General features: G+C 72.8%; 48 protein-coding genes, 1 tRNA gene and 1 pseudogene (1 of these 50 running past the window's edge). 23 read left to right on the forward strand and 27 right to left on the reverse strand.

Translation table 11 applies throughout. The features are described from left to right. A protein-coding gene (locus tag K1J57_RS07665) for an SDR family NAD(P)-dependent oxidoreductase (protein WP_255646896.1) crosses the window boundary here: on the reverse strand, nt 1-666 show its 5' portion. The gene continues 120 nt to the left of window position 1, outside the view; the window shows 666 of its 786 coding nt (coding positions 1-666); its start codon is at nt 664-666; its stop codon lies off the left edge, out of view. Between the two features lie 91 nt (nt 667-757). Next, on the reverse strand, nt 758-2,902 hold the full coding sequence (locus K1J57_RS07670; protein ID WP_220563760.1) for a serine/threonine-protein kinase: 2,145 nt from the start codon (nt 2,900-2,902) through the stop codon (nt 758-760). A 410-nt stretch (nt 2,903-3,312) separates the two neighbouring features. Between K1J57_RS07670 and K1J57_RS07675 the strand changes: the two genes are divergently transcribed. Next, entirely contained in the window at nt 3,313-3,555 is a 243-nt protein-coding gene (locus K1J57_RS07675) for a hypothetical protein (protein ID WP_220563761.1), read from the forward strand. 39 nt (nt 3,556-3,594) lie between these two features. On the opposite strand, the gene K1J57_RS07680 is transcribed toward K1J57_RS07675, so the two are convergent. Further along, entirely contained in the window at nt 3,595-4,356 is a 762-nt protein-coding gene (locus tag K1J57_RS07680) for an SDR family NAD(P)-dependent oxidoreductase (RefSeq protein ID WP_220563762.1), read from the reverse strand. Between the two features lie 120 nt (nt 4,357-4,476). Here K1J57_RS07680 and K1J57_RS07685 point away from each other — a divergent pair, with 120 nt between their 5' ends. The 4 genes from K1J57_RS07685 (at nt 4,477) to K1J57_RS07700 (ending at nt 8,719) form a co-directional block, all read left to right on the forward strand. Continuing rightward, nucleotides 4,477-5,412: a helix-turn-helix domain-containing protein gene (locus K1J57_RS07685; RefSeq protein WP_220563763.1), complete on the forward strand. Its 936-nt coding sequence runs from the start codon at nt 4,477-4,479 to the stop codon at nt 5,410-5,412. 69 nt (nt 5,413-5,481) lie between these two features. Next, complete coding sequence (locus tag K1J57_RS07690; protein WP_220563764.1) at nt 5,482-6,594, forward strand: hypothetical protein; 1,113 nt, start codon at nt 5,482-5,484, stop codon at nt 6,592-6,594. A 523-nt stretch (nt 6,595-7,117) separates the two neighbouring features. After that, nucleotides 7,118-7,900 carry a hypothetical protein gene (locus K1J57_RS07695; RefSeq protein ID WP_220563765.1) on the forward strand — a complete coding sequence of 261 codons (783 nt, stop codon included), beginning with the start codon at nt 7,118-7,120 and terminating at the stop codon, nt 7,898-7,900. 171 nt (nt 7,901-8,071) lie between these two features. After that, entirely contained in the window at nt 8,072-8,719 is a 648-nt protein-coding gene (locus K1J57_RS07700) for a TetR/AcrR family transcriptional regulator (RefSeq protein ID WP_220563766.1), read from the forward strand. Nucleotides 8,720-8,873: 154 nt separating this feature from the next. On the opposite strand, the gene K1J57_RS07705 is transcribed toward K1J57_RS07700, so the two are convergent. After that, entirely contained in the window at nt 8,874-10,184 is a 1,311-nt protein-coding gene (locus tag K1J57_RS07705; RefSeq protein WP_220563767.1) for an Ig-like domain-containing protein, read from the reverse strand. Between the two features lie 267 nt (nt 10,185-10,451). Between K1J57_RS07705 and K1J57_RS07710 the strand changes: the two genes are divergently transcribed. Both K1J57_RS07710 and K1J57_RS07715 read left to right on the forward strand, forming a co-directional pair. Beyond that, entirely contained in the window at nt 10,452-10,775 is a 324-nt protein-coding gene (locus K1J57_RS07710; RefSeq protein ID WP_220563768.1) for a multidrug efflux SMR transporter, read from the forward strand. Then, nucleotides 10,772-11,359: a TetR/AcrR family transcriptional regulator gene (locus K1J57_RS07715; protein ID WP_255646897.1), complete on the forward strand. Its 588-nt coding sequence runs from the start codon at nt 10,772-10,774 to the stop codon at nt 11,357-11,359. The genes K1J57_RS07710 and K1J57_RS07715 overlap by 4 nt, the downstream gene beginning before the upstream one ends. Here K1J57_RS07715 and K1J57_RS07720 read toward each other — a convergent pair. Then, the gene (locus tag K1J57_RS07720; RefSeq protein WP_255646898.1) at nt 11,307-12,128 is read right to left on the reverse strand and encodes a helix-turn-helix transcriptional regulator; all 822 of its coding nucleotides are present in this window, start codon (nt 12,126-12,128) and stop codon (nt 11,307-11,309) included. The two genes, K1J57_RS07715 and K1J57_RS07720, sit on opposite strands and share 53 nt — an antisense overlap. 114 nt (nt 12,129-12,242) lie before the next feature. Here K1J57_RS07720 and K1J57_RS07725 point away from each other — a divergent pair, with 114 nt between their 5' ends. Further along, nucleotides 12,243-12,794, forward strand: a complete 552-nt coding sequence (locus K1J57_RS07725) for a TIGR03086 family metal-binding protein (protein ID WP_220563769.1) — start codon at nt 12,243-12,245, stop codon at nt 12,792-12,794. A 377-nt stretch (nt 12,795-13,171) separates the two neighbouring features. Here K1J57_RS07725 and K1J57_RS07730 read toward each other — a convergent pair whose 3' ends face one another. The 6 genes from K1J57_RS07730 to K1J57_RS07755 form a co-directional block, all read right to left on the reverse strand. Continuing rightward, nucleotides 13,172-15,172, reverse strand: coding sequence for an AarF/ABC1/UbiB kinase family protein (locus K1J57_RS07730; RefSeq protein ID WP_220565400.1), 2,001 nt, complete (start codon nt 15,170-15,172; stop codon nt 13,172-13,174). A gap of 217 nt (nt 15,173-15,389) precedes the next feature. Continuing rightward, nucleotides 15,390-16,985, reverse strand: a complete 1,596-nt coding sequence (dacB, locus tag K1J57_RS07735; protein WP_220563770.1) for a D-alanyl-D-alanine carboxypeptidase/D-alanyl-D-alanine-endopeptidase — start codon at nt 16,983-16,985, stop codon at nt 15,390-15,392. A gap of 276 nt (nt 16,986-17,261) precedes the next feature. Then, entirely contained in the window at nt 17,262-19,439 is a 2,178-nt protein-coding gene (locus K1J57_RS07740) for an ABC transporter ATP-binding protein (protein ID WP_220563771.1), read from the reverse strand. After that, nucleotides 19,436-20,344, reverse strand: a complete 909-nt coding sequence (locus K1J57_RS07745; RefSeq protein WP_220565401.1) for an ABC transporter permease — start codon at nt 20,342-20,344, stop codon at nt 19,436-19,438. The genes K1J57_RS07740 and K1J57_RS07745 overlap by 4 nt, the downstream gene beginning before the upstream one ends. A 19-nt stretch (nt 20,345-20,363) precedes the next feature. Next, nucleotides 20,364-21,374 carry an ABC transporter permease gene (locus tag K1J57_RS07750; protein WP_220563772.1) on the reverse strand — a complete coding sequence of 337 codons (1,011 nt, stop codon included), beginning with the start codon at nt 21,372-21,374 and terminating at the stop codon, nt 20,364-20,366. Nucleotides 21,375-21,550: 176 nt separating this feature from the next. Next, nucleotides 21,551-23,242, reverse strand: coding sequence for an ABC transporter family substrate-binding protein (locus tag K1J57_RS07755; protein ID WP_220563773.1), 1,692 nt, complete (start codon nt 23,240-23,242; stop codon nt 21,551-21,553). 704 nt (nt 23,243-23,946) lie between these two features. Between K1J57_RS07755 and K1J57_RS07760 the strand changes: the two genes are divergently transcribed. Then, nucleotides 23,947-24,423, forward strand: coding sequence for a hypothetical protein (locus K1J57_RS07760; protein WP_220563774.1), 477 nt, complete (start codon nt 23,947-23,949; stop codon nt 24,421-24,423). Between the two features lie 226 nt (nt 24,424-24,649). Further along, the gene (locus tag K1J57_RS07765) at nt 24,650-25,264 is read left to right on the forward strand and encodes a rhomboid family intramembrane serine protease (RefSeq protein ID WP_220563775.1); all 615 of its coding nucleotides are present in this window, start codon (nt 24,650-24,652) and stop codon (nt 25,262-25,264) included. A gap of 72 nt (nt 25,265-25,336) precedes the next feature. Here K1J57_RS07765 and K1J57_RS07770 read toward each other — a convergent pair whose 3' ends face one another. The 4 genes from K1J57_RS07770 to dcd form a co-directional block, all read right to left on the reverse strand. Then, nucleotides 25,337-26,275, reverse strand: coding sequence for a glycine betaine ABC transporter substrate-binding protein (locus K1J57_RS07770; RefSeq protein ID WP_220563776.1), 939 nt, complete (start codon nt 26,273-26,275; stop codon nt 25,337-25,339). 74 nt (nt 26,276-26,349) lie between these two features. After that, nucleotides 26,350-27,582: a proline/glycine betaine ABC transporter permease gene (locus K1J57_RS07775; protein ID WP_220563777.1), complete on the reverse strand. Its 1,233-nt coding sequence runs from the start codon at nt 27,580-27,582 to the stop codon at nt 26,350-26,352. Next, entirely contained in the window at nt 27,579-28,574 is a 996-nt protein-coding gene (locus K1J57_RS07780; protein ID WP_220565402.1) for a glycine betaine/L-proline ABC transporter ATP-binding protein, read from the reverse strand. Before K1J57_RS07780 ends, K1J57_RS07775 begins: the two co-directional genes overlap by 4 nt. Before the next feature lie 441 nt (nt 28,575-29,015). Then, a complete protein-coding gene (gene dcd / locus K1J57_RS07785; protein ID WP_220563778.1) occupies nt 29,016-29,597 on the reverse strand; it encodes a dCTP deaminase in 582 nt (193 codons plus the stop codon). Between the two features lie 150 nt (nt 29,598-29,747). Here dcd and K1J57_RS07790 point away from each other — a divergent pair. Further along, nucleotides 29,748-29,818 (forward strand) — tRNA-Gly (locus K1J57_RS07790). Nucleotides 29,819-30,581: 763 nt separating this feature from the next. Here the strand turns inward: K1J57_RS07790 and K1J57_RS07795 are convergent. From K1J57_RS07795 to K1J57_RS07815, 5 genes and pseudogenes are all read right to left on the reverse strand, one after another. Next, nucleotides 30,582-30,680, reverse strand: a pseudogene (locus K1J57_RS07795) (IS5/IS1182 family transposase); the annotation flags it as partial. 180 nt (nt 30,681-30,860) lie between these two features. After that, a complete protein-coding gene (locus tag K1J57_RS07800) occupies nt 30,861-33,263 on the reverse strand; it encodes a hypothetical protein (RefSeq protein WP_220563779.1) in 2,403 nt (800 codons plus the stop codon). Between the two features lie 59 nt (nt 33,264-33,322). Further along, a complete protein-coding gene (locus K1J57_RS07805) occupies nt 33,323-33,703 on the reverse strand; it encodes a DUF6507 family protein (protein ID WP_220563780.1) in 381 nt (126 codons plus the stop codon). A 797-nt stretch (nt 33,704-34,500) separates the two neighbouring features. Beyond that, nucleotides 34,501-36,228: a tetratricopeptide repeat protein gene (locus K1J57_RS07810; protein WP_220563781.1), complete on the reverse strand. Its 1,728-nt coding sequence runs from the start codon at nt 36,226-36,228 to the stop codon at nt 34,501-34,503. 173 nt (nt 36,229-36,401) lie between these two features. After that, on the reverse strand, nt 36,402-37,064 hold the full coding sequence (locus K1J57_RS07815; protein WP_220563782.1) for a hypothetical protein: 663 nt from the start codon (nt 37,062-37,064) through the stop codon (nt 36,402-36,404). 118 nt (nt 37,065-37,182) lie between these two features. Here K1J57_RS07815 and K1J57_RS07820 point away from each other — a divergent pair, with 118 nt between their 5' ends. The 8 genes from K1J57_RS07820 (at nt 37,183) to K1J57_RS07855 (ending at nt 44,627) form a co-directional block, all read left to right on the forward strand. Continuing rightward, on the forward strand, nt 37,183-37,923 hold the full coding sequence (locus K1J57_RS07820) for an SDR family oxidoreductase (RefSeq protein WP_220563783.1): 741 nt from the start codon (nt 37,183-37,185) through the stop codon (nt 37,921-37,923). 73 nt (nt 37,924-37,996) lie between these two features. Next, nucleotides 37,997-38,554, forward strand: a complete 558-nt coding sequence (locus K1J57_RS07825; RefSeq protein WP_220563784.1) for a hypothetical protein — start codon at nt 37,997-37,999, stop codon at nt 38,552-38,554. 98 nt (nt 38,555-38,652) lie between these two features. Continuing rightward, nucleotides 38,653-38,982 carry a hypothetical protein gene (locus K1J57_RS33380; RefSeq protein ID WP_255646902.1) on the forward strand — a complete coding sequence of 110 codons (330 nt, stop codon included), beginning with the start codon at nt 38,653-38,655 and terminating at the stop codon, nt 38,980-38,982. Between the two features lie 366 nt (nt 38,983-39,348). Then, nucleotides 39,349-39,951 carry a hypothetical protein gene (locus K1J57_RS07835; RefSeq protein WP_220563785.1) on the forward strand — a complete coding sequence of 201 codons (603 nt, stop codon included), beginning with the start codon at nt 39,349-39,351 and terminating at the stop codon, nt 39,949-39,951. Continuing rightward, the gene (locus K1J57_RS07840) at nt 39,948-40,391 is read left to right on the forward strand and encodes a hypothetical protein (RefSeq protein WP_220563786.1); all 444 of its coding nucleotides are present in this window, start codon (nt 39,948-39,950) and stop codon (nt 40,389-40,391) included. The genes K1J57_RS07835 and K1J57_RS07840 overlap by 4 nt, the downstream gene beginning before the upstream one ends. A gap of 165 nt (nt 40,392-40,556) precedes the next feature. After that, entirely contained in the window at nt 40,557-41,357 is an 801-nt protein-coding gene (locus K1J57_RS07845; RefSeq protein WP_220563787.1) for a hypothetical protein, read from the forward strand. A 102-nt stretch (nt 41,358-41,459) separates the two neighbouring features. Further along, on the forward strand, nt 41,460-41,939 hold the full coding sequence (locus tag K1J57_RS07850) for a hypothetical protein (RefSeq protein ID WP_220563788.1): 480 nt from the start codon (nt 41,460-41,462) through the stop codon (nt 41,937-41,939). Between the two features lie 102 nt (nt 41,940-42,041). After that, nucleotides 42,042-44,627 carry a glycoside hydrolase family 9 protein gene (locus tag K1J57_RS07855; protein ID WP_220563789.1) on the forward strand — a complete coding sequence of 862 codons (2,586 nt, stop codon included), beginning with the start codon at nt 42,042-42,044 and terminating at the stop codon, nt 44,625-44,627. Nucleotides 44,628-44,718: 91 nt separating this feature from the next. Here the strand turns inward: K1J57_RS07855 and K1J57_RS33945 are convergent, their stop codons facing one another. Together K1J57_RS33945 and K1J57_RS07865 are read right to left on the reverse strand one after the other, a co-directional pair. After that, nucleotides 44,719-47,238 (reverse strand): VWA domain-containing protein, encoded by a 2,520-nt coding sequence (locus tag K1J57_RS33945; protein WP_220563790.1) that lies wholly within the window; start codon nt 47,236-47,238, stop codon nt 44,719-44,721. A gap of 102 nt (nt 47,239-47,340) precedes the next feature. Continuing rightward, a complete protein-coding gene (locus K1J57_RS07865; protein WP_220563791.1) occupies nt 47,341-48,468 on the reverse strand; it encodes a sorbosone dehydrogenase family protein in 1,128 nt (375 codons plus the stop codon). Between the two features lie 174 nt (nt 48,469-48,642). Here K1J57_RS07865 and K1J57_RS07870 point away from each other — a divergent pair, with 174 nt between their 5' ends. Beyond that, on the forward strand, nt 48,643-49,083 hold the full coding sequence (locus K1J57_RS07870) for a hypothetical protein (RefSeq protein WP_220563792.1): 441 nt from the start codon (nt 48,643-48,645) through the stop codon (nt 49,081-49,083). A gap of 60 nt (nt 49,084-49,143) precedes the next feature. Here the strand turns inward: K1J57_RS07870 and K1J57_RS07875 are convergent, their stop codons facing one another. Next, the gene (locus K1J57_RS07875; RefSeq protein WP_220563793.1) at nt 49,144-49,680 is read right to left on the reverse strand and encodes a DUF1360 domain-containing protein; all 537 of its coding nucleotides are present in this window, start codon (nt 49,678-49,680) and stop codon (nt 49,144-49,146) included. Beyond that, entirely contained in the window at nt 49,670-51,550 is a 1,881-nt protein-coding gene (locus K1J57_RS07880; protein ID WP_220563794.1) for a glycoside hydrolase family 15 protein, read from the reverse strand. The genes K1J57_RS07875 and K1J57_RS07880 overlap by 11 nt, the downstream gene beginning before the upstream one ends. A 162-nt stretch (nt 51,551-51,712) precedes the next feature. Here K1J57_RS07880 and K1J57_RS07885 point away from each other — a divergent pair, with 162 nt between their 5' ends. Together K1J57_RS07885 and K1J57_RS07890 are read left to right on the forward strand one after the other, a co-directional pair. Next, on the forward strand, nt 51,713-52,750 hold the full coding sequence (locus K1J57_RS07885) for an SDR family oxidoreductase (RefSeq protein WP_255646904.1): 1,038 nt from the start codon (nt 51,713-51,715) through the stop codon (nt 52,748-52,750). Between the two features lie 46 nt (nt 52,751-52,796). Beyond that, nucleotides 52,797-53,165: a DUF3140 domain-containing protein gene (locus K1J57_RS07890; protein ID WP_220563795.1), complete on the forward strand. Its 369-nt coding sequence runs from the start codon at nt 52,797-52,799 to the stop codon at nt 53,163-53,165. Nucleotides 53,166-53,213: 48 nt separating this feature from the next. Here the strand turns inward: K1J57_RS07890 and K1J57_RS07895 are convergent, their stop codons facing one another. Together K1J57_RS07895 and K1J57_RS07900 are read right to left on the reverse strand one after the other, a co-directional pair. Further along, nucleotides 53,214-54,191 (reverse strand): hypothetical protein, encoded by a 978-nt coding sequence (locus tag K1J57_RS07895; protein ID WP_220563796.1) that lies wholly within the window; start codon nt 54,189-54,191, stop codon nt 53,214-53,216. A gap of 79 nt (nt 54,192-54,270) precedes the next feature. Then, nucleotides 54,271-55,599, reverse strand: a complete 1,329-nt coding sequence (locus K1J57_RS07900) for a hypothetical protein (RefSeq protein WP_220563797.1) — start codon at nt 55,597-55,599, stop codon at nt 54,271-54,273. A gap of 101 nt (nt 55,600-55,700) precedes the next feature. Between K1J57_RS07900 and K1J57_RS07905 the strand changes: the two genes are divergently transcribed. Further along, a complete protein-coding gene (locus tag K1J57_RS07905; protein WP_220563798.1) occupies nt 55,701-56,201 on the forward strand; it encodes a hypothetical protein in 501 nt (166 codons plus the stop codon). 195 nt (nt 56,202-56,396) lie between these two features. Here K1J57_RS07905 and K1J57_RS07910 read toward each other — a convergent pair whose 3' ends face one another. Further along, on the reverse strand, nt 56,397-57,470 hold the full coding sequence (locus K1J57_RS07910) for a VWA domain-containing protein (RefSeq protein ID WP_370634672.1): 1,074 nt from the start codon (nt 57,468-57,470) through the stop codon (nt 56,397-56,399). Nucleotides 57,471-57,484 lie beyond the last annotated feature (14 nt).

Raw genomic sequence — 57,484 nt, forward strand, 5'->3', positions numbered from 1 at the left:
GGTGACGGTCTGGGAGACCAGCCGGTCGTGCCGGGCCTGTGTCATCCCCCCGCCGAAGAACCCGGTCCGGGAGATGTAGCCGGGCACCACGATGTTCACCGTGCACCCGGTCGGCCCCAGCCGGGCGGCCAGGTCGAAGGTCCATCCGTGCAGGGCGGCCTTGGTGGCGGAGTAGGAGCCCCCGCCGCCGCGCACCGCCGCGATGGAGCCGACGTTGACGACCCGGGCGCCGCCCTCGCGCAGGTACGGCAGGAGCGCCTCGGTCGACAGGACGGCGGTGAGGACGTTGGCCGCCCAGTCGTCCGACCAGCCCCGCGCGATCCCGGCCAGGGTGTCGTCGGGGGCCGGCCGCAGCCCCCCGGCGTTGTTGACGACGACGTCCACCCCGCCCAGGCGCTCGGCCAGGGCGGGCAGGTGCTCGCCGACGGCGGCCGGGTCGGCCAGGTCGAGGGCGGCGCGGTGCGCGGCGTCGTCGCCGTAGCGGGAGCGCAGCTCACCGACGGCCTCGTCCAGGGGGCCCTCGCGGCGGCCGGTCAGCCCGACGCGGTAGCCGCGGGCGGCCAGGGCGCGGGCGGTGGCCAGGCCGACACCGGTGCCCCCTCCGGAGACGACCGCGGTGCGGGCGGTGCCGGATGTGCCGGGGGCGGGCATGTCGGAAGCGGGCATGTCGGGGTCGCTTTCTCCAGGGGGCGGTCCGCTCCGCACCCTGCCCCGGGCGCCGGTGCGGCGCAAGGGGATTTCCGGTCCCGGACCGCCGTCAGGAGGACGATCCGATGAGGGCCACCCGTTCGAGGACGCCTTCCGCGACCTCCGGGGGGAGCGGGAGGTTGCCGGTCCCCTCCGCGAGGTCCGCCCCCTCCTGGCCCAGGGAGTAGGTCCAGAAGTCGCGCATGACCTCTCCCACCCCGTCGTCGTAGCCGCACTCGTAGGCGAACACGTGGTTGACCCGCATGATGGGGTAGCCGTCCCCCGTCACACGGCCGGTCAGGGAGAAGTCGCCGCCGGTCAGGTCGATCTGCTCGGCGGCGGCCCGGGCCGCCTCCCCCTCCGGGAAGAGGACCTGCTGCTCGGGCCCGTAGAGGGACGCGACGTACAGGCCCATCTCCTGGGCGCGGGCGACGTTCGCGAAACCGATGGCCCCCGGCGTCTGGGCCACCATCTCGGCCACGCCCTCGTCCCCGGACGCGACCCGCACGGACTCGCCCCAGCCGCCGGGGGCCCACTCCGCCTCCGTCTCCAGGTAGCGCTCGAACACCTGCGCCGTGGAGGCGCCGTCGTCGTGGCGGACGGCGGTGATGGGCCCCGAGTAGCCGTCCGGCCCGGTGAACTCGCTGTCGGCCAGGTCCCCGTAGTCTGTGACCCGACCGCTGAAGATGTCGGCCAGCGCCTGCGCCGACAACGTCACCTCCTCGCCATCCTCGATGTTGTGGATGATGGCGACGGAACCGGTCAGCACGGGGAACTGCACCACGGGACAGCCTCGGGCCTCCTCGGCGGCGGCCGCCTGGTCGGCGGTGAGAGGGGCTTCGGAGGAACCGAAGTCGGTGGCTCCGTCGACGAACTCCTGCGCTCCGGCCCCGGATCCGACCGGCTGGTAGGAGATCTCCGCCCCGGGCTGCCGCTCCCCGTACTGCGCGGCCCATGCCTCCAGGGTCGGCCCCAGGAAGGTGGAGCCGCTGCCCGTGACCACCCCGCTCAGCGTGGAGGGCTCCGCGCTCGGTGCCACCGCCGCGTCGAAGTCCCCGGTCCCGTCGTCGCCCTCCACTCCCCTCAGGCCGTCGAGCAGTAGGGCGGTCACGCCGACCCCGCCGACGAGGGTCACCGCCAGGGCCCCGGCTCCCAGGGCCAGCGGCCACACCCGCCTGCGGCGGGGAGGGGGCGCCGCCCCCGCGGGCCGCAGGCCCCCCGGCGGCACGGGTCCGTGGGGCGGCGGCCCGCCCGGGGCCGGTGACGGGCCGTTCCCCGGCAGCGGGGTCGGGGCTCCCGGCGGAGCCCCCGTGGGCCGTCCGCCGGGCGCGGTGTCCCCCTGGTCCCAGTGGGCGCGAATGAGCCCGGTGACGATCGTCGTGTCGTCCTGCTCCCGGGGTACTCCCGCCACGGCGTGCACCAGCTCCGAGGCCCGGGGCCGCAGCGCCGGGTCCTTCGCCAGGGCCCGGCGCACCGGCTCCGCCAGCTCCGCCGGCAGTCCGTCCAGGTCGGGCTCCTCGTGGAGGATGCGGTACATCAGGGTCTCCGCGCCGCCCTCCCCGAACGGGGAGCGCCCGGTGGCGGTGTAGGCGGCGACCGCGCCCCAGGCGAACACGTCGGCCTCGGGGCCGCTGTCGCCGCGGTAGCGCTCGGGGCTCATCCAGGCGGGCGAGCCGATGAGGCCGCCGGTCCGGGTGTGCGAGGTGAGGTCGGCGGCGCGGGCGATCCCGAAGTCCAGCACCTTGGGGCCGTCCGGCGCCAGGATGACGTTGGCGGGCTTGAGGTCGCGGTGGACGACCCCGGCCGCGTGGATGGCGGCGACCGCCTCGGCGATGCCCGCGGCCACCACCCGGGCCTGCCCGGCGGGCAGGGGGCCGCCGACGCGCACCCGCCGGGCCAGCGTGGGCCCCGGCAGGTAGGCGGTCGCGTACCAGGGGTGCTCGGCGTGGGCGTCGTGGGCCAGGACCGGTGCGACGCACAGCGCACGCACCCGCAGCATCAGCTCGACCTCGGCGGCGAAACGGGCCCGGAACTCGGGCTCCCCGGAGAACTCGTCGCGGACGACCTTGATCGCCGCCCACCGGCCGTCGGGGCCGGTCGCCCCGTAGACCACCCCCATGCCTCCGGCGCCGAGTCTGCCGTGCACGGTGAACGGCGGGATCGTGCGGGGGTCGGACGCCCGCAGGGGCGTGAGGTCGGGTGCCGGCTGTCGCATGGGTGTCCTCGGTTCGGCGTGGCCCGCTCGGGTCGGGTCGGGTCCGTCCCGTTGGACGCCCGGGACCCCCGAGTCGTTCAACCCGATTGGAGACAATACGCCCTTAAGTCCGATATCGAGAAAGGGATCACCCGAAGATCATGGGGATTTCACCGCCTCCTTGTCCGATTTCCGGCCACGAGCCGGATCATGGAGGAGTAGAGTCCGAAAAGCGGACAGTACGGTGCCCCCGGCACCCTGGTCCCGTTCCCCGGAGCGCTTCGGGTCCCGGCACGCACAAGCCGACGCCCGCCCGTCGTGGCGCCCGCCGACTCCGGGAGACCGATCACCGATACGGCCGATGTCGCGCCGTTTCCGGGAAGCACCGTTCTTCCTTTTCGACGAGGACGAACCACAATCGGGGAATTCCGATGGCCTATTACCGTATTCAGCTGAGCGACGGCTCCTCCCACACGGTGCAGGCGGTGCGCCTGCGCACGGACGCCCGCAGCCTCTACCTGGAGGAGCGCACCGCGGGGAACTGGCGCGAGGTGTTCGCCAACCCGCTGACCGACGTGGCGCGGGTGCAGCGCCGCTTCACCGAGAACGACGGGACCTGGACCTGGCTCAACGAGCGGCTGCCCGCTCCGATCGGCGGCGTCCGGGCCTGGTGACCCGGTGGGGCCCGGTCGCCCGGGCCCCGCGGGACACCCCTACCAGGGCAGGACCCCGTGGGCGTCCGGATCGGACGCGCCTGCCAGGTGCCCCCACAGCACGCCGTTGGGGCCGTCCCCGGGCAGGGTCGCCAGGTGCAGGACCACCCGCGCCCCCTGCTCGGCGGTGCGGGTCCCCGCGTGCCCGTTGAGGTCGGTGGCGCAGTACCCGGGGTTGGCGGCGTTGACCTTCGCCCCGGCGCCGGCCAACTCCTTGGCGTACAGGGCGGTCGCCATGTTCAGGGCCGCCTTGGAGGCCGGGTAGGGGAGGCCGCCGCTGAGCCCGAAGAACGGGCCCTCCGGGTCGGTCAGCGTGCCGATCGAGCCGATCTCGCTGGACACGTTGACCACGCGGGGCGCGGGCGAGCGGCGCAGCAGCCCCAGGAAGGCGTCGGTCACCGCCACCGGGCCCAGCAGGTTCACCTCCAGCACCTCGCGGAAGGCGGCGAGGTCGGTCGCCCCGGCCGCGCCCCAGCCCAGGGCCACGCCCGCGTTGTTGACGAGCACGTCGAGCCGCCCGTGGTCGTGCGCCACCCGCTCCGCGGCCGCCGCGACGCCGGCCGCGTCGGTGACGTCGATCTCCAGCGGGTGCGCGGTCACCCCCTCCTTCTCCAGCGCGCGCACCGCCTCGGCACCGCGCCCGGCGTCCCTGGAGCCCACCAGCACGGTCATGCCCTCCAGCCCCAGCAGACGCGCGGTCTGGAATCCGATACCCCTGTTCGCCCCGGTGACCAGGGCGATCCTCGTGTTCGTCTCGCTCATGCCGCCATCGTGCGCCCGCCCGCGGCCCGGGCATAAGGGCACCGCGCAGCGTGGTACCGGCGGTACCACTGTCATCCGGTCCGGGATCGGGCAGGCTGGACGCGAGGGAGAGGAGACGCCATGGACCGCACCGGACTGGCGGCCTTCCTGCGCGCCCGCCGCGCCGGGCTGACCCCCGCCGACGCGGGGCTGCCCGACACCGGGCGGCGCCGGGTGGCGGGGCTGCGCCGGCAGGAGGTCGCCCAGCTGGCCGGCATCTCGGTGGAGTACTACGTGCGGTTGGAGCAGGCCCGGGGCCCGCACCCGTCCCGACAGGTGCTGTCCGCCCTGTCCCGCGCCCTGATGCTGGACACCGACGAGCGCACCTACCTGTTCCGCCTGGCCGACGCGGAGGCCCCTGCCGCCCGGACCCCGAACCGCGAGGTGTCCACCGCCGTGCGGTACCTCATCGACGGGCTGCCGACCACGCCCGCCTACGTGCTGGACGCCGGGTACGAGGTGCTGGCCTGGAACGCGGTGGCCGTCCACTTCATCGGCGACATGGGGGCGCTGCCGCGGGAGCGGCGCAACATCATCGAGTGGATGTTCGCCCGACCCGAGCCGGACCCGCACTGGGACGACGAGAACACCGACTGCTTCGCCCGCTACTCGGTGGCGGACCTGCGCACCGCCTACGCCCGGTACCCGGGGGACCCCGGCATCACCCGGCTGGTCACCTCGCTGCTGGGGGCCTCGCCCCGGTTCCGGGAGATGTGGGAGTCGCAGGTGGTGCGCCAGCGGCGCGGGTTCACCAAGCGGATGGACCATCCGGCGGTGGGGCTGCTGGAGTTCGAGTGCCAGGTGCTCCACGTGCCGGACGGGGACCAGCGGGTGATGCTGTACTGCCCCGAGCCGGGGTCGGACACCGAGCGGGCGCTGCTGCGGCTGGCCGGACAGGCCCCGCCGAGCCCCGACGGGACGCCCGTCCTCCGGCCGGGCCGGGCCCCGTGCGGCCCGGGGGACGTGGTGGAGGTCCCGGCGCCGGAGGTGGTACGCCGTTCGGCCGGGACCGTGTGACCTCGGGCGCTGTCGTGATCACGGAGAGCATGTGTAATCTGCCTTCGGGTCACGAGTGAGGGGAACGCCATGGACGGTCGCACCGGGAACGGTCGTCTGCGGCCGTCGGCCGTGCTCGGCGACCTCGCGCGCGCCGCGGTGCCGCCGCTGCTGCCCGCCGGACTGTCCGCCGCCGCGGCCTGCGCCGCCCTGTCGGCGGAGGCGGCGACGGGAACCCCGGTGTCGCCGGTCCTGCCCGTCCTCGCGCTGGTCGCCCTGGTGGCGGGCGCCCCGGTCTCGGTGGCCGCCGTGCTGCTGGTGGGCGCGGCCGCCGTGCTGGGCCGCCGCGCGGACCCGGCCGGGGTCCGCCGCCGCGCGGTGCGCGCCGCCCCGGCCGTCCTGCTGTGGGCGGTGCTCCTCGCGGCACCGGCCGCGGCCCTCCTGTTCCTGGACCCGGCGCCGTGGCACCTGGTCGCGGCGGCCGCCGTGCTGCTCCCGCTGCTACCCGCCCTGCTGCTGGCGGTCCCGGTCTCCGTGGTGACCGGCCGACCGCTGCACCGGGTTCTGCCCTCCACCCTGACCCCGCGCGGGCTGCGCGCGCTGCTCGGCGGGCTGCGCTCCGCGATCCCGGACCCCGGGCGCACGGCGGACCGGCCGTCGATCGCCGCACCCGTCCCGGTGGCGCTGCTGCTGGGAACGGTCGTGGTGTCCGGTGCCGCGTGGGGAGCCGCGGGCCCGGGCGCACAGGCCCCGGACGGCCCGGAGACCGTGCACATCGAGGCGTCCGACGGGGTCGAGCGCCGTTTCTCGGTGGACCTGGCGGTCCCCGACGAGGGCTCCCGGGCGGACGCCCGGATCGGCGACCACCAGGTGGACGCCTTCTGGCGGAGCGGCCCGGCCGAGGGAGCGCCCACCCTGTACCTGCGGGTGTGCCCGGTGACGGAGTCCTGCGAGGACGGCGCCCCGCAGGCACTGGACGTGACCGCCACCGGGCCCGAGTCGATGCGGCTGGTCCTGCTCACCTGCGCGGAGACGGGCTGCCCGGACACCGGCTCGGGCGGCGCGCCCGAGGGCGGGCCCGGTGACACGGACCCCGATCCCCTGCCCCCCGCCGACGCCGTCACCGGCCGGAGCACCCCCGCCCCGGCCACCGGCGCGGACGCCCCCTCCTGCACACCCCCGGACTGCACACCCCACGCCTGACCCCGCCGCCCAGCCGGTGCCCCCGGCGGGAACGCCCCGGGAGCGAACCGGGAGCAGGGGTCGGCACCGCACGGGCAGCGCCCCGTGCCAGGTGCGCCGGGAACGCCGCGCAATCACGAACGGCACCGCACGGACGGCGCCCCGCCTCTCACCGGCAAGAACGATCCGGTGCGAGCACCCCCGAACCTCCCCGCGGGACAACCAGGGAACAACCGTCGGCACCCCGTGTCCCGTACCGGGGCGCGCCGGGAGCAATGCGCAACCACGAACGGCACCGCACGGACGGCGCCCCGCGCCTTGTGCCGGGGTGCGCCGGGAGCGAACCGGGAGCAGGGGTCGGCACCGCACAGACGGCACCCCACCTCCCACCGGCGAGAACAGCCCCGTACGGGCACTCCCCGGACCTCCCCACGGGACAACCGGGGGACGACCGTCGGCGTCATCACCCTGTTCGCCCTCCCCATCCCCCGGAGCACCCGTGTCCCTGCCGTCTCCTCCGCCTCCCCCGTCTCTCCCATCTCTCATGCCTCAGGAGGACCGCTCCCCCGCGCCGCCGCGCACATCGGCCCTGGTCCGCGAAGGCCTCCGGAGGGGCGGCGGGCCCCTGGTAGCGGCCGCGGCCCTGTTCTTCCTGCCCTGGTGGCTCCTGCTGAGCGCTGTGCTCATCGGCGAGGAGCTCCACCCCCCGGACCCCGGAGCGGTGGGGCCCCTGGACGGCCTCAACCTGGCCGCGGCGCTGTGCCAGACGGCCGGGTTCCCGGTCTTCCTGGCACTGACCGCCCTGCTCGGCTTCGGCCACCGGGTGGGCCGGCCGGTCGGGTTCGGCGGAGCCCTGCTCGGTGTGCTCCGGCGCCTCCCCGCCCTGATCGCGTGGGTGCTGCTGTGCGGCGCCGTACCGGCCGTGCTGCTCCTCGCGGCCGCCGCGCCCGCCCTGCTGACCGGCTTCTCGCTGCCGGGGAGCGCGGTCTCCGCGGTCCTGGTCCTGCTCTGCCTGCCCGTCCTGGCGGCCGTGTACCTGTCGCTGCCGACCGCCGTGCTGCACGGTCTCCCCCTGGGCGTGGGGATCCGGGACGCCTGGAGGATGGCGAAGGGGCGGCGGATCCGCTCCCTCCTGGTGCTGCTGCTCTCCCTGGCGGCGTTTCCCCTCAACGCCCTGCCGACCACGCTCGCGCCGGTCCTCGCCGACGACGCGGTCCTCGGGCTCCTGGTGGCCACGGCCGCCGAGATCCCGCTGGTCCTGCTCCTGCAACCGGCGGCGGCCCTGATGGCGGCCTCGCTCGCGATCCCTCGCACTGCGCGGGGATGACGCGGGCCCGGGGCCGCGCGGCGGACGGAGCCCCGTGTCCGGCGTGCGGGAGGGCCGTCCGCGCGGTATTCGGCGGGCCGAAGGGGCCCGGGGGTTGTCGCTAACGTTGACGGCACGCCCCGCCCCCCGGCCGCGGCCGCCCGGCACGGGTACGAGAAGTGGAGAACAGCCATGAGCGAGACACCCCCCGAACCCGACGAGAGCAGACCCGACGGCGGGCCACCGCCGCCGCGGCGGCGGGTCAACCGGCGCGAGCAGATCCTGCGCGCGGCCGCCGACGTGTTCGCCACCCAGGGGTTCCACAACACCTCGCTGGCCGACATCGCGACGATGCTGGACATCACCCCGGCCGGGGTCCTGCACCATTTCGGCTCCAAGACGGGCCTGCTCACGGCGGTGCTGGAGCTGCGCGACGACACCGAGCCGGCACCCGGGGGCAGCCCGATGCTGGACCACCTGGTGACCACGGCCGAGCGCAACTCCGAGCGCCCCGGCACCACCCAGCTGTACGCGGTGCTGTCGGCCGAGAGCGCCACCGAGGACCATCCGGCCCAGGGCTGGTTCCGGGAGCGCTACACGGTGCTGCGCCGGGACATCGAGGGCGCGATCCTGGACCGGCTGGGCCCCGAGCAGCGCGGCCCCGCTGGCGCCCCGGGTCCCGGGGGGCACTCGCCGGCCGGGGCCGCGGCGGCCGCCGTCATCGCCGTCATGGACGGCCTCCAGGTGCAGTGGCTGCTGGACCCCGAGGCGGTCGACATGGCCCTGGTGACGGAGACGGTCATCGACGCCCTCGTGGCCCGGCTGGCCCGGGGCGAGTGATCCGGCCCGGGGTGGGAGTGACCCCGGGGCGGTGACGGAGAACGGCCCGTTCCGGATGTCCGGAACGGGCCGTTCCCGCACAACGCCCGGGGGCGCCGGGGACCGTGCGGTCCCCGGCGCCCCCGGGCGTTCGAAGCGGTGGAGTCCGCGGAGCCTACTGCTCGCCGTGGACGGAGCCCGGCGGGATGGAGCCGTCGGTGACGTACGGCTCGCCGGTGACGCTCTCGGACTGCCACTCCTCCCAGCTCAGCTGCCAGAAGCCCCAGCCGTTGTTCCACTCCTTGATGCGCTCGGTCCCGGTGGTCTCCACGACGTCGCCCATGAGGGTGTTGTCGAAGAACCACCTGGCGTCGTCCATCCGCATGTTCGTGCACCCGTTGGAGGTGTTCGCGCTGCCGATGTTGCCGTTGTAGGACGCCTCGTGGAAGAACTCGCCGCTGGTGGAGGTCCGCACCGCGTACTGGACGTCGACCTTGTAGGAGCCCGGGCTGCCCTCGGGGATGCCCACGGTGCTGGAGTCCATGGTCAGGTGCTCGTAGCGCTCCATGAGCACGTGGATGCCGCTGCTGGTGGTGTCGAAGTTGCGGCTGGCCTTGCCGTTGCTCACCGGGATGGTGCGCTCGTGCTCGCCGTCGACCGTCACGACGGCCTCGTGGTCGGGCACGTTCATGGTGACGATCAGCTCGCGGCCGATCTCGAAGTCGATCTTGGTGTTGCGGACGCCGTAGACGCCCTCGGAGGCCTCGACCCCGGCCAGGTGCGCCTCGACGGAGACCTGCTGGTACGGGTCCCAGTGCTCCTCGGGGCGGAAGGCGACCCGCTTGTCGTCGAGCCAGCGCCACGACCCGGCGACACCCTGCTCGGAGGTGATGCTGATGGAGTTCTCGACCTGGGCCTTGTTGGTGACCGGCAGGTCGAAGGCCAGGACGATCGGCATGCCGACGCCCACGGTCTGGCCGTTCGCCGGATAGGTGCCGTAGGGGTCCAGCTCCAGGCGCTGCCCGGGGACGGCCGCCTCGGTGGTGAACTCCTGGACCAGCTCGGTGCTCTCGCCGGCCTCGTTCTCGGCGGTGGCCGTGACCGTGACCGTGGCGCCCGGGCGCAGGTTCCAGTCGCTGATCCACTCGGTGCCGTCACCGTTGAGGGTGCCGGTCATCTCGTACAGGGAGGGGTCTTCCTCCTCCCCGCCCTCGGCGGTGGCCTCGTCCGGCACCACCTGGTCGACCTTGACCTCGGAGATCGTGCCGTTCTCGGCGGTCACCGTGATGGGGGTGTTGGGCGCGACCGTCTCGGCACCGTCCTCGGGGGCGATGGCGAGGGCCGCGGGCTCCGCGCCGGCGGCCGGGTCGGTGCTGTTGCTCTGCGTCTCGGCGCCACCGGAAGTACAGGCGGTCGCCGCGAGCGCGAGCACCGCCAGACCGATGCCGAATCGGCTGAACGCCGACGGGTGGGTCCTGCCCGTCACGTCTGGACCTCCATGTTTCACCTCGAACGCCATGTGTCTACGCCACCTAAGACGCGCATGTGCGGAAAAGGTTCTGAAATCCCACACATCGGTACGGGACGGTTATCCGACAGGGGGATGAGGGGTCGGAACCGACGACGATACACCCTGGGGGTACCGCACCGAAGCCGTCCGATACGAGATTAGGGCCACCCGTAAACCACCCTGTACACGCGGGGGCCCGCCGTCTAGAATCCTGAGCACTTGCTCAGGTTTTCAGGAGGCCCGATGCCGTGGCTGTGGTTGGCCGGAGCGATCGTCTCGGAGGTGATCGCGACCACGTCCCTCAAGCTCTCCGAGGGCTTCACCCGCCTTGTCCCCTCGATCGTGGTCGTGGTCGGCTACGTCGGGGCCTTCTACATGCTGAGCCGGGCGCTCAGCCGGGGCATGGACCTGGGCGTCGCCTACGGGGTCTGGGCCGCGGTGGGGATCGCCCTGGTGGCGGTCATCGGGGTGGTGCTCTTCTCCGAGTCGCTCACCTGGGTCCAGATCGGCGGAATCGCGCTCATCATCGGCGGGGTGATGGCCCTGGAGATGGGCGGCCGCCATTGAGCGGGGGCGCGGGCTCGGCCCCGCCCACCGACGGGCGCCGGCTCAAGGGCGAGCGGCGCAGGCGTCTGCTCGTCGACGCCGTGCTGAGGGTCGTCGGGCGCGAGGGCGTGGCCGCGGTCAGCCAGCGGCGGGTGGCGGCGGAGGCGGGCGTACCGCCCAGTGCCGTCATGTACCACTACGCCTCGGTCGACGACCTGCTGCTGGCGGCCCTCACCCGGGTCAACGACTCCTACGTCGCCGCGCTGGAGGAGCTGGCGCGGGATCCGCGGACGGCCCCGCGCGGGCTGGCCGAACTCGTCGCCGCACCGGACCGCGAGCACCTGCGGGCCGAGTTCGAGCTGTTCCTGATGGCGGCGCGCCGCCCCGTGCTGCGTTCGGAGGCCGAGCGCTGGAGCCGGGCCGTGGACGCGTTCCTCGCCCCCTACCTGGACGACCCGGTCGACCGGGCGGCCGCGGCCGCCGCCGTCGACGGGCTGTTCCTGCGCGGCTGCCTGGAGGACCCGCCGCCCGGGGTCGAGGAGGTGCACCGGATCATCGTGCGGCTCGTGTCGCCTCGGAGTAGCGGCCCGGCGGGACCCCGATGACCGAGGTGAACTCCCGGGTCAGGTGGGACTGGTCGCTGAACCCCAGGTCCGCGGCCAGCCGCCCCCAGTCGGGCCGCTCCCCCAGCCGGGCGCGCTCGGCCGCCTCGTAGAAGCGGTACCGGCGGATCACCGTCTTGGGCGACAGGCCCAGGTGGTCGGAGAACCGGCGCTGCAGCCGCCGCACGCCCAGGCCCTCGCGCTCGGCCAGCTCCGCGACCGAGGTGACCGCCGGGTCGGCGGCCACCCGTTCGGCGATGTCGCGGGTGTCCTCGGCCGGGTGCCGCCCGGCGGGTGCCAGGCCGGCCAGGAACTCCTCCACCAGGGCCGTCAGCGGGACCGCCGAGGCGGGGTCGGCGGGATCGAGGCGGCGGGCCTCCCGCTCCAGCTCCGCGGCCCCGGGCAGGACCTCCCCCGCCGGCAGGGAGAGGTCGACCAGGTCGCTCAGGGGCCGGTCGGCGAAGGGGCGGAAGCCCGCGGGCCGGAACATCACGCCCAGCGCCCAGCCGCGGCCGACGAGGTACCGCCGGCCGATCCGCGTGGTGGGCCCGTGCACGACCGCGGTGCCCGCGGTGAACACGAGGTTCACCACCGGGTGGGCCAGCACCCGCTGGGTGTACGGCTCCCGCAGCTCCCACGACGCGGTCCAGTGGCGGTCCACGAAGCGGGCCAGCCCGGGCTCGGGGGCGGCGCGGTCCAGCCGGAACCGGGTGAGCCCGCGGTCCGGGTCGATGATGCCGCGCGCGTCCTCTGCCACGGGTCGCACGTCCATGCCACCAGTGTGCCCCGGGGCGCGGACACTCCCCGGGCGCGGTGTCGCGTTCCTTCAAGACCGGGGTGGGACCGGTGCGCCATGCTCGGAGGCGAACGCGAGAAGGAGCACGCCGTGAACGAGATCGCCGCACGCTACAGCCGCCTGTCCGACGCCTTCGCCGACCTGGTGGCGCAGGTCCCCGAGGAGCGCTGGGCGTCGCCCTCCCCCTGCGAGGGCTGGACGGCCCGGGACGTGGTGGGGCACGTCGTGGACACCCAGGGCATGTTCCTGGGCCTGGTCGGCCGCGAGCTGGGGGACATCCCCAAGGCGGCCGACGACCCGGCCGCCGCCTGGGACGCCGCCCGCGCCGTCGTCCTGGCCGACCTGACCGACCCCGAGCGGGCGGGGGCAGAGTTCGACGGGTTCTTCGGCCGCACGACGTTCGCCCAGGCCGTGGACCGGTTCCTCGGCTTCGACCTGATCGTGCACCGCTGGGACCTGGCCCGCGCCACCGGCCTGGACGAGGCCATCGACCCCGACGACGTGCGCTGGGCCCGCCGGGCGACCGAGTTCTTCGGCGACTCCCTGCGCTCCGAGGGCGTCTGCGGCACCGAGCTCACCCCTCCGGCCGACGCCGACGAGCAGACCCGCCTCCTCGCCCACCTCGGCCGCCGCTCCTGGTAGCCCCGCGGCGGTGCCCCCGGTCGGCCGTGTCCGGCACCCGGGGGCACCGGCCGTTCGTAGGACGGTCCCGCCGCGGGCGGACCCCCTGGAGCCGCCGCGATCGGCACCGGGCATCGCCTCCGGCACGGACACTCCCCGGGCCCCGCGACGGCGCCCCGCCGAGTGACACCCGCCCCGAACGGGCACCCCACGAAGCCACCGGTCACCACCCCCGGCACGGACACTCCCCGGGCCCGACGACGGCGCCCCGCCGGGTGGCACCCGTCCCGAACGGGCACCCCACGAAGCCATCGGTCACCGCCTCCGGCGCGGGTGCTCTCCGCACCCGGTCGGCGCCCCGCCGGGGCCGGACGGTGCGTCCGGCCCCGGCGGGGCGGTCATGGCCGGTGGCGGGCGGCGTCGCGGGCGACGCCGACCAGGAGGCGCAGCACGAGGAGGGCGGCGACGGCCAGGAGCAGCCAGGCCGCGCCGTTGAGCAGCTGGGCGCGGACGGTCATGTCCGCCCACTCCACGTGGGGGCCGTCGGTGACGTTGAACAGCCCCACCGACATCATGCCCGTGGCCACGGCCAGGACGGTGAGGACCGCCTGGCGGGCGAGCCCGCTCAGCAGCCGCCGGTCCTCAGGGTGGGCGAAGGGCCGCACCTGGATCGTGAACCGGCCCTTGTGCAGCTGGTCGGTGATCCGGTCCAGCCTGCGCGGCAGCCGCCGCAGCGTGGGCAGCAGCGCGACGATCTCGTCCACCGCCAGATCGCGCAGCGCCTCCCCGCGCAGCTGCTCCGACATGCGCTCCCCGGCGAAGCGCTTGGCCTCGGCGACCGTGTCGAACCCCGGCGACAGGTGCACCAGGGTGCCCTCCAGGGTGGCCAGGGCGCGGAACACCGCGGCCAGCTCCGCCGGGAGGGTGAGCCCGAACCGGGTGACGATGAGCAGCAGCTCGGTGAACATCCGCATGCTCGCCGTCATCCCGCCCTGCAGGTGGCGGGCCATGAACTGCCCCAGCGCCCGGCGCAGCCGCTCCCCGTCCACCCCGTCCGGGTCGGTGACCACGTCCAGCAGGGTGTCGGTGAGCAGCACGGCGTCGCGCCGGTCCAGCGCCACCAGCATGAGCCGCAGCGCCTCCCGGGTCTGGCCGTCCAGCCGGCCCACCGACCCGTAGTCGAGCAGCCCCACCCCGCCGTCGTCGAGCAGCAGGATGTTGCCGGGGTGCGGGTCGGCGTGGAAGATGCCGCTGATCATCACCTGCTCCAGCAGGCAGTCCAGCAGGGCGCGGGCGATCCCCTCCCCGTCGACGTCGGCGGGGTCGACGGCGCCCACAGAGACGCCGTGCAGCCGCTCCATCACCAGGATCCGCGTGCCGGTGTAGTCGTCGTACACCCGTGGGATGCGGACCCGCGAGTCCGGCGCGGCCTCGGCGACGGCGGCGATGTTGGTCGCCTCGACCTCGAAGTCCAGCTCTTCCAGCAGCGCCTCGGCGAACCCCTCCGCCAGGTCCACCACCCCGATGGCCGGCCCCCAGTCGGTGTACTCGTCGAAGCGGGCGGCCAGCCGCCGGATGATGTCGAGGTCGCGCTGGACCACCGGGGCGATCCCCGGCCGCTGCACCTTGACCACCACCTCCTCGCCGTCGACGAGCCGCGCGGTGTGCGCCTGGGCGATGGACGCCGCGGCCAGCGGCTCGGCGGAGAACTCGGCGAACACCTCGTCCACGGGGCGGCCCAGCCCGCGCTCGACCACCTCCCGGATCCGCTCCGCCGGTATGGGGGCGACCTCGCTGTGCAGCCGCCCCAGCTCCTCGACGAACACCGGTGGCAGCAGGTCGCGCCGGGTGGCCAGCACCTGCCCGAGCTTGACGAACACCACCCCGGCCTCCTCCATGGAGCGGGCCAGCGACCGGGCCAGCCGCCGCTGGGTGGAGGTGTCCTCGCCGTCCTCGCGGCGGCCGGTGACGTAGCCCCACAGCCCGCGCCGGGCCAGGATCCACGTGATCTGCCGGTAGCGGCGCACCCGCCCGAACCAGTGGGCCACCGCCAGGACCGTCTGCAGCGGGCGCGGCCGGGTGCCGCGCGGGATGGCGAGCTCCAGCCCCACGAAGGCGAGCATCGCCACGACGGCGGACATGGCCATGGTGACCATGACGTACTCCGGGCCGGGCGAGACGATGGGCGCCTCCGCCGACAGCCGCTCCAGGGAGCCGTAGTACAGCAGCGCCCCCGCGGCCGACCCCAGGATCAGGCCGACCAGACCGGCCAGCAGCAGCCGGGGCAGGCTGAAGGGCACCCCCATCATCCTGCTGGCCAGCAGGCCCACTCCGAGGAGCAGCAGGACGAAGAAGATCAGGGAGAAGATCTGGAGGATCCCCTCCCCCACGTAGACCATGGCGAGGTTCACGGACGGGGGCTCGCTTTCCGGCGGCGGTCGGTGGGAGGGCTGCGGCGCGAAGGCCCGTCACGGCTCCTCCGGCCCTTTCCCGATCTCAGGGTGCCAGGTCCGGGGCTCCGGCGACACCGGCGGTCCCGGGCCTGTGGACAACGCCGGGCACGCGACGGGCCGGGGCTCCCCACGAACCCCGGCCCGTCCCGCTATCGGTGGCGGATCAGCAGGTCAGCTCCCAGGAGCACTCCAGCTCACCGGTCTCCGCGCCCGGCGCGCCCTCCGGGACCCGGGCGCCCTGCGTCCGCAGCGCCGACCCGTGGCCCAGGTGCTCGGCCAGCCGGACCGCGATCGCGTCCTGCACGACGACGGGCGCCGGCCCGGTGTGCCCGTTGTTGAGGATGGAGAAGACCAGGCCGTCGCCGCCGTCGGCGCCGGGCACGTACCCGGACAGGCCGCTGACCCCGCTCATGGTGCCGGTCTTGGCGCTCACCACGCCCTGGGCCGCGGTGCCCGCCATGCGATTGCGCAGCGTGCCCCCGACGAAGGGGTCGGCGATCCCGGCGACCGGCAGCGACGCCTCCCATACCGGGTACCAGTCGGCCCCGCGCGCGGCGGCCAGCAGCTCCGTGACCGCGGACGCGGTCAGCCGGTCGGTACGCGAGAGCCCGGAGCCGTCGTGGAACACGACGCCCTCGGTGTCCACGCCCAGACCGGCCACGGCCTCGGCGACACCGGCCCGGCCGGCCGCCCACGTGCCCTCGCCCGCGGTCTCGCGGCCGATGGCCTTGATCAGCATCTCGGCGTGGCCGTTGTTGCTGAACTTCATGAACGGCACCAGGATCTCGGACAGCTCAGCGGAGGTGTGGTCGGCGACCACGCGCGTGTCCAGGTCCGCGGGGACCTCGCCCTGCCCGACCCCGCCGCGCACCCTGACGCCGTGTTCCTCCAGTGCCTGCTCGAACAGGTGCCCGGCCAGCCCGGCGGGCTCGTCCACCGTGCGCAGCACGGCGACCGGGGTGCCGCCCTGCGGGATCGACCCGGTCACCACGATGGTGTTGGTGCCCACCGGCCGGTCCACGGCCAGGGTGTTGCCGCTGCCGGGCGCGCCGGTCACGGCCCGGTTGTCCAGCTCCATGTAGCCCTCGGCGGCGCCCAGGTCCACCGCGGGCGCCTCGCCCTGGGCGGCGGCGGTGACGGTGACCTCGGTGACGCCGGTGTCGAACCGGTCTCCATGGGCGACGGTGAGCGCGGAGATCTGCGCCGAGTAGGCGTAGGGCTCGTCCTCGGGCCACCAGTCGTCCACCAGGCGCTCGTCGTCGAACCAGGTGTCGTCGGCGACCACGTCCCCCTTGACGACCCTGACCCCGGAGGCGGCCACGTCGGCGGCCAGCGCGTCGATGTCGGCGGCCGACAGGGTGGGGTCGCCGCCGCCGACCAGGTACACGTCCTCGACCGCGCGCGGCCGGCCGTACCCGGCGGGGACGACGACCTCGGTGTCGAAGGTGCGGTCCGGCCCCAGGACCTCCAGGGCTGCGGCGGCCGTGAACAGCTTCATGTTGGAGGCGGGCACGTAGGGCGTGTCCGCGTCGCGGGAGTACAGCTCCTCGCCCGTCGCCGGGTCGAGGACGACCACTCCGGCGTCGGCGACGGAGGGGTCCGCCAGGATCTCGTCGAGGTCGGCGCGCAGGTCGGCCGCGGTCTCCGCGACCGGCTCGGCGTGTGCGGGGGCGGCGAGGAGGCCGAGCGGCAGCAGGGCGGCCGCCGCGGCTGCGGCCCACCGGGGGCGGGGGCCGGCCAGGGGGGTCGGGGCTCTCATGGATCTCCAAAGGCTCGGACGGAAGACCACGAACCTAGCCGAGTCTCACCGCGGGTCGCCACGCGCACACGCCGGGAGCACAACCCCCTTTTCCGTCCCGCCGCAGGCCGGAGCGGACAATGCTCTCGATTACCCATCAGAGCGGTCCACATGTGGACAGAAGAGGAATACCTATCCGAACGCGGCACGGCGGTGCCGGGGTCGCCCCCTGGCACCGCCGTGGACCCCGCCTCCGCCGTTCCCGGCCCGAACAGCCCCGGGAACGGTGGCGCGGGATCAGATCAGCTCCACCACCTGCGAGTAGTGGCAGGCGTCCCGGTGCCCGGTGCCCCGGTCCAGCAGGCCCGGCGGCTCCTCGACGCACAGGTTGCGCTGCTCGTCGGTCAGCTCGTTGGCGAACTTCGGGCAGCGCGTCCGGAACCGGCACCCCGAGGGCGGGTCGGCCGGGCTGGGCACGTCGCCCGTGACCACGATCCGCTCGCGGGTCCGCTCCTTGACCGGGTCCGGCAGCGGGATCGCCGAGATGAGCGCCTGGGTGTACGGGTGCGCCGGCGCGTCGAACAGCTGCTCCGTCGTCCCCGTCTCCACGATCTTGCCGAGGTACATCACGGCCACCCGGTCGGAGATGTGCCGGACCACCGACAGGTCGTGCGACACGAACAGGTACGACAGGCCCAGCTCGTCCTGGAGATCCTCCAGCAGGTTGATCACCCCGGCCTGGATCGACACGTCCAGCGCCGACACGGGCTCGTCCAGGATGAGCACCTTCGGGTTGAGCGACAGCGCGCGGGCGATGCCGATGCGCTGCCGCTGGCCGCCGGAGAACTCGTGCGGGTAGCGGGAGCCGTGCTCGGGGTTGAGCCCGACCAGTTCCAGCAGCTCCCTGACCCGCTGCTTGGCGCCCTTGCCCCGGCCGTGGATCTGCATGGGCTCGGCGATGATGTCCGAGACCGTCATGCGGGGGTCCAGGGACGCGAACGGGTCCTGGAACACCAGCTGCAGGTCGCGCCGCAGCGGCCGCATCTGGGCCTCGCTGAGCGAGTGCAGGGGCTGCCCCATGTAGGTGACCTCGCCCGACGTCTGCCGGATGAGCTGGAGCAGCAGGCGCGCCGTGGTGGACTTGCCGCAGCCGGACTCGCCGACGAGCGCGAGGGTCTCGTGCTCGCGCAGCTCGAGGGAGATCCCCGAGACCGCCTGGACCTCGCCGATCCTGCGCCGCAGGATGCCCTTGGAACGGATCGGGAAGTTCTTGACCAGGTCGACCGCGGACAGCAGCACCTCGGACGACACCGCCTCCGACCGCTCCTCCCGTCCGGCGGTCCCGCCGGCTTCGGCACCCTCGGCCTCGACGAGTTCCGCGGGGGCCTCCGCGTCCAGGGCGGTGGCCCGGAACAGGTCCTCGGGCCGGGCGTCCACCAGCTGCTCGCTGAAGTGGCAGGCGGCGGCGTGGCGGCGGAACGGGTCGGGGTCGTCCCCGTCCACGGCCGCCTCCAGGGCCGGCTCCTGCGCGTGGCAGATGTCCTGGGCCATCGGGCAGCGCGGGGCGAACCCGCAGCCCCGCGGCAGGTCGAGCAGTGAGGGCGGCGTCCCCAGGATGGGCGTGAGCTTCTCGCTGCGCGCCTCGTCCATCCGCGGCAGCGACCCCAGCAGCCCCAGCGCGTAGGGCATCCGGGGCCGGTAGAAGACGTCCTCGACGGTCCCGGTCTCCACCAGGCGGCCCGCGTACATCACGGCCACCCGGTCCACGTGCCCGGCGACCACGCCGAGGTCGTGGGTGATGAGCACCAGGGCCGCGCCGGTCTCCCTGCGCGCCGCCTCCAGGGCCTCCAGCACCTGGGCCTGGACCGTCACGTCCAGGGCGGTGGTGGGCTCGTCGGCGATGATCACGTCCGGGTCGTTGGCCATCGCGATGGCGATGACGACGCGCTGGCGCATACCGCCGGAGAGCTCGTGGGGGTACTGGTCGACGCGCCGCTCCGGGTGGGGGATGCCCACCTTGTCGAGCAGCTCGACCGCCCGCTCCCTGGCCTGCTGCTTGGTGACCTTGCGATGGGTGAGCACCGCCTCGGCGATCTGGTACCCGATGGTGTACACCGGGTTCAGCGAGGTCAGCGGGTCCTGGAAGATCATGGCGATCTTCTCGCCGCGCACCTTGCTGATCTGGGCGTCGTTGAGGCCGATGACCTCCTGACCGAGCACCCGGGCCGAGCCGGACACCTCGGCGGTCTTGGGCAGCAGGCCCATGATCGCCATGGAGGTCACCGACTTGCCCGAGCCGGACTCGCCGACGATGCCCAGGGCCTCGCCCCGGCGCACCCGGTAGGACACCCCGCGCACGGCCCGCAGGGGGCCGTCCTCGGAGGAGAAGGTGACGTTGAGGTCCTGAACGTCCAGGACGATGTCCGTGTCGACGGTCGCGGTGGCGCCGTCGTTGATGTTGTCCGTCGTGGTCATCGCCGCACCATCGTCTGTCGTGGGTCGAGGGCGTCCCGCAGCCCGTCACCGATGAAGTTGATCGTCAGGCAGATGAGGACGATCAGCACGCCGGGCGGGTAGAACAGCCAGGGCCGGGTGAAGGCGGCGGTGCGCGCGCCCTCCACCATCTTCCCGAGCGAGATGTCGGGCGGCTGGATGCCGAACCCGATGAAGGACAGGCCCGCCTCCGTCAGCACCGCGACCGCGATGAGCAGCGTGGCGGCGACGATGATCGGCCCCGCGGCGTTGGGCAGCAGGTGGCGGAAGATGATCCGGGAGGCCCGGGCCCCGGCCGCGCGCGCCGCCTCGATGAACTCCTGCTCGCGCAGGGAGAGCACCACGCCGCGGACCACGCGGGCGACGGTCGCCCACGAGAACAGGCACATGATGAGCGCCACCGCGTACCAGGTGGTGCCGCCGCGGACCGCGCCGTTGATGGAGGCGACCGCGACGATGAGCGGGATGATGAGGAAGATGTCGGCGATCCTCATCATGATCGCGTCGGTGCGTCCGCGGTAGTACCCCGCGACGGCGCCCCAGGTCGCGCCCACGACGGTGGAGACGACCGCGACGGTCAGGGCGACCTTGAGGGACTGCTGGGCCCCGCGCATGGTCTGCGCGAACACGTCGGTGCCCTGCTTGGTGGTGCCGAAGGGGTGCTCCAGGCTCGGCCCCGCGTTGCTGGGGATGTCCGGGTTCACGGTGTAGCCCCACGGCCAGACCAGGGGCCCGAGGAAGGCGAAGGCGACGATCAGCCCCAGGAGCACCAGGCTGATCATGGCGGCGCGGTGCCGCCGGAACCTCCTCCAGACGAGCTGGATCTGGGTGCGTTCCCCGCCCTTGGCCGGCGCCTTCGCCGGCGTGCCCGGGCCGCCGTCGTTCATCGCGACGCTGCTCTGCATTTCACTCATAGCGGATCCTCGGGTCGAGAACGCCGTACAGGATGTCGGCGACGAGGTTGGCGACCACCACGAGCGTGCCGCTCAACATGAGCCAGGACATGACCGCGAACGCGTCCTGTGCCTTGACCGCCTCGATGAAGAAGTAGCCGAGTCCGCGCCACTGGAAGATCGTCTCGGTGATGACGACGCCTTCGATGATGCCGACGATGCCGATGGTGGCCACGGTGACCAGGGGGATGAGCGCGGTGCGCAGGGCGTGGCGGCGCACCACCACACGGTTGGGCACACCCTTGGCCCGGGCCAGCCGGACGTAGTCGCTGTTGAGCACCTCCAGCATCGACGTGCGCTGGTAGCGGCTCCACGACGCGAAGCTGGTGAGCATCAGGGTGATGGTGGGGAGTACGAGGTGGCCCGCGGAGTCGAGGAAGTACTCCCAGTTGGTCATGTTGCTCACCCGGGCCGAGTTGGCCCCGATGGTGAAGAAGAAGCTGCTGCCGGTGGTCTGGTTGAACCACAGGCCGCCCTCCTTGATCAGCGCGCCCAGCCAGAAGGTCGGCATGGCCAGGGCGAGGAAGCCGATGAAGGTGAGGGTGTAGTCGAGCTTGGAGTACTGGCGCATGGCGCTGACCACGCCGGAGAGGATGGCCAGGCCCAGGGCCGCGATCACGGCGGCGGTCACGAGGCGCAGGGTGACGGCGATGCTCGCCGACAGCTCGGTGCCGATGTCGAACGCCACACCACGGACGGAGGGGCCGAACTGCCCCTGGAGCAGGCCGATGTCCCCGTTGCCGCCGATCCCCGTCATCCAGAGCCAGTACCGCTCCGGGATCGACCGGTCCAGGTAGTAGCGGGCCTCCGCGTCGGCGATGACCTGTTCCGAGGGGGGAGGTTGCTGCATGCGCAGATCCGCGAGCGGGTCGCCGCTCAGGTCCACCATGAGGAAGACCAGGACCGACGCCGCCAGGAGCACTGGGATCGCCACGGCGAGGCGACGCGCGGTGTATACGAGCATGGGAAGGTCCTTCGATGAACGCTCCCGGCCCGGGAAGGGGGCCCTTCCGGCCGGTTGCACCGGCCGGAAGGGCCCCTGCCCCGCCCCTGCGGCGCCGGGCGCGGGCCCGGGCCGCCGCGGGGGCGGGGTGCTCCTCCCGGAGCACTAGGCGGAGCGGAGTGATCCGTCAGAAAGCGTTACTCGACCGCGGTCCACTCGTGCTGGTTCCACATGGCCCGACGCGACTGGCTGTGGTTGTCGGTCACGTTCCCGAGGAACTGGGTGTCGTAGAAGAAGTAGGCCGGGGTGTCCACCAGCGGGAGCACGTAGGCCTCTTCGGCGACGATGGCGGCGGCCTCGTTGGCGAACCCGGCGGACTCCTCCGGGGTGGCGGAGTCCATCGCGTTCTCGACCAGCTCGTCGACCTCTTCGTTCTCGTACTTGCCGTAGTTGCTGCCGCTCTCGCTGAACCAGTACTGGTGCGGGGAGCTGTAGAACTCCGGCGTGGTGCTCCAGCCGTAGAGCATGAGGTCGAAGTCGCCCTCGGCGAGGGTGCCGCCCAGGTCGTCGGTGGTCTCGATCTCGGCGGTGACGCCGATCTCGGCGAGGTCGGCCTGGATCAGCTCGGCGATGACCTCGCGGGCCACGTGGCCGGCGGTGTAGCGCAGACGCAGCGGGCGCACGGCCTCGCCGTCCTGCTCCAGCGTCTCGCCGTTCAGCTCGTAGCCGGCATCCTCCAGGATCTCCAGCGCGGCCTCGGCGTCGCCGGCGCCCTGGCCGGTCGGGGTGATGACGTCCTCGTGGAACTCGCTGGAGGTGGAGAAGACGTGGTTGGTGCGCGGCTCGATGTCCGGGAACTTCTCGCCGTAGGTACGGGTGGCGATGTTCGCGACGTCGACCGCGGTGAAGATCGCCTGGCGCAGGGCCTGGTCGTCCAGGGGCTCGCTGGCGAGGTTGAGGTCGAGGTGCTCCCAGCTGCCGCCGGACGCGATCTCGAACTCGACGTTCTCAGCGCTCTCGAGCTGGGTGATGACGTCGTCGGACCAGGTGGCCGGGGAGCCGCCCTGGACCTCGCCGTTGGTCAGCGCCGGGACCCAGCTGCCCTCCTCGGTGTTGACCTCGAGGATGATCTCGTCGATCTCGGGGGTCTCGCCGTAGTACTCCTCGTTGACCACCTTGACGACGCGGCCGTCGAGCTCGGGGGTGCCCTCGAAGATGTACGGGCCGCCCGAGACGGTGATCGGGTTGGCGTTGAAGAAGTCCGACGACTCCCGCATGCCCTCGGGGGTGTCGAGGTCGAAGCCCTCGGCCTCGGCGATGTGCGCCGGGTAGAAACCGTCGCTGCCGAAGGTGAACCAACCGGGGTGCTGCGTCCCCTCCTTCATGGTCACCGTGACGGTCTTGCCGTCCTCGGAGCCCTCGACGCTCTCGATGAGGGAGGAGAGGGTGGAGCCGCGGGAGTTGCAGCCGTCGGCGCACAGCTCATCGTCGCCGCTGTTCATCTTCCAGGTCCAGATGAAGTCGTCGGCGGTGATCGGCTCGCCGTCGCTCCAGACCGCGTCCGGGTTGATCTGGTACTCCCAGGAGATCTGGTCGCCCTCGATCAGCTCGGGGGTGTTGACGATGAGGTCGGTGTTCCACTCCCACTCGCCCTCGGGGGTCCATAGACCCGTGGGCGGGAGGATCCCGTGGACCATCTGGATCAGGTAGACCGAGCCGCCCTCGGGGGCGTTGTGGTTCCAGCCGCCCGCGGGCTGGTTGACGATCCAGGTGACCGAGTTCTCACCCGCGGCGCCGCCCTCCTCCTGAGGTGGGGAACAGGCGCTCACCGCGAGCACGGCCGAAACGCCGATGGCCGTGGCCCCCAGCATTTTCCTACGAATCTGCATCAGTCACACCCTTGATCACTAATACGAACCTTCAGTGGGGGATCGAGTGGTTCGCACAGTCCCCACCGAACTTAGGCGATTAGTCGTTCAGAAGACCATCGAGTGAAATGTCTGTATAGCCCCAATGCCGGATTCGTGATCCATCCGCAACCGGTTCGCGCCCATCGACCCCGGACGTCGACATCACACGACAACGCGCCCGTAACACAACGGCGGATCCCGCGTTCCCGCAGGCCAGGGGGGCGCCCAGGACAGGTACTCAGTACCGGGGATTCGGTCGCACCAGAAATAGAAAGTGGCAAAACCATTGTAGTCAACAATGTTTACTTAAAAGTAAACGATGTTTGACTACCCAAAGCTCCTATTCGATTACCGAATTAAAAACGGACATACGAGCACAGACGATTCATCAAGGCGAAAAGATCCGCCCGACCATCGACGTCGACGGAGGCCGAGCGGATCATATAAACATGGGATGACATGATGTTGGAAAGATCCGTTCGCGCGCCGGCGGCCGTCCCCCGCCGCCGCCCCGACGTCCCGGGCGGCGTCCCCGCCCGTCCGTCCGCAGGTCGCGGGCGTCTCCCTGGAAAGCCCGTCGTTCCGGTGTCCGAAACCACCATGGGCACCCCCGCGGAGCCGATAAAGTCGACAGCGGCGGCGATCACCGCCCACCCCAGACCGCAGCGAGGAAGGCCCCTGCCGTGTCCGAAACAGTGCGCCTCGTCTGTCCCTCGGGCCGCAAGCACGCGGAGCTGTGGGGCGGCTACCTGCTGGCGGCCCTGGGCGTCGTGGCCATCGCGGTCGACCCCTCCCACTGGGCCAACATCACGCTCGGCGTCCTGCTGCTCCTCATCGGCGGCGGGCTCGCGGCCCACGGCCACCTCTTCGTCAAGGCCCCCGTACTGGAGGTCTCGGACGGGGAGTTCCACTACCGGCGCGGCAAGTACGAGGTCAGCGTGCCCTTCGGGGACATCGGCTCCTACCACCTGCTGCCCGGCGGCGTGCGCTCCCTGGGCCTGTGCGACACCGCGGGCCGCCCCAAGCGGTTCCCCTCGCTGCAGAGCCGCCGCACCTCCCGCGCCTACCTGCCGCTGACCGGGATCACCAGCCCGGCCAAGGTCGAGGCGTTCATGGCGGTGGCGGGCATCCCGCCGCGCAAGCGCTCGCTGACCTCCTGACGACCCCGGCGCCGCTCCCCCGCCGGACCCGGCCGGGCCTGCGGGCAGGGCCCCGGCCCTTGTGGCCCGGGTCCCGGTCGACGTCCCGGCCGGGCGGGTAACGGTCTGTCCGAAACCCGTGCACACAACGGTACGCAGTCGGACGTCTCAGGCCACATCAGTCCAATTCGCACCACACCCACCACGGACATACCGTTGCAAGCCCGGGTCATCTACCCTCGGTTCCGTGACGCAGTCCAGAATCACCGCCATCCTGACCGTAGCGGGGATGCTCGCGGCCATGTGGGTCTTCGAGATCCTCGACTTCTTCATGTTCGGAACCCTCGACTACCAGTTCGGCCTGCGCTCCTGGGACACCGGGGCTCCCTGGACCGTCCTCACGGCTCCGTTCATGCACGGCAACATCCAGCACCTCGTCGGCAACTCGCTGCCCTTCCTCGTGCTGGGCTCGCTCGTCGCCTTCAGCGGGCTGTCCCGGTTCCTGCTGACCACCCTGATCGTCACGGTCGTCAGCGGCGTGGGGATCTGGCTCTTCAGCGCCCCCACCACCATCACCGTCGGCGCCAGCGGACTGGTCTTCGGCTACTTCGGCTACACCGTCCTGCGCGGCATCATCGAGCGCAAGACCGTCGACATCGTCATCATGATCTGCGTCGTCCTCTTCTACGGCACGATGATCTGGGGCGTGCTCCCGCAGTACCCCGGGGTCTCGTGGCAGGCGCACCTGTTCGGCTTCCTCGGCGGTCTGATCGCCGCGTACGTCCTCCCCAAGCGGGAGAAGCGGCGCCAGATCGACCAGTGGCGCCAGCCCGGGGCGCAGGGCGGCTACTACGCCCCCTGACCCGGCCCCGCATGCCGAAGGGCCCCTCCCGTACGGGAGGGGCCCTTCCCTGTCATCGGGTGCGGCGCAGGCCTAGAACTCCAGGCCCTCGGCCGCGTCGCCCAGGGTGCGCTCCAGGAACTCGGGGTTGTCCGCCAGCCAGGCGCGGGCGCCGGCCTGCGGGTCGTCCTTGTGCTCCTCCAGGGTCAGCACCTCCAGGGAGGCCAGCTCCTCGTCGGTCATCTCCCAGCCCTGCAGCCACTCGGCGAGCTCCGGGTAGTCCTCGGTGAAGCCGCTGCGGCCCACCGCGTGGATCTCCTCGGCGTCGCCCATCAGGCCCTCGGGGTCTTCGAGGTCCTTCAGGTCGTGCTTGGCGTAGGCCGGGTGCGGACGCCACAGGGTGACGGCGATCGGCTCCTCCTCGGCGATCGCCGAGTCCAGCTCCGCCAGCATCGCCGCGGTGGAGGACTCGACCAGCTCGAAGTCGGCGTCCAGGCCGTAGCCCGGCATCGCCTCCTCCTTGGTGACCCGGGTCAGGCCGGCGCCCGACTCGATGCCGACGATGCGGCCCCCGAGCTCGTCGGCGTGGTCGGCCAGGTCCTCGATGCTGTTCACGTCCTCCATGTAGGCGGGGACGGTGATGGTCAGCTTGGCGTTGTCGTACCAGGTGCCGAGGTCCTCGAGGTCGTCGCCGTAGTCGTTCCAGTAGTCGGCGTGGGTGACCGGCAGCCAGGTGTCCAGGAACAGGTCCACGTCGCCGTTGGCGGCGCCCTGGTACATCGGGGCGACGTCCACGTCGGTGACCGTGACGTCGTAGCCCTTCTCCTCCAGGATGACCTGCCACATGGCGGTGGTGGCGATCGCCTCCTCCCAGGCGATCAGGGCGATGTTGACCTCCTGGGCGTCGCCGCCGCCCTCGCCCTCGCCGGGGCCGGTCAGGTCCTGTCCCCCGCTGTTGCCGCAGGCGGTGAGGAGCAGGGCCGCGCTCATGCCGGCGGCGGACAGCGCGGCGGTGCGCTTTCGGGTGTACATCGTGGGGTTCCTTCCCTAGGGGATCGGAGGAACCGGCGGGCCGTGTGCGACCGGCCCGCCGGGTCGGGGTGCGCTCAGGCCGAGGAGACGGCGGCGCGCCCCTGCGGGCTCTTGCGGGTGACCGCCGCGGTGAGGCGGTCCAGGAAGATGGCGAGGACGACGACGGCGATACCGGCCTCGAAGCCGAGTGCGCCGTCGTTGCGGCTGATGCCCTGGTAGACCTGGCTGCCCAGGCCGCCGGCGCCGACCATGCCCGCGATGACGACCATGGACAGGCCCAGCATGATGACCTGGTTGACGCCGGCCATGATGGTCGGCAGGGCCAGGGGCAGCTGGATGCCGGTGAGGATCTTGCGGCCCGGTGCGCCGAACGCCTCGCCCGCCTCCACCAGCTCCCTGTCGATCTGGCGGATGCCCAGCTCCGTGAGGCGCACGCCCGGGGGCATCGCGAACACGATGGTCGCGACCACGCCGGGGACCGCGCCGATGGAGAAGAAGAAGATCGCCGGGATCAGGTACACGAACGCGGGCAGCGTCTGCATCAGGTCCAGGACCGGCTTGACGATCTTGCTGACCAGGTCGTTGTAGGCGGCCAGGACGCCGATCGGGATGGCGATGGCCACCGCGATGGCGCTGGCCACCAGGACCAGGCCCAGGGTGTCCATCGCGTTGTCCCACTGGCCGACCGAGGCCACCAGGGACAGCGCGACCAGTGCGAACACGCCCATCCTCCAGCCCGCCACCGAGTAGGCGAGCAGGCTCAGCAGGAGGATCATCAGCAGGGACTTGGGCTCGGTGACGAGCATGGGCAGCAGCAGCCAGCCCAGGAGGACCACGGCCAGCCAGCCGCCGGCCACGACCGCGGTGCGCTTGCGCGAGGCCGCGTTCAGCGCCCCCATCACCGTGACCGCCGCCAGGAACAGCAGCGAGACGATGAAGTAGGAGTCGACGTACTGGTCGAACAGGTTCATCGCCCACAGGAACAGGAAGGGCGGCAGGCTGTTGACGACCGTGTCCACCAGGCCGGTCCACGCCTGGAGGATGTAGAGCACCGAGACGGCGCCGACGGTCACCGCCAGCGGGCCGCGGTGCGAGCGCAGCAGCGGGACCGCGATGATCACCGCGGCGATGAAGGTGAGCTGGGCGGCCGCCGGGTCGGAGAAGAAGCCCGACAGGACGGACACGGCCCAGCGGATGAACTCGCCGATGGCGTCGAAGGCCGGGCCGAAGTGGGCCTTGAGCCAGTTGTTGAACGCCTCGAACCCCTCACCGACGGGCAGGGCGGGCGGGAAGTCGACGGGGGTCACGGCCGCTCCCTCCCCGACGCGAGGGCGGCGAGCACGGACGTGCGTGAGGCGGTGCCCAGCACGCTGCCGTCCTCGTCGACCACGCGGACGAGCTCGGATTCGGCCATGTCGGTGTACAGGTCGGCGATCGGGGTGTCGGCCGCGACCGTCGGCGCGCCCGCGCCCGCGGTGGCCCCGGTGTCCAGGGCCGAGGCGGCGGTCAGCACGCGGGTGCGGTCGACGTCCTCGGTGAACCGCTCGACGTAGTCGTTGGCGGGCTCGTTGAGGATCTCCTGCGCGGTGCCGATCTGGGCGACCCGGCCGTCCCGGAGCACGCAGATGCGGTCGCCCAGGCGCATGGCCTCGTTGAGGTCGTGGGTGATGAAGATGATGGTCTTGCCCAGCGACTCCTGGAGTTCCAGGAGCTGGGTCTGCATGTCCCGCCGGATCAGCGGGTCGAGGGCGCTGAACGCCTCGTCCATCAGGATGATGTCGGTGTCCGCCGCCAGGGCGCGGGCCAGGCCGACGCGCTGCTGCATGCCGCCCGAGAGCTGGTGCGGGAACTTGTCCTCCCAGCCGGCCAGGCCGACCAGTTCCAGGGTCTCGGCGGCGCGGGCGGCCCGCTCGGCGCGGGGCTCGCCGCGCAGTTCCAGGCCGTAGGCGGCGTTCTCCAGCACCGTCCGGTGCGGCAGCAGGGCGAAGTGCTGGAAGACCATGCTGATCTTCTGGCCGCGCAGCTTCAGGAGCTCCTTCTTGCCCAGGGCCGTGATGTCGACGCCGTCGACCTCCACCGATCCCGAGGTGGGCTCCAGCAGGCCGTTGAGCATGCGGATGAGTGTGGACTTGCCCGAACCGGACAGGCCCATGACGACGAAGATCTCGCCCGGCTCGACGTCGAAGGAGACGTCGATGACCGCGGCGGTCACGTCGAGGTCGGCGATGGTGTCGCGGTGACTGCCGTCGGCGAGCCGCTCGACGGCGGCTCCGGCCTGTCTACCGAACACCTTGTACAAGTGGTCTGCGCGTACTGCTGGCACGGTCTCCTCTACGGGGCTGTCCCGCCGCGGAGCAGACCGGCTTCCCCGATCGCCGCCCGCGGACTCGACAGGCAGCCGGTCCGCGCAGGGCCCCCCGGTGCGCGCCCCTTGCGGGGTTCGGACCAGCACCTGGTTCACGTCGGGGGGCAACGTTACCGAGATGCGTAGCCACAGATCAGACGGTTGGTAACCAGCAGATAACATGTTTAAACGACATAAAAACGGTCCGCCGACCATGCCGGGGGTTTGCATCGTCGCAGGACAGCGATATGTGATCTATACCACGCACGTTCTTAACGTGATGCCGGTCACATATGCGTGACAGGAGCGCCATACGACGGTATGTGCCAGCTCCGCAACCTACCGTCACGACGCCGGGCGCGCCAGACCCCGGCCCGGAAGAGCCGGGGTGCCGGGTCAGGACTCGATGCGCGTACGGGTGAACTTCAGGTGCGAACGCGACGGCGTCGGGCCGCGCTGCCCCTGGTAGCGCGAGCCGTACTCCGCGGAGCCGTAGGGGCGCTCGGCCGGCGAGGTCAGCCGGAACATGCACAGCTGGCCGATCTTCATGCCGGGGTACAGCTTGATCGGCAGCGTCGCGACGTTGGACAGCTCCAGGGTCACGTGCCCGGAGAAGCCCGGGTCGATGAACCCGGCCGTGGAGTGGGTCAGCAACCCCAGCCGCCCGAGCGAGCTCTTGCCCTCCAGCCGGCTGGCGATGTCGTCGGGCAGCGTCACCACCTCGTAGGTGGACGCCAGAACGAACTCCCCGGGGTGGAGGATGAAGGCCTCGTCGGGGTCGGTCTCCACCAACCGGGTCAGGTCCGGCTGCTCGACGGAGGGGTCGATGTGCGGGTACCTGTGGTTCTCGAAGACCCGGAAGAACCGGTCCAGGCGCACGTCGATGCTGGACGGCTGGACCAGGCCGGGGTCGAAGGGGTCGATCCGGACCCGCCCGGAATCGATTTCGGACCTGATATCGCGATCGGAGAGCAACACGCTCCGAACCTACCGCCTGGCGGAAGCACCAGGGCGGACACCGGCCGAACAGGGACGCCCGACACGGGATCCCGGCGCCGACTTGCCGTCGGACCCCGGGAATGGGCTAGGATGGCAACGGTTGACCGGCCGTTGAGGCGGCGGGCACACGCGGATGTAGTTCAATGGCAGAACTTCAGCTTCCCAAGCTGATAGCGCGGGTTCGATTCCCGTCATCCGCTCCGTTCGAAAGACGGCCCCTGGACAGCGAAGACCCTTCGCACCCCAGGGGCCGTCTTCGCGTTGGGGGTGTGCCGGAGGCACACGGACCGACGGCCAGCGTCACGTGACGTGCCCCGCTCCCGTCATCCATGGCCGCGAGGCCCCCGAACACACGTGCCCCTCGGTACTCGGCACCAAAGATCTCCGGAGATCTTCAGCGGATTCGCTTTGATCCGGCCGCCACCCGAGCGACGGCCTGCACCATGGCGACCATCGACCAGCGCGACTCGCCGGTAGCAGGTCCCGTTACCGGGACGAATGGCCGCTCGGCGGCACCCGCGACGGCACGCCCCAGTCCGAACCCTTCGTCACCCGCGCCGACGCCCGCACCTTCAAACTCCACGTCGAGGCGGCCGGACAGCACTGGCCCGAGAACCGGATGCCCACCAGGGCTGGGCCGGGGGCTGCCTTCTGGCCGCGGGTAGGTGAAGACCACCCCGGAACCCGACACCGAACCCGTCCTGCTCGCAGCTTTTGCCCGCGGGCGCATCGACTCCCTCTCCGGGATCGAGGAGCGTACCCGGGCCGACTACCACCGCAACCTCGAACGGCACCTGAGCCCCTCCTTCGGCACCGCGAACCTCCGCGAGAAGGGCGTGCCGCCCCCTGAGCACGTCCGCCGAATGGGTCAACCACCTCCAGGCCGAGGTTCCCGATCCGCGAACGCCCATCAACCCGCACAACAGCGAGGGCTTCAAGAGCTCATCTCACTTGGTGGGTCCGTTAGCAGATCAGCGTGCAGGCGATGCCGACGAAGGCCGGGAAGCGGTCGGCCCGACGCTCATAGCGGCAATGCAGGCGGCGACATCCGGCCGGCCAGGCATGGTTCGCTCGACCGAGATCACACCTTCAGCTCGGGCTAGTTTATCTCGAAACCTTCGGGAACGGGGTTCTTGAGAATGTAAGAGAAGATTTCAGAATCCTCTTGACTGAACCCGAGCTCCAAGTACATGGCAACGAGCTCTTCATAGGTGTAATTTTCCGGGTCCTTCACGGGAACGATCACAGCAACCCCCACTCCCCAAATAGATTTTCCATTGCATCCCGAAGGGGTGCGAAGTTATTATCCACCCATTGCCTGTTTTTGTCAATGCCAGGGAGGGAGAGATTGAGTTCGAGTTTTTCCCGAAGCACCGAGTCTCCGGTTTTTTCCGTGATCCACTGAGAGTAAATTCGAGCAAATATCTCCGCATTGGTCGAAAGATACATATAGAACTGCGTTTTCGGAGCCCTTTTCAGATCTAGAAGCTCCGGAGAGGACCTCGCCAGGTGCAGCAGGTTTCTCATAGCCGGTTCAAGCGGCATTGCGTTTGACGCGAGACCCAAGCGCGTCGCCGTACTCCCAGCCTGGTCGACTGCGTGGCCGATCTCATGGACAAAAGTTTCTCGAAGATGGGAAGAATTGGCGTCGAAAAGAATCGTCTGACTTCCCGGCTCAAATCTCCCGAATACTCCCGCCGGGAGGTTTCCCGCCTCGAATTTTATTACCGCCATCGAGTCAGGGAATCTGTGAACTCCTCCGACGAGGTTGATGGCGGCTTGAATCTCCTGCAAAATATGCGGAGGTATGGATTGACTGATGGAGTGGGGGAGGTCATCTCTGGAATCCAGGGATTCCGGAAGACCCTCATGGCTTGAGGAGGAATCCTCCCTTGCATCTGCCTCGGTTCCTTCATGGCCCGATCCGTCTGCTTCATTTATTTCGATGATAGTGTTATCAGCAAGCCGAATGGTAACGCTATCCCCAGGACGGGAAAAGTGGTGGTTCTCGACGACATACGGCCTTTCGTTAGCTCGACCGGGTATGTTGTCGTGGGTTCCTCCTGAAACGAGATCGTCCTCGAAGGGATTACGGACCGGGGTTCCAGGCAGTCCTTGTCCACTTGTGGCGACGGTTATCTCGTCGCGAGCGGTGAACTCAACACCCCCGCTGTTGACCTTGACCCGCTGGTCATAAGCCGTGGACGCATTGTCGGGAACCTGGGAAGCCACCCACGCATCCTCCGCGCCGCGCAGGCCCTCCTCCAGCTCCCGGCGGGATCCCGGATCGATACCGTCGAGGAACTCCTGGCCCGCGGCCAGCTCGGCGGCGGTCGGGTCGGCGGGCCGCTCGGCATCGGCGGCGCCGTCTCCCGAGGGGGAGCCGGTGTGCGAGTCGCGCAGTGCCTCCAAGCCGGTCAGGAGTGTGCGCAGCCGCTGGGGGTCGACCCCCAGGGCCCGCAATGTGTCATCGGTCAGGGAGATGACGGGGGTGAGTCCACCGGAACCACTGCCTTGCCGGCCGGACGCTGCGCTGTCGACCAGGTTCTGCAGCGCGTCGGTCAGCCCGCGGGGGACGCCGCCGACCCCGTCCAGGATCTTCAGCCCCTTGTAGGCCAGCAGCGGCACGCCCACCGCCGCCCCCACGCCGGTCGAGGTCAGCGCCGCGCCCGCCACGATCGTGCCGACGTTGAGCAGCGCGGTCGTGATGACGTACGCGGGTCGTTCCTCCCACTCCCGCCACGGCACCACCGCGTGGGCCGCCTCCACCGCCGAGTCCCAGGCGATCTCCCGGCTGCGCTCCCAGCTCTGGAACCCCCAGTGGTCGATCTCGGCGTCGTACAGCCCCACCATGGCGCCCGCGCCCTCGACCACACCCCACCAGTGGGCGTCCAGGTTGGTGCTCCACTCGAAGTCCCAACCCCCGGCACCGTGCATCCCGACCATGCCGCCGGCGTTCTCCAGGATTCCGCCGCCGAAGTCCCAGACGGCGTGCTGGACGTCCCAGAACCAGTAGTGGTCGACGCCGATCCCCGGTCCGCCCCAGGCGTTCTCCAGCTCCTCGGTGATCTCGGTGAAGCCGTAGGCGATCTCCCCACCGCTCAGCCGGGTGGAGCCGTCCGGGTTCACCGCCGTGTACCGGCGCGCGCTGAACAACCCGATGATGGCGTTGGCGCACTCCGCCTCGGCGGCCATGAAGTCGTTCTGGATGCGGATCTTCTCGGAGTTGATCCGCGTGTACTCCTGGTACTCCTCGCTCTCACCGCCGAGGAGCGTGCCCTTGGCCCAGTCCTCGTCGTCGGCGACCCGGGCGTTGAAGCGGCGCGCGTCGCCCTGGAGGGCCCATGCCTCTCTCCGGAGTTCGCGGGCCTTCTCGGCGAAGGTGGTCAACGCCGTGGCCGCCGTGCCCAAGGCGCCGTCCACCTCCCCGGCGTCGTCGGGGACCGAGTCCACCGCCGAGAAGAGCATCTCGGCCTCCGGTGCGGAGTAGCAGGAGGCCAGCCCGCCCCAGGCGGTGTGGATGTCGGCCGCGCCCTCGGCGATGTCGGCGCCGTCGCCCTTGAGGTCGTCGGCGGTGTACTCCAGGCGGTCCGGGTCGGTGCCGGGGACGAAGAAGGTGCTCGGATCGAAAGGGGCTGTGCTCACAGGTCACCGCTCCGGGAGTGTGGGGGGCAGGGGGAGGCGCGGGGAGGGTGTGGGCGGGGTCAGCGGTACTGGGGCTGCTGGCCCGACCCCGCGGCAGGGGTGATCTCGGTGGCCGGTTCCCTGGCGGCGTTGAGCTGGGCTTCGGCGGCCATCTCCAAGTTGCCTTCGATGTAGTGGTTGGTGGCCTCGTAGGCGCCGCCGACGGCCCTCAGGGTCGTCTCCGCCATACCGCCGAGAATCCCGAAGTAGTGTTCGGCGAACCGGCCCAGCGCATCGGCGACGATGCCGCTGCCGCACTCCTCGACGGCGTTGCCCAGATGGGTCTCCAGTTGGGACAGCTCCCGGGTCAGTCCGGAACCTCCCTCCTCATCGCCCAGATGTCCCAGGGTCGCCTCCAGAACACCGCCGACCTGCACTGGATCGATATTCCAAGCGCTCATCGAATCCCTTCTCCTGTCCTGGAGAACCGCTCTGCGTACGACCCTTCGGATGATTCGCCGTCATCGGTGTGGCCGATTCCGGCCATTTCCTGTTGTGCGCGGACGAGCTTCGCCTCGAGAAGGAGCGGAGCCGAGCGAAACTTCCTGAAAGTCCTGCTCAGGCGCTTGTTCAGGAAGGCGTCTCCGCCCTTGAGCCACCCGCTTCGCCCTACTTGGGCGAGCCTCGGAAACCCCTGGTCCCGGCATACGGGAGACACGCCCCTCGGCCTGGGGCGGGCGACCCGAATGGTCACCTCCCCACCCTTGGAACCCCGTTCCACCAGGTTGGACTTCACTCGTTCACCTCTTCTGCGCACCTCGCATCGATAAGCGGTTTCCATTGTGTCTTCGGGCGCATTATGCCGAACGGTAGGGACAGAGGGTGAGCCGGGATATGCGCACGGCAGTCCCCTCGTGATGCCATGGAACCCGGCCGCCTGTCCGAATCCCTGTGGCCTGGCCGACCACCCGGAACCGGGGTTGTGCGCTTCCGGACGAGACGTGAGGACTTCGCCGCCCTGGTGCACCCGTGAGGGTGCACGGGGTGTGGTGCAGGGGGCTATCGGGCAACGGAGCGACCTGGGGGTTCTCGGGTCAGCGCACGTGGAAGGGCTGATGGTGGGGTGGTTCGATTCCCGTCATCCGCTCCATGACGAGAACGGCCGGGTGGTTCGGATTTTCCGAACCACCCGGCCGTTCCGCTTTCCCCGGGCGGGTGCCGGGGGCCGTGCCGCAGGCCTGTCGGGAGCCGCAGGGGCTCACCAGTCCAGTTCGGCGTTCAGTTCCCGGGTCTCGCGAATGCGGCGCTCGAGCACGGACAGGCGCTGCCGTACCTCCTCGATCTCCGGGGCCTGGGGGCCCAGCACCCAGAGCATGGTCTGCGCCACCGATCGCTGCTCCGCCTCCGCCTCCTCCAGCCGGTCGGCCCACAGCAACGCGAACGCCAGATGGTGCCGGCTCCGCAGGGTCGCCGGATGGTGCTTTCCGCGCAGGCGCCGGTATCCCGCCGCGACTTCGCGGTACTCCGCCAGGGAGGCGTCCGGTTCGCCCATGGTCATCAGGGTCCGCGCCAGACGGTGCCGGGTCTCCAGGGTGTCCGGATGGTCGGGTCCCCGCTCCGCCGCCCCCAGCCGGACCGACCTGCGCATGCCGGCCACCGCCGCCCCGTCCCGCCCGAATCCGAGCGCCTCCCACCCCAGCACCATGGCGTCCTCCGCCGAGACCCCCTCCAGGACCTCGTCGAACAGGGCGTCCGGAACCCGCTCGCCCGGCAGGGTCCGCTTCAGGGCCTCGTCCACCAGGTGGTCGAAGACCTCGACATGGTCCGCGCCGACCGGTGTCAGCAGCCGCGTCGCTCCCGCCCGCGGCGCCGTGGCCCATTCCCAGGCCCGGTCCGATGCCTCCGGACGCCGGTCCCCGCTTCCCGCCTCTTCCGACAGCCGGACGTGGAGCCGTTCCACCAGCGCCCGCGGAATCGGCCCCACCGCCCCGCAGCGGCGGACCGTCACCGCCGCGGCCACCAGGAGCGCCCCCTGGGAGGCCGGGGAGAGGGCGTGAGCGGCGTCCCCCGCCGCGGACGGATCCCCGGCGCCGTTCACTTCGGCGAGCAACTCCGGGGCGCGGGCCAGGAGCGGCGCGAACCCGTGCACGCCGCGCCGGTCCAGCGCGTGCGCGATCCGCTCGTCCGAACGGAACCGCTCCGCCCGCTTCCGTTCGCCGTCCGTCAGCGCCCGGTCGACACGGATCTCGACCGCGCGACGCAGGAGCAGCCTCCACCGCTCGGCATCGCCACCGTCGAGCAGCCTCTTCTTCTCGGTGTCCCGCAGGGTCGCCACCACGACGCGGTGCGTGCCCCGCCCCTGCCCGCCGAGGAGGTCACCGACGTTCTGCGCGGTCAGGTGCGGGTCGGAGGCCCATCGGTGCAGGTCGTCCAGCCACAGCACACACCGGGGGTGGGCGGCCGCCGCCTGGAGTGCGGGGGCCACGCGCGCGCCCGGGCGCGGGGCGATCAGGACGTGGTCGGTCAGGTGCCGGACCGCCTCGTGGGCGCTGCGGGTCTTGCCCACGGCCGAATCCCCCGCCAAGAAGACGAATCTCTGCGCCTGAACGGCGGCGCGGAGCCGCACGTCCGCGGCGCGCGGCACGTAGGGGGGCAGGGACGACCCGCCCCGGGCGTCGGCCGCCGCGGGGGCCACGCCCCAGGTCAGCGGATCCGTCCGCCTCCCCACCGTCGGCAGGCGCCCGCCGGGCCCGGTGTCACAGGAGACCCGGATCTCCTCCCGGGCGGGAAGCCGCCGACGCCAGGCCTGCGACCGCCGGAGCAGCACCGTGCCCCGGACCGCCAGGGCCGCTCCCGCCGGAAGGGCGAACGCGGCCCACCAGTCGGGTGGCGCGAACCAGGCCGCCTCGACCGTACGCAGGAACACCGCCGCCCCCGACAGCAGCAGGAGCACCGCCGCCACCAGCCATGGGCCCGGTGCCGCCACCGGTTCTGCTCTCCCCACCCTGACGACCTCTCTCGTCTCGCGAGCACCACGTATCCACCCCTCTAGGCCGGTCCGGGGCTTTCACCGGTGCGGTGAAGGCGGTGTGCCCGAGGACGCGCAGGGCCCGGTGTCACATGAGGAGGGAGCGATGCGGGACGGCGCCGGACGGGCGGTCAGGGCGTGTGGCGGAACGGGGGCAGGGCGCGGAAGGCCGGGTCGACCCGCAGGGACTGCGCGAGCACGCCGAGGAGGCGGCGGGCGCGGGAGAGCGGGTGGTCCGGGAAGCGGTCGTCCCACACCGGGTCCTCGGCCTGGTTGCGCGGGGTGCCGCCGGTGACGCCCTCGGTGTAGGGGTGCCGGGCCCAGGCGGCCATCGCCCCCTGCACGTCCCCCTGGTGGCGGTCGAGGAACGCGGGGAAGAGGGACGCCTCCCGGATGCCGGTCACCGGCCCCTCGAAGCACTGCACCCGGACCACCGTGCTGCACCGGTCCCGCGGGATCGTGTACGAGCCGATGTAGGCCATCCCCGTCTCCCGGCGGGGGTCCCTGCCCTTGACCACCTGGCGGATGGCGGGCATGCCGTCCAGGGTGACGGTGTCCAGTTCGACCAGGCCCATCCCCGACCCCGCGACGTGGGCGCTGGTCCGGGCGCGCAGGTCGTCGAGGTCCTCCAGGGAGGCGGGCAGGTCGGGGACCAGGCCGAAGAAGTCGAGGATGACCGCGTCGCCCGTGGCGTCGACCCAGGCGTTCTCCTGGACCTGGCGGTGGCCGGCGGTGTCGAAGGTGAGGGGGGTCCCGGCCAGGCCCGCGGGGCCCCGGGGGGTGTCGGAGTTCATGGCGGCACCCTAGTCGCCCCCTCCGTCGATCACGCGTACCCGCTGGTGGGACCATGGATCCCGGTGGGGCGCCGGCTCCGGGCGAGGGGCCCGGCGCCCGCCCCGGGGAAGGGGACCCATGACGACGCGACCTCTCACCGTGGTCACCGGCGGCGGCCGGGGCATCGGTGCCGCCACCTGTGTGCGGCTGGCCGGCGACGGGCACGACATCGTGTTCGGCTACGCCTCGGACACCGGGGCCGCGGAGCGGACCGCCGAGCAGGTGCGCGCGACCGGGGCCCGGTGCGCGGCGGTGCGCATGGACACCTCCGTCGAGGCCGACGTCGACCGGCTGTTCGACACGGCGGAGGCACTGGGTCCGGTGACGGGCCTGGTCAACAACGCCGCGGTGACCGGGCCGCTGGGCCGGTTCGCCGACGCCGACACCGCGGTCCTCAGGCGGGTGGTCGACGTCAACGTGCTCGGCTACCTGCTGTGCTGCCGCCGGGCGGCACGGGACATGGGGAGCCGGGGGTCGGGTGCGATCGTCAACGTCTCCTCGGCCGCAGCCACCCTGGGCAGCCCGGACGAGTACGTCCACTACGCGGCGACCAAGGCGGCGGTGGACGCCATGACGGTCGGCCTCTCCAAGGAGTTGGGACCGTCCGGAATCCGGGTCAACGCGGTCGCCCCCGGGGTGATCGAGACCGACATGCACGCCGCCATGGGCGACCCCGGCCGCCCCGCCCGGGCGGCGGCGACGATCCCGCTGCGACGTGCGGGGCGTCCCGGGGAGATCGCCGACGCGATCGCCTGGCTGCTGTCCCCCGAGGCCTCCTACGCGAGCGGAACGGTGCTGCGGGTGGCCGGCGGCAGGTGAGGCCGCCTCCGGCCGCCCGGGTTTCGCCGGGGGACCCCGGGGCAAGGGTTCTCTGCACAGGAGGTTGCCCCCCGTGGAGACGACGCCCCTAGTCATCCTCGTCCTGGTGGTGATCGTGGCGGCCCTGGGCGCCGGGATCGCCCTCCGTTCCGCGATCCTCCCGGCGCGCCGCACGGCCCGGCTCAGACGGCGCTTCGGCGCGGAGTACGACCACGCCCTGCACCTGCACGGGAACACCGCGGACGCCGAGCGCGACCTCTCCGAGCGGCTGTCGCGCCGCTCCTCCCTGAGACCGCGCGCCATCCCCGACGAGCTGCGCGACGACCACGCGCGCTCCTGGGTGGCGGTGCAGCAGGGGTTCGTCGACGACCCCGAGCGCTCGGTGCGGGACGCGCGGGCGGTCATCGCGGCGATCGCCCTCGACCTGGGGCACCCGCCCGGGGAGGAGTTCGAGCGCCTGCTGGGGACCCTGTCGGTGGACCATCCGGCGGAGGTCGCCGAGGTGCACCGGGTCCGGGGGGACGGCACCGAGGGCACCGAGCACCTGCGCGAGCTGCTGGTGGCCCACCGGCGGCTCGTGGAGGCCCTGCTGGGCGGGACCGGTGTACGCGGATCGGAGGCGCAGCGGTGAACCATTCCGAAGCGGCAGGCCGGGTGCGCTGGACCCTGCGCGCACACGAGGGGGGCGCGCGGACGGCGCGCGCCGCGGCACGACGGAAGGCGGACACGGTGGCTGAGGAGACCGGCGAGGCGGCACCGGCGCGCGGCGGCGGGCCCACCGCGGAGGACGGCTGGCGGCCCCGGCCGCGCGGGGTGAACCCGGGGTCGGCCCGGGACCGGATGGGCGGCGCGGTCACCGGGTTCGTGGACGACCCCCGCGGCGCGGTGGCCGAGGCGGACGCGCTGGCGTCGGAGGTGGCCGACGCCCTGGTCGCCGAGATCGAGTCCCGGCGGGCGGCGCTGCGCGCGGCGTGGGACGAGGACGCCGACACCGAGACCCTCCGGCTGGCGCTGCGCTCCTACCGCTCCTTCGTCCAGAGCCTGATCACGGGCAGATAACATCTGCCCGCACAAAAAGCCCGCCCGAACTGCGAAAAAGCGACCTGTGCGCGTTTTTGGAACACCTCGCCCGGACCTCGAGTAAACGGCCCCTGCGGGCACGGTGAATACCGCTTCGATCGCACCGAAGCCGGAGCGGAGACCCCGGCGGAACACCTTCCCTTCCCCGGGGCGACGGCCCGTCACAGCCGGTCCGTGCCGCGGGCCCGGGGACGCCGAAAGCACGTGCCGGCGCTCCCGGGCCCGCGATATTTTTTTCCGGGCTTTCACTTGGGAGAACGCGGCTCCGCCCGCCCGGGAAACGCCTGTCCGCCGTTTCCCGGAAAAGGACCCGGGCAGGGGATGAGGCATAGGAGGTGAACCCTCGTGGACACGACGACGTACATCATCATCGGCGCGGCGGTCCTGCTCGTCCTCGCCGTCGCCCTGGTCCTCTCCCTCGGGAGCGGCAGGGTTCCGATGGGCAACCGCACCCGGCTGCGCAAGCGGTTCGGCGGCGAGTACGACCACGTGCTCATGACCAGCGGCGACACGAGGTCCGCGGAGCGCGAGCTGTCCCGGCGGCTGGACCGGCGCAGGGAGGTCCGGGTCCGGCGTCCCACGGACGCGGAGAAGGACCGGTACCGGGAGGCGTGGCTCGCGGTCCAGCAGCGGTTCGTGGACGACCCGGCCGGCGCCCTGCGGGGCTCCCGGCGGCTCCTGACGGAGGTCTCCGTCGCGCTCGGCTACCCGGAGGATCCCTCCGGGATCGACGACGACTCCTTCGAGTACCGCCTCGCCGACCTGTCGGCGGACCACGGAGACGAGGTCGCCGCCGTGCACCGGACCGTTCGTACCGACACGGACACGACCGACACCGAGCACCTGCGCGAGGTCCTGGTGGCCCACCGCGGCCTCCTGGAGTCCCTGCTGGGCGGTGCGGCCGTCCGGCCGGCCGCGCACGCCGTGACCCCGGAGGTGGCGCGATGAAGCGGAACGAGGAGAACACACCGGGCCGGCGCGCCCGCGCCGCGGGAGCCGGGGCGGAGGTCCACGACCGCCCCGAGGGGACCGGGGTGGAGGCCGTCACCGTACCGGCGGCCAGGTCGCGGACGGCCCCTCCCGACCCCGGACACGGGGGGCACGGGGGCGGGGGGCCGTCCGGCCCGTCCGGCCCGTCCAGGGGCGACGAGATACGCGAGCGCATGGCCGCCGCGGTCAACGGCTTCGTAGACGATCCCGGCAAGGCCGTGGGCGAGGCCGACCTGGTGGCCGAGGAGGTGGTCCGGACGCTCATCGAGGGCGTCGAGGCCCGCCGGTCGGAGCTGCGGTCCGCCTGGGAGGGCGGCGCCGACACCGAGAACCTCCGTGTGGCGCTGCGCGGCTACCGGGCGTTCGTGGAGGAGATCCTCGACGGCCGCCCCCGCTGACGGCCTCCGGAACCGTCCGTACCGCCCCGGGACCTTCGCTCCCGGGGCGGTACGCGCCGTGGGCGGGCTGTAGCATCGTGGCCGGATCTTCCCCTGTCCGCGCCCCCGCCGTGCCGGAGAAGGCCGTGGGACGGGGCTTTTCGGCACGAACGGGAGCGGATGTTCATGGATGTTGAAGAAACCCAGGTCATGAGCCGGACCGGCGAGTTCACCACCACCCTGAGCTGGCAGGAGTCCGTGCGCAGCCGGGTCGCCGCGGCCATGGACCGCTTCGCCGGGCCGATCGCCGACCTGGCGGACCGCGACGCCAACGAGGGGGACACGCGGCTCCTGGTCGCCGACTTCTTCAGCGTCGGCCTCAATTTCAGCAAGTACCACGACCTCACCACCGACTACCGGACGGGCGGGGAGTCCAACGACTACGCCATCGTCCTGGACGGGAAGCTGTTCGCTCCCGTGGAGGTGCGGGGGATCGGCCAGGACCTGGACCTGCGCAACATCCAGATGGCCCGCCGCCTGGCCTCCCAGGAGGGCGCGGAGTGGGTCTTCCTGACCAACGGCCGGGCCTGGCGGGTCTACCACCTGCGTCCGGAGGGCTCGGGGGTCCGCCCGGTCGTGGTGGTCGACGCGGACCTGGCCGACCCGGCCTCCTACCACCGCAACCTGGACCAGCTCTTCCACATCACCCGCGAGGCGGTCGTCCACGGGCGGCTGGACGCCCTGCGCCGGTGGCGCGAGGCAGTGGAGGCCGCGCCGCTCTCCGGTCTGGTGACCGAGGACTCCGTGGTCGCGGCGGTGCTGCGGGAGCTGAGCGAGCGCACCGGTCACCCCGGGCACGCCGGGGACGCCGAGGAGGTGCGCCGCATCCTCACCGAGCAGGTGGTGGCGCGCGGCCTGGCCCCCGCCGAGGCCGGTGGGGCGCCCGAGGCCGATGGGGCGGCCGGGGAGGCCGGGGAAGAGGAGTGACCGCGGCGGCCGGATCCGGACGGTCACCCGTCGGAACCGCGTGCGCGCGAAGGGCGCCGTAGGGGCCGGTGCACGCCCCGACCCCCAGAGGTGCTCCTTCGCATGCGGTTCCGAACCCTCGTCGTCCCCGCGGTCCTGGCCGCCGTCCTCACCGGCTGCTCGAACGTCGAGCTGACGGCGACGCAGCGCATGAACGACCTGCTCCCGTTCCAGGAGGAACTGCCCGACGGCTACGTCCGCGAGTGGATCGACATGGACGGTTTCGACGGGAGGCTGTCCAGCGCCGAGCACATCTCCTCGGTGTCCTCCTCGTCCTGCGGGGACGCGCTGGCCGAGCCGCCGGACGTCTTCCCCGAGGGGACCGGCGAGGGCGCCGCGCTGAGCCTGCGGCCGCCGGCCGGCCGGGTGCCCGCGGAACCGGTCGGCCCGGCTCCGCGGGCACTCGCACGCCCCCGCCCGGCCGGAGGCCGCCGCCCCCTGGCACCGCCCGGCGCGGCGGACCGGCGGGGCGCCCCCGCCACCCGGGCCGGGAACCGCGCGGTTCCCGGCCCGGACGGAGATCCCTCCGACAACCCCCATTGACACGTGTGACGGGCGACACAACAATGGTCGTACCTTTTGTCTGGGAGCGCTCCCAGACCGTTCGCGGCCGGCTGCTCGGCCCGCCCGGAAGGACGACCCCCCTTGAGTCCACGAAGAACCCCCGCGGTCCTGGGCACCGCCGCCCTCCTGACCCTCCCCCTGACCTCCGCCCCGGCCCTGGCCGACGACGAACCCGTGGAGCAGATCGTCAACGGCGACTTCTCCGACGGGACCTCCGGCTGGTGGGGCACGCCCCAGATCGAACTGACCGTCACCGAGGACGAGGTCCTGTGCGTCGAGGTGCCCGGCGGCACCTCCGACCCGTGGGAGGTCATCGTCGGCCAGAACGACGTACCGCTCGTCGCGGGCGAGTCCTACACCTTCTCCTTCACCGCCTCCGGCACCGCCGAACGCCCCGTCCGGGCCCTGGTCCAGGAAGCGGTCGACCCCTGGCGCACCGAACTCGACGAGCGCCCCGTCCTCACTCCGGAGATGGGCGGGTACGAGTACGTGTTCACGGCGGGGGCCGACCACGACGCCGCCCAGGTCGCCTTCCAGGTCGGCGGAGCCGCCGACCCCTGGACCCTGTGTCTGGACGACGTCTCCCTGCTCGGCGGGGCCGAGCCCCCCGTGTACGTGCCCGACACCGGCCCCCGCGTGCGCGTCAACCAGGTCGGCTACCTGCCGCAGGGCCCCAAGAACGCCACCGTGGTCACCGACGCCGCCGATCCGCTGCCCTGGAGCCTGGCCGACGCCGACGGCACCGTCGTCGCCACGGGCGACACCGTTCCCCGCGGCCTGGACGACACCTCCGGGCAGAACGTGCACACCATCGGCTTCGGGCACGTCACCACCCCCGGCGAGGGCTACACCCTGACCGCCGACGGGGAGACGAGCCACCCCTTCGGGATCGGCGCCGACCCCTACCGGTCCCTGGCGACGGACGCGCTGGAGTTCTACTACACCCAGCGCAGCGGCATCGAGATCCTCGACGGGATCGCCCCCGGGTACGCGCGGGAGGCCGGGCACGCCGGTGTCGCGCCCAACCGCGGCGACACCGAGGTCACCTGCCACCCGAGCACCCCCTGCGACTATTCGCTCGACGTCTCCGGCGGCTGGTACGACGCCGGGGACCACGGCAAGTACGTGGTCAACGGCGGCATCTCCGTGCACCAGCTGATGAGCGTCTACGAACGCGCGCACGCGGCGCCCACCGGGGACCCCGAACGGGTCGGCGACTCCACCCTGGCCGTGCCCGAACGCGACAACGGGGTCCCCGACGTCCTCGACGAGGCGCGCTGGGAGATGGAGTTCCTGCTGTCCATGCAGGTGCCCGCGGGCGAGGAGCTCGCCGGGATGGCGCACCACAAGGTCCACGACGAGCGCTGGACCGGGCTGCCCCTGATGCCCGCCGCCGACCCCCAGCCCCGCTACCTGCACGCGCCCTCGACCGCGGCCACCCTCAACCTGGCAGCGACCGCCGCCCAGTGCTCGCGGGTGTTCGCCCCCTACGACGCCGAGTTCGCCGCCACCTGCCTGACGGCGGCCGAGACCGCCTGGGACGCCGCCCGGGCCCATCCCGACCGCTACGCCGAGGTGGGTGGCGAGGGCGGCGGGCCCTACAACGACGACGAGGTCGCCGACGAGTTCTACTGGGCCGCCGCCGAGCTGTACCTGGCCACCGGCGCCGCGGAGTACGAGGAGGCGGTGACGTCGTCGGAGCTGCACACCGCCGACGTGTTCACGGCCGACGGCTTCGACTGGAGGTGGACCGCCCCGCTGGGCCGCCTCCAGCTGGCCACCGTGCCCAACGGCCTGCCCGACCGGGAGGCGGTGCGCGCCTCCGTGGTCGAGGGGGCCGAACAGTACGCGGACGCCGCGGCCGACCACCCCTACGGCCTGGCGTACGCCCCGGCGAGCGGGGTGTTCGCCTGGGGCTCCAACGGCCTGGTCCTCAACAACCTGGTGGTGGTCGCCACCGCGTACGACATCGACGGCGACACCCGGTTCCGGGACGCCGTCCTGGAGGGCATGGACTACATCCTGGGCCGCAACGCCCTCAACAGCTCCTACGTGACCGGGTACGGAACGGCGTACACGGAGAACCAGCACAGCCGCTGGTACGCGCACCAGCTGGACCCGTCCCTGCCCAATCCGCCGCCGGGCACCCTCTCCGGCGGGCCCAACTCCGACACCGCGACCTGGGACCCGATCGCGCAGGCGAACCTGGACGGGTGCGCACCGCAGTTCTGCCACATCGACGACATCGACTCGTGGGCGACCAACGAGCTGACGATCAACTGGAACTCGACCCTGGCCTGGGTGTCGGCGTTCGCGGCCGACCAGGGCGACGCCGCACCGCCGGCGGAGTCCACCTGCGAGGTGGACTACCGGGTGCACGGCACCTGGGAGGGCGGGGCCACCACCCAGGTGGTCGTGCGCAACACCGGCGGTGAGGCGCTGGCCGACTGGACCCTGGCCTGGTCCTTCCCCGGTTCCCAGACCGTGCGCGAGCACTGGAGCACCAACCTGACGCAGTCCGGGCGCGCGGTGACCGCGCACGCCCTGGACTGGAACGCCGAGATCGGCGCGGGCGACGAGGTGACCTTCGGTTTCACCGGGTCGCGCGGACCCGGACCGAACGCCTCACCCGAGCGTTTCACGCTCAACGGGAGCGTCTGCCGCTGATCCTCCCCGGCGGTGCGCACTCCCGAGCGCACCGCCGGCCGGGAGGGGGCGGGGACCCGCAGGAGAGCGCGGACCCCGCCCCCGCCCCGGGCTACCCTTCGGCCCGCGGCCGCCTGCGCACCAGGAACAGGGAGATCACCCCGGCCGCGATGAGCAGTGCCGCTGCGGCGACGGCGCCGAGCACGGACGTTCCGGTGACCGGCAGCCCGCCCCTGTCCGGGGGCCCGTCCGGGGCCGGGGGCCGCGGGCCGGGTCCGCCCGGCTCGGGCGACGGGCTCGGCTCCTCACCGGGCGACGGGCTCGGTGACGGGTCCGGTGTCGGGCTCGGCGACGGACTCGGGCCCGGTCCGGGCACGAAGGTGTTGCGCACCCGGCACGTGACGTGCTCGCCCAGGCCGACCTCCACCGTGCCGCCCGCGGCGAGCTCCTCGTCCGAGCCCTCCGCCCGGCAGCTCCACGGGCCCGCGGTGTACCCCTCGGGGCCCGCCTCGCCCAGCTCGTAGCCGCCGGGGACGACCGCCGCCCCGGTCACCGCGGGGTCTCCCCCGGGACCGCTGACCGTCCCGCCGTCCCCGGCCGCCGTCAGCGTCCAGTCGCCGGGCCCGGCCGTGCCGCCGCCGGTGTTGTCCACCTCCTTGACCAGCGTCAGCCGGGTGTCGCAGGTGAACGCGTTGTACACGGTGTAGCGGTTGTGCTCCGCGGGCAGGGCGAACCCGAAGTCCTCCCGGTACCTGTCCTCGCGGGTGCCCTCCGCCCCGGGTTCGAGGCCGTCGAAGGGGCTCTCCTCCCCCTCGGGCCGGGCCTCGGCCAGCACCAGGAAGCACTGCTCCGGCGCCGTCATGACCTCCTGCCCCGCCACCGTGCCGCCGACCGTGTACCCGCCCCGGGCCTCGCCCCAGGGCTGCGGGGCGAGGGCCTCGCCGTCGGCCAGGCTCAGGGCGGACCCGAACCCGTCGGGCTGCTCCCCCTCCGGGTAGACGAGCCCGTCGATCCACCAGGACTTGTCAACGGTGAGGTCGGCCGGCGGTTCCGGCGCCTTCTGGTTGTAGACGGTGCAGTTCACCGGGGCCGCCGCGGGCACGGACACCGCGAAGGCGGGGTCGTCGCCCGGCCGGGACTCGACGTCGAGGGGCTCGCCCCCGCCCTCCCCGGTCAGCTCCACGCAGCGCGCGGTCTCGCCGTCCTGGGACACCAGCCGGTAGCCGTCCCGCTGCCGCTCGGTGATCTCGACGACCGCCGACTCCGCGCCGTGCGGGTAGGTCAGGGCGAAGTTGACCGTCCCGGTCCCGTCGGCCCCGGTGGTCGCCGAGGCCGGGTCGACGGCGGCCCCCTCCGTCCCGGTCCCGGCCTCGAAGGTCCAGCCCGGGCCGGCCGGCACCGCGCCGCTGAGATCGCCCTCCCCGTTCCCCTCGGGGACGATCATCTTGGTCACCGACAGGCTGCCGGAGCACATCTGCCCGACCATCTCGCGGATGGCCTCGCCGACGGCCCCGAAGTCGCCGGTGTGCAGGTGGTCGGCCTCCAGCATGTTCGACCCGTCGAACTCCACGGGCCCGGTGACCGCCCGCAGGTTCAGTTCGGTCTCCGTGTCGATGCCGTCGCCGACCCCGGCGGCGACCAGCCTGGAGCCCTTCTCCTTGAGCAGGTTCGCGGAGAAGACCGCCTCCTCCACCTCCCGGAAGCGGGTGAAGCTCCCCGGCCCCTGCTCGTTCCGGTAGAAGGTGGGGTCGCCGTCGGTGATCATCAGCACGAGGTCGTAGTGCGCCTGGGCGCCCGCCACCGTATCGAGGGCGACGTCCCAGTTCGTCCCGCCCTCGGCCGCCCAGTCCCGGTACAGGGCCTTGAAGGCGTCGGCCTGCTCGGGGGTGGTGACGGGTACCAGGTCGGGGTGGTTCTCCCCCTGCTCCGCCGGGGAGGAGCTGGAGAAGGAGAAGAGGGCCATCTGGGACGGGGTCCCCACGAGGGAGTCCGTGATGGTGTCGGCGGCCTGTTTCAGCTCGGGGAGCTCGTCCTCCACCGAACCGGACGTGTCCAGAAGCAGTGCGATGTCCAGTCCGCACCGCTGCGGGAGGGGGACGTTGTCGCGCGAGACCTGCCAGTACCCGCCGGAGGCGTCCCGGGCCGCGCCGCCGCCCTGGGCCATGAACTCCGCGCCGGAGGTGTAGGTCCCGCCGGGTTCGAGGAGCGGCGTCCTGAACACGTAGGGGTCCGCCTGCGAGGCTTCGCCGCTGCCCTCCCCGGTGCGCAGCGCGGGGTTGGAGAACCACCCGTCGGGGACCCCGACCTCCTTGACCCAGAGCCGGGTGGTGCCGTCGGTGCCGGGGACGGTGAAGGCGCAGGTGCCGCCGGTGGAGGTGCACTCGGCCACCGGTTCCGCGTCGTCGGCGTTCTCGAACAGCCCGAGGACCACACCGTCCAGTGCGCCGGGCGTGTCCCCGGCGCGGACCCCGCCGACCTTCACGACGACCTCGGAGCCGGTCGGGACGGGCTGGGCCGAGGCGCCTCCGGACGTGACCGCGACCATCGAGAAGGCGCCGATCAGCGCGAGGGCCGCGGACAGCGGCCCGCGTCCCGGTCCGGACCGTCGCGCACCCCTGGGGAACACGGACATAGCTCACCCTCCGCAGTTAATTACTACTTAGAGTAATCAAGCGGAGGGTGGGCAACGGGATGATCCTCCCCGCGTGTCACCCGCGCCCCGGATACCGAGCACTCACCCCAAAGGCACCAGGAACAGCCGATCGTCCTCTTCGACCGGGTCGCCCCGGCCGTCCCGGTTGCTGGTGGACAGCCACAGGGCGTCGCCCTCGGAGGTGACCACGACCGTGCGCAGCCGCCCGTACTCCCCGGTGAAGTGCGCCGTCGGCTCCCCGACACCGCCGTCCCCGGTGAGCGGGACCTCCCACAGTCGGGCACCGCGCAGCGAGGCCACCCACAGGGAGCCGCCCGCCACCGCGGCGCCGCTCGGCGAGGCCTCGTCGGTGGTCCAGGTGACCAGCGGGTCGACGAACCCGTCGCCGCCGCCCTCGCCCTCCACCTCGGGCCAGCCGTAGTTGCCGCCCGGCTCGATGAGGTTGACCTCGTCCCACTCGTCCTGGCCGAACTCCGTGGCGTACAGCCGCCCCTCCTCGTCCCAGGCCAGGCCCTGGACGTTGCGGTGGCCGTAGCTGTAGGTCGCGTTGCCGAAGGGGTTGTCCTCGGCGGGCTCGCCCTCGGTGGTGATCCGCAGGATCTTGCCGCCCAGGGAGTCCCTGTCCTGGGACAGCGACGGGTCCCCGGCGTCGCCGGTGCCGGCGTACAGGAAGCCGTCGGGGCCGAACGCGATCCGGCCGCCGTTGTGGTTGCCCGCCGCGGGGATGCCGTCGAGCAGGGTCTCCTGGCCGGTCAGGCCCTCCTGCGGGTCGTACTCCAGGCGTGCGATCCGGTTGTCGGAGGAGGAGGTGAAGTAGACGTACACGTAGGGCTCGTTGGGGAAGGCGGGGTCGACGGCCAGCCCCAGCAGCCCGCCCTCGCCGCCGGGGGACACGCCGTCCACCGAGCCCACCGTCGCAACGGTGCCGTCCTCGGCCACCCGGACCACCTCGCCGGAGTCCCGCTCGGCGACCAGCACCGAGCCGTCCGGCAGCACGGCCGCCCCCCAGGGGACCTCCAGGCCGGTGGCGTGGACACGGGGCTCCCCCACGGCCGCCCCAGCCGTGCCCGGGGCGCCCCCGGCGCCCGGGTCCGCACCGCCCGCCGTGTCGCCGGACGTGCCGCCGGCCCCGCAGGCGGCCGTCAGGGCCGCCGCCGCGGCGGCGGCCGCGGCCCGCCCCGCCGCTCCTGTGCGCACTGTGGATCTCATGCCCGCCCCTTACCCGCCGACGCGCCCCCGACCCGCCCGGGCCCATGTGTGAACCCGGGGATTCGGGTCAGGGGAATGCACACGACCCGAGGGAGGGGCACGATGGGCAGGAGAGAGGGCTCCCCTCCGCGACACCCGTGGCTCAGGGGCTCGGTGCGCGGAGCGGTGGGATCCATGGCCATGACCGGGATGCGGCAGGCGACCGTGGGGCTGGGGCTCGTCGAGCGCACACCGCCCGACGAGATCCTGCGGCAGGGCGTTCCGCCGCTGCTGGAGGCCTTCCCCGAGAACAGGAGGACCGCGGTCATCGAGCTGGCCCACTGGACGTACGGGGCGACCGCGGGCACCGTGTTCGCGCTCCTCCCGAGGGGGCTGCGCGCGTCGCGCCTCACCGGCCCCGTCTACGGCGTCCTCGCCTGGGGGCTCTTCGAGGTGCTCCTCGCCCCGGCGCTCGGCCTGGGGCACGCCCGGAGGGACCACCCCGGGGAGCGGTGGGCACTGCTCGCCGACCACGTGTTCTTCGGTTTCGTCGTGGGGGCTCCCCCGGAGACCAGCGTGGCCGGCGGCCGGGAACCGGAGGAGGACGACCCCGAGGACGGTGGCGGGCGCGCCTGAGGCGCCGACCGTCCCGGGCTCGGGGCCGGCGCCGGCCGGGGCCGCGGGCCGGGGCCGACGCTACCCCTCCTGGGCCTTCTGCAGCCGGACGTAGGCCAGCTGGAGCCAGTCGGAGACCGCCACCGCGCTGAACACCGCGCCCGCGCTCCGGGTGAGCCCCGGCGCCAGGACCAGCCCGAAGGCGTACCCCGTGGCGATCCACTGCGCGGTGCAGAACGGGCAGGTGATCAGCTCGCCGGCGGCCTTGCGCCCGCCCTCTCCCCGCACCTCCTCGGAGAGCTCCGCCGGCGCCGAGGCCCCGCGGAAGCGGGTGAAGAACGCCCGCAGCGGGCTGGTGACCGGGTCCTTGGCCAGCAGCCGGGAGACCTTGTGGGTGGTCAGCCCCATGAGCGCGAGGTCCCACGGCCCCACCCGGGCGTCGCTCCGGCGTCCCGCCAGCTTCACCGCCACCAGGCCCGCGCCCACGGAGGCCGCGTAGACCGCCATCGCCGCCGCGTAGCCGCCCAGGGGCTGGTCGCTGCCGTCCCGGTAGATCTCCGCCTCCCGGCGCACCGCCTCCTTGGCCCCCTGCACCGGGTCGGTGGCGTCACTGTTCATGGTCGGCACTCCTCTCCCCTTCGCCCTCCCCCGTGCCCGGCCCCCTGCGGTCGGCCCAGGCGTGCAGGGCGTCCGTGTCGTCGGCGTACTCCAGGTTCATGGCGGCCTCGATCAGGGCGAGGTGGGTGAAGCTCTGGGGGAAGTTGCCCAGCATGGAGCCGTCGGACGCCATCTCCTCGGCCTGGAGCCCGAGGGGCCCCGACCGGCCGCACAGCTCCTCGAACCGCCGGCGCGCCTCCTCCTCCCGCCCGGCGAGCGCCAGGGCCGACACCATGTCGTAGGAGCACAGGAGGAAGGCCCCCTCCGGGGACTCCAGCCCGTCGTCGGTCTCGGCCGGGTCGTAGCGGTGGACGAGGAACCCCGCCTCCCCCAGCTCCTCGTCGACGCGCGCCAGCGTGCCCAGGACCCGGGGGTCGTCCCCCTCCAGGAAGCCCAGCAGCGGCAGCCGCAGCAGGGAGCCGTCCACACGGGAGGACCCGTAGTAGCGGACGAACGATCCGGTCTCCGGGTCGTACCCGCGCCGGAGGACCTCGGCCCGGATCGCGTCGCGCTCGGCGGCCCAGCGCTCCTCGGGGACCTCGTCCTCGCGGCCGGTGAGCCGGGCCAGCCTGATCGCGCGGTCCAGGCAGACCCAGGCGTAGACCTTGGAGTTGGTCCAGTGCCGCCGCTCTCCGCGGACCTCCCAGATCCCCTCGTCCGGCTCCCGCCACACGTCGGCCGCCACGGTCGCCACGGACACCAGGCGGGCGAGGTCCTCCTCGCTCAGGCGCCCGGTGACCTGGTGGTAGTACAGGGCGGCATCGAGGATGTGGCCGTAGACGTCGAGCTGGTGCTGGCCGTGGGCGTCGTTGCCCACCCGCACCGGGCGCGATCCCAGGTGGCCGGAGAGGTGGGTGAGCTCCTCCTCCTTCGGCGGCGGCGCGCCCCGGACGGTCTGGACAGGCGAGATCCAGCCGCGGGGCTCACCGCACGCGCTCAGCAGGAAGCGCAGGTACTGCTCCGCCTCCTCGATGTGGCCCAGCCGCATGAAGGTCAGGACCACCAGGGGGGCGTCGCGGTGCCAGACGTAGCGGTAGTCCCAGTTGCGCTCCCCGCCCGGCCACTCGGGCAGGGAGGTGGTGGGCGCCGAGATCAGCGCCCCCGTCTCCTCGTGGAGCAGCCCCCGCAGCACGAGCAGGCTCCGGTCGACGTGCTCGGCCCCGACCCCCCGGTAGTCGCTGCGCCCCGCCCACGCCCGCCAGGCGGCGAGGGTCTCCTCCAGCAGGGCCCGCCCCTCCTCCTCGCCCACCGCCCGTTCCCCGTGCAGGTAGTCCAGGCACATCAGGGCGTGCTCCCCGGCGGAGAGCTCGGCACGCCATTCGACGTCGCCGTCCTCGTCCACACGCAGGGCGGGGCCGCCGGAGAGCAGCAGCCCCGACGTCGTCTCCGCCAGGTGCTCCCCCCGCTGCTCCCACGCCGGGCTCCCGCGGCCGAAGTCCGGCCGGACGGACAGGCGCGAGCGCACCGCGGCGGCGCCCGAGCGGCACTCCACCATGCGCAGCAGCAGCCCCTCCCGGAACAGGTCCGCCCCCTTCCCGTTCCGCCGCAGGGCGAGCAGGTCGAGGACGGCCACCTCCGTGTCCTCGCCCCGCCAGACGCTCTCCAGTACGAGGCTGTCGTCCAGGTAGGAGCGCTCCGCCGGGCGCGCGTCCGCCACCTCCATGGTCCAGCGGCCGCCGCGCTCCGGGTCGAGGAGGCCGGCCAGGAACGCCGGCCCGTCGAAGGCCGGAGCGCACATCCACACCACCGCCCCGTCCGCTCCGACGAGGGCCGCGGTGTGGCAGTCGGAGAGGAAGGCGTGGTCACCGATGTCCGTGGTCATCCGGTTCATGGGCGTCTCCGCGACGGTCGATTGCGCCGTTCCGATCCGACTGCCCCGGAAGCCCGGAATGAAACCGCAGGTGGGGCCGGACGGGCGGGGACATGAAACGCGCGGCGCCGGGTAGTGGCCACCGGCGCGCGAACGACCGGGTGACTCGGAGGAGGAACCGGGGTGGACGAGAGGACCGGGGTGGACAGGACACCGGGGGACCGGGGGGTGGCGGTGGTCAGCGGGGCCTCCGCGGGCGTGGGCCGGGCCACCGCCCGGGAGTTCGCCCTGCGGGGGTACTCCGTGGCCCTGCTGGCGCGGGGACGGGCCGGGCTGGAGGCCGCCCGGCGGGAGGCCGAGGCCCTGGGGGCGCCCGCCCTCGCCGTGGAGGTGGACGTGAGCGACCCCGCGGCCGTGGACGGCGCTGCGGCGCGGGCCGAGGAGGAGCTGGGGCCGGTCGACGTGTGGGTCAACTCGGCGTTCGCCTCGGTCATCGCCCCGTTCACGCGGACCGGGCCCGAGGAGTACGCGCGGGCCACGGACGTCTGCTACCACGGCTACGTGAACGGTACCCGGGCCGCCCTGGCCCGGATGCTCCCCCGGGACCGGGGGGTGGTCGTGCAGGTGGGGTCGGCGCTGGCCTACCGCGGTATCCCCTACCAGGCGGCCTACTGCGGCGCCAAGCACGCGGTGCGCGGGTTCACCGACTCCGTGCGCGCCGAACTGCTCCGCGACGGTTCGCGGGTGCGGTTCACCGAGGTGCACCTGCCCGCGGTCAACACCCCCCAGTTCTCCTGGGTGCGTTCCCGCATGGGCGCCCGGACCCGCCCGGTGCCCCCGGTCTACCAGCCGGAGGTGGCGGCCCGGGCCATCGTGTGGGCGGCCGAGCACCCCCGCAGGAGGCGGTACCTGGTGGCGCCCTCGACGGTGGCCACCGTGCTGGGGCAGCGGTTCGCGCCCCGGCTGCTGGACCTCTACCTGGCCCGCACCGGCTACGAGGGCCAGGTGCGCGACGCCGCCCCGCCGGAGCGGGACAACCTGTTCGCCCCCCTGGACGCCGAGCACGACCACGGGGCCCACGGGGAGTTCGACGACGAGGCCCGCGAGGTCAGCCTGCTCCAGGAGGCGAGCCGGCGCCGCGGCGCCCTGGCGGTCGCGGGCCTGGCGGGTTTCGCCGCGGGGGCGGGGGTCTACGGCCTCGTCCGGGCCGCCAGGTCCTGACCGGGGCAGGCGGCACGGCCACAGGAGCCGAACACGAGGAGGGGACATGGCCGAGCACGACGAACGCGCCGACGCCGTCTGGGACGCGTTCCACGCGGTGGTGAACATGACCGGCGAGGAGCTGCGGGAATGGCTGCTCACCGACGCCTCGGGCGAGGAGGCCTTCGAGCGGACCGAACCCGACCTGGGCGTGTCGCCGAGGGGCGAGGAGGTGGTGTCCGTGCTCCGCAAGCGGCGCACGGACCTCACCGGTGCGGACATCGACCTCATGGAGCGGGTCACGGACCACGTGCGCGGGCTCCTGGCCGAGCCCCGCCGCGAGGACCCCGCCTGGCGGCGGTCCCTGATGTCGGTGGGGCACGACCCGCTGCGCCCGGACTCGGTCCGCCCCGACGAGGAGGACCTCACGGGCTGACCCCGCCCGGAGCGGGCGGGGGTTTTCCACAGGCTGTGGACGGTCGGGTCACAGGCCCCAGAGGCAGACGGCGGTGCGGTCGTCGTCGTGGCCGTCCGCGCGGAAGTCCAGCTGCCAGGCGAACTCCATGCGCCCCGGGACCCGGCCCGAGCCCCACTGGGCGGCCAGCCGTTCGGCGGTCTCGGCGTCGGCCATCGGGCCGGACAGCCCGGAACCGCACAGCAGGAGCGCCTCCCCCGGGGCGATGCGGTGGCCGTTGACGTGGATCCCGTCCGGGTCGGCGGGCAGGGTGGCGGGCAGCGGCTCCCATTCGCCGCCGCGCAGCAGGCGGGCGGACGCGACGTCGGTCCCGAACAGCAGGCAGTCGGTGGTCTCGCCCTCGGGCGACAGGCGCAGCAGCGCCGCCGTCAGGGCGCCCGTGGGCCCGTACTCCAGTGCGCGGCCCAGGAGTTGCGCGCACAGCTTCCGGAAGTGCTCGGGGTCGCGCAGCGGCGCGGCGAGCCCGGCGATCTCGGCCGCCGCACCGCGCCACAGCAGCCGGCGGACCCGGTCGGCGTCCCTGACCGAGGGGAACGCGCAGGCCGTGACGGCCAGAACGAACGGCTCCCCCGCGTGCTCCAGGGGGTACAGCCCGAAGGACTCCTGCCGGGGCAGGCCCCGCGCGCGGTTGCGGTCGCCGCGCAGGGACACCGCGCGCAGCGCCAGCCCGGGATGGTCGGCCTCGTCGATGACCGTGTCCGGCACGGGGCGGGGCGGCAGCCCCACCGCCCGGCCGGGCAGGCCGGTGTCGCGCGCGGCGGCCTCGGCCTCCACGCCCAGCAGGTCGCCGCCGATCTCGCCCACCGTGGGCAGGCCCAGCTCGTCCCGGAGCAGGACGGTCGTCTTCGTCGCGTCCGGCGAACGCTCGGCCAGCAGCGATCGGCTGGCGCCGCTGACGGTGTCGCCGCCGTCGTCCAGGAGGTCGTTGACCTCCTCCGGCCCGTCGTCGTCCCCCGCCAGCAGATCACCCGTGTGCGTTCCGTCCACCAGGTCCCTTCCCCCCTCGGTCGCGCCCACGTGTGGGACTCCCGGCGGCGGCCCGGGGTTCCCGGCCCCGGTGACCGGTTCAGGACGGGAGTCGGCGGGCCAGCAGCAGCACCAGGGCACCGGCCGCGGTGAGCAGGACGCCGCCGTGCACGAGGACGGCGGCGCGGGGGCCGGTGTCGGGCAGCCGGTCGGGCCTCCCGAACAGGCCGCCGCTCCGGCGGACGAGGGACGGGGACGCCCCGCCGGCGAGTGAGGAAGCCACGTCGGCTGGTGAGGACACTCCGCCCGCGAGTGAGGACGACTCCGCGGCGATGATCGCCGCGGCCGCCTCCTCAGAGCGGTCGACCAGGTCCTGCGGGGTGATCCCGAGCATGCCCGCCAGCTCGTCGACGGAGCGCCGGGACAGTCCGCGCACCCCGTCGACGCCCAGGTGCTCGGCGAGGTCGAACACGGAGACGCCCAACCGGTCGGCGAGGTCGACGAAGGCGAGCCGGCCCGCCTGCCCGGCCGCGGCCTCCAGGTCGGGCCACTGCGCCAGGGGCGTGCCCCGGCAGGGGCCGGTCCGCTCGACGGGGAAGCGCTGCCACTCCCGCGAACCCTCGTGCTCCTCGCCGTTCCCGAGGCACTCCGGTGACGGTGAGGCGGAGGGCGCCGGGTCGGCGGGGGCCTCTTCCCCGCCGGGCTCCCCGGGGGTCCCGGAGTGCCCCTCCCCGGGTGCCCCACCGTGTTCCCCGTGCGGCGACGCCTCGGGGGCGTCGCCGTCCCCGGCGGTCCCCGGAGCCTCCACCGTTCCGGACGGGCCGACGGGCCCGGGAACGGCCGAGGACTCTGACCGCCCGTCGGTCCCGGGCGCCTCCGGAGTCTCAGCGGCACCGGGCCGGTCGACCGGCTCGGGGACGGCAGAGGAGTCCGTTCCCCCGCCGGTCCCGGGTACCCCACCGCCCCCGGTGGCCCCGGGCGTCCCCGCCGCGCCGGACGGATCGGCGGACCGGCCGGGCTCGGGCGCACCCCCGGACCCCGCCCACTCGGCGGCCTCCGCCGCCCCGGACGGACCGGCGGCCTCCCCGCCCCTCGCCTGCGCGGTGACGTCGCAGAAGACGGTCCCCTCCCCCGGGGCCAGGTGGAACACTCCGTCGTCGCCGGGGAACACCTCGACCGGCACGCCCTCCCCGGTGCGGCAGTCGGGGTCCCGGCCGGGGACCTCCAGCCACGGGCCGTCCGCCCGGAGCGCGGGCGCCGCCGGGCCTCCGGTCAGCACCAGCGCACAGGAGCCGTCCTCGCGGACGTGCGCGCAGACCTCCTCCCCGGCCGCCGCCGACGACGGCGCGGGAGAGGCCAGGACCGCCAGCACGGCGACCGCGGAGGCCCCGGCGGTGGCGCGCGCCAGGGACGAGAATCGTGAGGACACCGCACACCGCTTTCCGAGACACTTTGACCACTAAAAGTAATCAATCGGATTCGTTGTGCGACCGAGGCGGCGTCCGCGTGTCCCTGGGACATGATGGGGACATGCGCACTCCCCCGATCACCGTGCAGCGCGTCTCCGTGTGGTGGACCAAGGCGGGCCGCGACGCCCGGTCCGCGGACCTGCGGCGCGGGCTGCCCGACGCCTTCCCCCTGCCCGACCTCCCCGGGCCGGATCCGGAACAGGTCCTCCTCCACAACGTGGAGATGTGGGAGCGGTGGGACTACGAGCCCCGGGAGGAGGCGCGGTACGTCCCCCGGTCCGAGATCCCCTGGTCCCTGCGCCTGCGCGAACACGGCGGCCTGCTGACCGTGTCCCGCGCGCCCGGGGGCACGGAGGCCTTCCCCCGGCGTTGGCCGCGCCCCCTGTTCACCCTGCGGCCCGGGGAGGTCGGCCGCTACCGGGCGAACTTCCGCTTCACCGCCCTGTCCCACCAGTCGGACTGGACGTACGGCGACTGGACCCTGCGCATCGGGTACCGGGCCCCGCGCGACTCCGCGCCGGCCGTGGACGTCGACGACCGCGTCCACCTCTACGGCGGCTGACCCCCGGCACGGGAAGGGCGGGCGGAGACCGCCACAGCCCCGCCCGCCCGGATCGAGTATTCCTGGGTGCCCCACCGGTGAACAGCCCACGGCCCCACCTGGTGGCCCGGATTCCCGGCCGCATTCCTTCCCCGGGGCGCGGCGCCCCATCCGGGGCTTCGGTCCCTTGTCGCCCCGGGGCCGCCCGGAACGCGGTCAGGCGTCCTTCTGCTTGTCCACCCACGCGGTGAGCGGCTGCCCCTGGATGGCGGCGGCCATCAGCTCCGGGAAGACGTCCGGGGTGCAGGCGAACGCCGGGACCCCCATCTCCGCCAGCGCGGCCGCGTTCTCGCGGTCGTAGAACGGCGCGCCCTCGTCGGACAGCGCCAGCAGGACCACCACCTGGACCCCCGCCGCCTGCATGGACGCGACCCGGCGCAGCATCTCCGCCCGGACACCGCCCTCGTACAGGTCGCTGATCAGCACGAAGATCGAGTCGTCGGGCCGGTCGATCAGCCCCTGGCAGTACGCGATCGCCTTGTTGATGTGCGTGCCGCCGCCCAGCTGGGTGCCGAACAGCACCTCCACCGGGTCCGTGAGCTGCTCGGTGAGGTCCACGACCGCGGTGTCGAACACGACCAGCGAGGTGCGCAGCGTCTTCATCGACGCCAGCACCGCGCCGAACACGCTCGCGTACACCACCGACGACGCCATGGACCCGCTCTGGTCGATGGCCAGGACCACGTCCTTCTGCACGCCCTGGCTGCGCCGCCCGTACCCGACGAGGGTCTGCGGCACGATCGTGCCGTGCTCGGGCAGGTAGTGGGCGAGGTTGCGGCGGATGGTCGCGTTCCAGTCGATGTCGGAGACGCGGCGCGGCCGGTGGGTGCGGGCGGAGCGGTCGATGGCGCCCTGCACCAGCGAGCGCGTCTTCTGCGCGACCCGGCGCTCCAGGTCCTCGACCACCCTGCGCACCAGGGCGCGGGCGGACTCGCGCGCCTTGTCGGGCATCACCCGGTTGAGGGACAGCAGGGTGCCGACGAGGTGGACGTCGGGCTCGACGGCCTCCATCATCTCGGGCTCCAGGAGGAGCTGTTGCAGGCCCAGCCGCTCCATGGCGTCCTTCTGCATGACCTGGACGACGGTGGAGGGGAAGTACTCCCGGATGTCGCCGAGCCAGCGGGCCACCCGGGGGGCGGAGCCGCCCAGGCCCGCGGAGCGCCGGTCGCCGCCGGTGCCGGAGCCTCCCGCGTCGCCCCGGTTGTAGAGGGCCTCCAGGGCGGAGTCCATGGCCTGGTCGGTGG

This window comes from Nocardiopsis sp. MT53 (genome assembly GCF_019598965.1).
Taxonomy (GTDB): domain Bacteria; phylum Actinomycetota; class Actinomycetes; order Streptosporangiales; family Streptosporangiaceae; genus Nocardiopsis; species Nocardiopsis changdeensis.

Coding starts and splice junctions, on each gene's coding strand:
- K1J57_RS33945 (WP_220563790.1), bottom strand. CDS start 47,238: ATGTCCGTGTTCCCCAGGGGTGCGCGACGGTCCGGACCGGGACGCGGG.
- K1J57_RS07910 (WP_370634672.1), bottom strand. CDS start 57,470: ATGGACTCCGCCCTGGAGGCCCTCTACAACCGGGGCGACGCGGGAGGC.
- K1J57_RS07740 (WP_220563771.1), bottom strand. CDS start 19,439: ATGACCACGACGGACAACATCAACGACGGCGCCACCGCGACCGTCGAC.
- K1J57_RS07815 (WP_220563782.1), bottom strand. CDS start 37,064: ATGAACTCCGACACCCCCCGGGGCCCCGCGGGCCTGGCCGGGACCCCC.
- K1J57_RS07750 (WP_220563772.1), bottom strand. CDS start 21,374: ATGCTCGTATACACCGCGCGTCGCCTCGCCGTGGCGATCCCAGTGCTC.
- K1J57_RS07875 (WP_220563793.1), bottom strand. CDS start 49,680: ATGAACAGTGACGCCACCGACCCGGTGCAGGGGGCCAAGGAGGCGGTG.
- K1J57_RS07840 (WP_220563786.1), top strand. CDS start 39,948: ATGAAGCGGAACGAGGAGAACACACCGGGCCGGCGCGCCCGCGCCGCG.
- K1J57_RS07865 (WP_220563791.1), bottom strand. CDS start 48,468: ATGAGATCCACAGTGCGCACAGGAGCGGCGGGGCGGGCCGCGGCCGCC.
- K1J57_RS07820 (WP_220563783.1), top strand. CDS start 37,183: ATGACGACGCGACCTCTCACCGTGGTCACCGGCGGCGGCCGGGGCATC.
- K1J57_RS07675 (WP_220563761.1), top strand. CDS start 3,313: ATGGCCTATTACCGTATTCAGCTGAGCGACGGCTCCTCCCACACGGTG.
- K1J57_RS07805 (WP_220563780.1), bottom strand. CDS start 33,703: ATGAGCGCTTGGAATATCGATCCAGTGCAGGTCGGCGGTGTTCTGGAG.
- dacB (WP_220563770.1), bottom strand. CDS start 16,985: ATGAGAGCCCCGACCCCCCTGGCCGGCCCCCGCCCCCGGTGGGCCGCA.
- K1J57_RS07905 (WP_220563798.1), top strand. CDS start 55,701: ATGCGCACTCCCCCGATCACCGTGCAGCGCGTCTCCGTGTGGTGGACC.
- K1J57_RS07695 (WP_220563765.1), top strand. CDS start 7,118: ATGCCTCAGGAGGACCGCTCCCCCGCGCCGCCGCGCACATCGGCCCTG.
- K1J57_RS07870 (WP_220563792.1), top strand. CDS start 48,643: ATGGCCATGACCGGGATGCGGCAGGCGACCGTGGGGCTGGGGCTCGTC.
- K1J57_RS07670 (WP_220563760.1), bottom strand. CDS start 2,902: ATGCGACAGCCGGCACCCGACCTCACGCCCCTGCGGGCGTCCGACCCC.
- K1J57_RS07845 (WP_220563787.1), top strand. CDS start 40,557: ATGGATGTTGAAGAAACCCAGGTCATGAGCCGGACCGGCGAGTTCACC.
- K1J57_RS07700 (WP_220563766.1), top strand. CDS start 8,072: ATGAGCGAGACACCCCCCGAACCCGACGAGAGCAGACCCGACGGCGGG.
- K1J57_RS07680 (WP_220563762.1), bottom strand. CDS start 4,356: ATGAGCGAGACGAACACGAGGATCGCCCTGGTCACCGGGGCGAACAGG.
- K1J57_RS07880 (WP_220563794.1), bottom strand. CDS start 51,550: ATGAACCGGATGACCACGGACATCGGTGACCACGCCTTCCTCTCCGAC.
- K1J57_RS07720 (WP_255646898.1), bottom strand. CDS start 12,128: ATGGACGTGCGACCCGTGGCAGAGGACGCGCGCGGCATCATCGACCCG.
- K1J57_RS07685 (WP_220563763.1), top strand. CDS start 4,477: ATGGACCGCACCGGACTGGCGGCCTTCCTGCGCGCCCGCCGCGCCGGG.
- K1J57_RS07850 (WP_220563788.1), top strand. CDS start 41,460: ATGCGGTTCCGAACCCTCGTCGTCCCCGCGGTCCTGGCCGCCGTCCTC.
- K1J57_RS07690 (WP_220563764.1), top strand. CDS start 5,482: ATGGACGGTCGCACCGGGAACGGTCGTCTGCGGCCGTCGGCCGTGCTC.
- K1J57_RS07890 (WP_220563795.1), top strand. CDS start 52,797: ATGGCCGAGCACGACGAACGCGCCGACGCCGTCTGGGACGCGTTCCAC.
- K1J57_RS07755 (WP_220563773.1), bottom strand. CDS start 23,242: ATGCAGATTCGTAGGAAAATGCTGGGGGCCACGGCCATCGGCGTTTCG.
- K1J57_RS07710 (WP_220563768.1), top strand. CDS start 10,452: ATGCCGTGGCTGTGGTTGGCCGGAGCGATCGTCTCGGAGGTGATCGCG.
- K1J57_RS07770 (WP_220563776.1), bottom strand. CDS start 26,275: ATGTACACCCGAAAGCGCACCGCCGCGCTGTCCGCCGCCGGCATGAGC.
- K1J57_RS07730 (WP_220565400.1), bottom strand. CDS start 15,172: ATGGTCTACGTGGGGGAGGGGATCCTCCAGATCTTCTCCCTGATCTTC.
- K1J57_RS07745 (WP_220565401.1), bottom strand. CDS start 20,344: ATGAACGACGGCGGCCCGGGCACGCCGGCGAAGGCGCCGGCCAAGGGC.